The 54,688-nt window shown below is 52.1% G+C and carries 64 protein-coding genes and 4 pseudogenes (1 of these 68 only partly in view); 43 read left to right on the top strand and 25 right to left on the bottom strand.

Annotation, left to right across the window (positions count from 1 at the left end; all coding sequences use genetic code 11):
- Positions 1–55: the 3' end of an ATP-binding protein gene (locus ACZ49R_RS11095; protein WP_464733145.1), read on the top strand. It extends 935 nt beyond the left edge of the window; 55 of the gene's 990 nt are visible here — the last part of the coding sequence; its start codon lies off the left edge, out of view; its stop codon occupies positions 53–55.
- On the opposite strand, the gene ACZ49R_RS11090 is transcribed toward ACZ49R_RS11095, so the two are convergent.
- The 3 genes from ACZ49R_RS11090 to ACZ49R_RS11080 all read right to left on the bottom strand — a co-directional run bounded on the left by ACZ49R_RS11090 (position 52) and on the right by ACZ49R_RS11080 (position 2,313).
- A complete protein-coding gene (locus tag ACZ49R_RS11090; protein ID WP_011763507.1) occupies positions 52–495 on the bottom strand; it encodes a (2Fe-2S)-binding protein in 444 nt (147 codons plus the stop codon). The genes ACZ49R_RS11095 and ACZ49R_RS11090 overlap by 4 nt on opposite strands.
- Positions 492–1,310 carry an FAD binding domain-containing protein gene (locus ACZ49R_RS11085; protein ID WP_464733144.1) on the bottom strand — a complete coding sequence of 273 codons (819 nt, stop codon included), beginning with the start codon at positions 1,308–1,310 and terminating at the stop codon, positions 492–494. Before ACZ49R_RS11085 ends, ACZ49R_RS11090 begins: the two co-directional genes overlap by 4 nt.
- 250 nt (positions 1,311–1,560) lie before the next feature.
- The gene (locus ACZ49R_RS11080; protein ID WP_464733143.1) at positions 1,561–2,313 is read right to left on the bottom strand and encodes a prephenate dehydrogenase/arogenate dehydrogenase family protein; all 753 of its coding nucleotides are present in this window, start codon (positions 2,311–2,313) and stop codon (positions 1,561–1,563) included.
- 74 nt (positions 2,314–2,387) lie between these two features.
- On the opposite strand from ACZ49R_RS11080, the gene ACZ49R_RS11075 reads away from it, so the two are divergent.
- The 8 genes from ACZ49R_RS11075 (at position 2,388) to ACZ49R_RS11040 (ending at position 9,304) form a co-directional block, all read left to right on the top strand.
- Positions 2,388–2,966, top strand: a complete 579-nt coding sequence (locus ACZ49R_RS11075) for a hypothetical protein (RefSeq protein ID WP_464733142.1) — start codon at positions 2,388–2,390, stop codon at positions 2,964–2,966.
- A 173-nt stretch (positions 2,967–3,139) separates the two neighbouring features.
- The gene (locus ACZ49R_RS11070) at positions 3,140–3,712 is read left to right on the top strand and encodes a hypothetical protein (RefSeq protein WP_464733141.1); all 573 of its coding nucleotides are present in this window, start codon (positions 3,140–3,142) and stop codon (positions 3,710–3,712) included.
- The gene (locus ACZ49R_RS11065) at positions 3,712–4,950 is read left to right on the top strand and encodes a hypothetical protein (protein ID WP_464733140.1); all 1,239 of its coding nucleotides are present in this window, start codon (positions 3,712–3,714) and stop codon (positions 4,948–4,950) included. Before ACZ49R_RS11070 ends, ACZ49R_RS11065 begins: the two co-directional genes overlap by 1 nt.
- 29 nt (positions 4,951–4,979) lie before the next feature.
- The gene (locus tag ACZ49R_RS11060; RefSeq protein WP_464733139.1) at positions 4,980–5,381 is read left to right on the top strand and encodes a hypothetical protein; all 402 of its coding nucleotides are present in this window, start codon (positions 4,980–4,982) and stop codon (positions 5,379–5,381) included.
- A 1-nt stretch (position 5,382) separates the two neighbouring features.
- Positions 5,383–5,745: a hypothetical protein gene (locus ACZ49R_RS11055; RefSeq protein WP_012350163.1), complete on the top strand. Its 363-nt coding sequence runs from the start codon at positions 5,383–5,385 to the stop codon at positions 5,743–5,745.
- A 37-nt stretch (positions 5,746–5,782) separates the two neighbouring features.
- Positions 5,783–6,448, top strand: coding sequence for an ArsR family transcriptional regulator (locus ACZ49R_RS11050; protein WP_464734133.1), 666 nt, complete (start codon positions 5,783–5,785; stop codon positions 6,446–6,448).
- Positions 6,445–8,763, top strand: a complete 2,319-nt coding sequence (locus tag ACZ49R_RS11045; protein ID WP_464733138.1) for a hypothetical protein — start codon at positions 6,445–6,447, stop codon at positions 8,761–8,763. The genes ACZ49R_RS11050 and ACZ49R_RS11045 overlap by 4 nt, the downstream gene beginning before the upstream one ends.
- A gap of 1 nt (position 8,764) precedes the next feature.
- Positions 8,765–9,304: a hypothetical protein gene (locus ACZ49R_RS11040; protein ID WP_464733137.1), complete on the top strand. Its 540-nt coding sequence runs from the start codon at positions 8,765–8,767 to the stop codon at positions 9,302–9,304.
- On the opposite strand, the gene ACZ49R_RS11035 is transcribed toward ACZ49R_RS11040, so the two are convergent.
- Together ACZ49R_RS11035 and ACZ49R_RS11030 are read right to left on the bottom strand one after the other, a co-directional pair.
- Positions 9,293–10,180, bottom strand: coding sequence for a chorismate mutase (locus ACZ49R_RS11035; protein ID WP_464733136.1), 888 nt, complete (start codon positions 10,178–10,180; stop codon positions 9,293–9,295). The two genes, ACZ49R_RS11040 and ACZ49R_RS11035, sit on opposite strands and share 12 nt — an antisense overlap.
- Positions 10,155–11,072 carry a GP88 family protein gene (locus ACZ49R_RS11030; protein ID WP_464733135.1) on the bottom strand — a complete coding sequence of 306 codons (918 nt, stop codon included), beginning with the start codon at positions 11,070–11,072 and terminating at the stop codon, positions 10,155–10,157. The genes ACZ49R_RS11035 and ACZ49R_RS11030 overlap by 26 nt, the downstream gene beginning before the upstream one ends.
- Positions 11,073–11,095: 23 nt before the next feature.
- Here ACZ49R_RS11030 and ACZ49R_RS11025 point away from each other — a divergent pair, with 23 nt between their 5' ends.
- From ACZ49R_RS11025 to ACZ49R_RS11015, 3 genes and pseudogenes are all read left to right on the top strand, one after another.
- Positions 11,096–12,100, top strand: coding sequence for a pyridoxal phosphate-dependent aminotransferase (locus ACZ49R_RS11025; RefSeq protein ID WP_464733134.1), 1,005 nt, complete (start codon positions 11,096–11,098; stop codon positions 12,098–12,100).
- A gap of 18 nt (positions 12,101–12,118) precedes the next feature.
- Complete coding sequence (locus ACZ49R_RS11020) at positions 12,119–12,934, top strand: shikimate kinase (protein WP_011763516.1); 816 nt, start codon at positions 12,119–12,121, stop codon at positions 12,932–12,934.
- 244 nt (positions 12,935–13,178) lie between these two features.
- Positions 13,179–13,383: pseudogene (locus tag ACZ49R_RS11015) on the top strand (zinc ribbon domain-containing protein); the annotation flags it as partial.
- Between the two features lie 79 nt (positions 13,384–13,462).
- On the opposite strand, the gene malA reads toward ACZ49R_RS11015, so the two are convergent.
- Positions 13,463–15,526, bottom strand: a complete 2,064-nt coding sequence (malA, locus tag ACZ49R_RS11010) for an alpha-glucosidase MalA (protein WP_464733133.1) — start codon at positions 15,524–15,526, stop codon at positions 13,463–13,465.
- 23 nt (positions 15,527–15,549) lie between these two features.
- Positions 15,550–15,867: a DUF2175 domain-containing protein gene (locus tag ACZ49R_RS11005; protein WP_464733132.1), complete on the bottom strand. Its 318-nt coding sequence runs from the start codon at positions 15,865–15,867 to the stop codon at positions 15,550–15,552.
- 66 nt (positions 15,868–15,933) lie between these two features.
- Between ACZ49R_RS11005 and ACZ49R_RS11000 the strand changes: the two genes are divergently transcribed.
- Genes ACZ49R_RS11000 through ACZ49R_RS10990 form a run of 3 tightly spaced genes read left to right on the top strand, consistent with a single transcriptional unit; the run spans position 15,934 to position 18,060 of the window.
- Positions 15,934–16,950: a 50S ribosomal protein L3 gene (locus ACZ49R_RS11000; RefSeq protein WP_053240490.1), complete on the top strand. Its 1,017-nt coding sequence runs from the start codon at positions 15,934–15,936 to the stop codon at positions 16,948–16,950.
- Between the two features lie 22 nt (positions 16,951–16,972).
- Entirely contained in the window at positions 16,973–17,818 is an 846-nt protein-coding gene (rpl4p, locus tag ACZ49R_RS10995) for a 50S ribosomal protein L4 (RefSeq protein WP_464733131.1), read from the top strand.
- Entirely contained in the window at positions 17,815–18,060 is a 246-nt protein-coding gene (locus tag ACZ49R_RS10990) for a 50S ribosomal protein L23 (RefSeq protein ID WP_011763522.1), read from the top strand. Before rpl4p ends, ACZ49R_RS10990 begins: the two co-directional genes overlap by 4 nt.
- Before the next feature lie 101 nt (positions 18,061–18,161).
- Here the strand turns inward: ACZ49R_RS10990 and ACZ49R_RS10985 are convergent, their stop codons facing one another.
- Both ACZ49R_RS10985 and ACZ49R_RS10980 read right to left on the bottom strand, forming a co-directional pair.
- Positions 18,162–18,545, bottom strand: coding sequence for a hypothetical protein (locus ACZ49R_RS10985; protein WP_464733130.1), 384 nt, complete (start codon positions 18,543–18,545; stop codon positions 18,162–18,164).
- 42 nt (positions 18,546–18,587) lie between these two features.
- Positions 18,588–19,124: an exosome complex RNA-binding protein Csl4 gene (locus ACZ49R_RS10980; protein WP_464733129.1), complete on the bottom strand. Its 537-nt coding sequence runs from the start codon at positions 19,122–19,124 to the stop codon at positions 18,588–18,590.
- 47 nt (positions 19,125–19,171) lie between these two features.
- Between ACZ49R_RS10980 and ACZ49R_RS10975 the strand changes: the two genes are divergently transcribed.
- From ACZ49R_RS10975 to ACZ49R_RS10955, 5 genes are read left to right on the top strand one after another with little or no spacing between them, the layout of a single operon-like run.
- A complete protein-coding gene (locus ACZ49R_RS10975) occupies positions 19,172–19,765 on the top strand; it encodes a DUF2067 domain-containing protein (protein ID WP_464733128.1) in 594 nt (197 codons plus the stop codon).
- 6 nt (positions 19,766–19,771) lie between these two features.
- A complete protein-coding gene (locus tag ACZ49R_RS10970; protein ID WP_464733127.1) occupies positions 19,772–20,041 on the top strand; it encodes a DNA-directed RNA polymerase subunit L in 270 nt (89 codons plus the stop codon).
- Positions 20,038–20,703 carry a ribosome biogenesis protein gene (locus tag ACZ49R_RS10965; protein ID WP_011763527.1) on the top strand — a complete coding sequence of 222 codons (666 nt, stop codon included), beginning with the start codon at positions 20,038–20,040 and terminating at the stop codon, positions 20,701–20,703. The genes ACZ49R_RS10970 and ACZ49R_RS10965 overlap by 4 nt, the downstream gene beginning before the upstream one ends.
- Positions 20,700–21,452, top strand: a complete 753-nt coding sequence (locus ACZ49R_RS10960) for a hypothetical protein (protein WP_011763528.1) — start codon at positions 20,700–20,702, stop codon at positions 21,450–21,452. Before ACZ49R_RS10965 ends, ACZ49R_RS10960 begins: the two co-directional genes overlap by 4 nt.
- Positions 21,453–21,501: 49 nt before the next feature.
- On the top strand, positions 21,502–21,924 hold the full coding sequence (locus ACZ49R_RS10955; protein ID WP_464733126.1) for a hypothetical protein: 423 nt from the start codon (positions 21,502–21,504) through the stop codon (positions 21,922–21,924).
- Here the strand turns inward: ACZ49R_RS10955 and ACZ49R_RS10950 are convergent.
- From ACZ49R_RS10950 to ACZ49R_RS10930, 5 genes are all read right to left on the bottom strand, one after another.
- Positions 21,921–22,190: a zinc ribbon domain-containing protein gene (locus ACZ49R_RS10950; RefSeq protein ID WP_464733125.1), complete on the bottom strand. Its 270-nt coding sequence runs from the start codon at positions 22,188–22,190 to the stop codon at positions 21,921–21,923. The two genes, ACZ49R_RS10955 and ACZ49R_RS10950, sit on opposite strands and share 4 nt — an antisense overlap.
- Positions 22,129–22,653 carry a transposase gene (locus tag ACZ49R_RS10945; RefSeq protein ID WP_464733124.1) on the bottom strand — a complete coding sequence of 175 codons (525 nt, stop codon included), beginning with the start codon at positions 22,651–22,653 and terminating at the stop codon, positions 22,129–22,131. The genes ACZ49R_RS10950 and ACZ49R_RS10945 overlap by 62 nt, the downstream gene beginning before the upstream one ends.
- A 64-nt stretch (positions 22,654–22,717) precedes the next feature.
- On the bottom strand, positions 22,718–23,332 hold the full coding sequence (locus tag ACZ49R_RS10940; protein ID WP_464733123.1) for a helix-turn-helix domain-containing protein: 615 nt from the start codon (positions 23,330–23,332) through the stop codon (positions 22,718–22,720).
- 27 nt (positions 23,333–23,359) lie between these two features.
- Complete coding sequence (locus tag ACZ49R_RS10935) at positions 23,360–23,824, bottom strand: hypothetical protein (RefSeq protein ID WP_464733122.1); 465 nt, start codon at positions 23,822–23,824, stop codon at positions 23,360–23,362.
- Positions 23,825–23,840: 16 nt separating this feature from the next.
- Complete coding sequence (locus ACZ49R_RS10930; RefSeq protein WP_464733121.1) at positions 23,841–24,065, bottom strand: hypothetical protein; 225 nt, start codon at positions 24,063–24,065, stop codon at positions 23,841–23,843.
- 73 nt (positions 24,066–24,138) lie between these two features.
- On the opposite strand from ACZ49R_RS10930, the pseudogene ACZ49R_RS10925 reads away from it, so the two are divergent.
- Both ACZ49R_RS10925 and ACZ49R_RS10920 read left to right on the top strand, forming a co-directional pair.
- Positions 24,139–24,567, top strand: a pseudogene (locus ACZ49R_RS10925) (S8 family serine peptidase); the annotation flags it as partial.
- A gap of 42 nt (positions 24,568–24,609) precedes the next feature.
- Positions 24,610–25,854 (top strand): 3-isopropylmalate dehydratase large subunit, encoded by a 1,245-nt coding sequence (locus tag ACZ49R_RS10920; RefSeq protein ID WP_464733120.1) that lies wholly within the window; start codon positions 24,610–24,612, stop codon positions 25,852–25,854.
- 127 nt (positions 25,855–25,981) lie between these two features.
- On the opposite strand, the gene argF is transcribed toward ACZ49R_RS10920, so the two are convergent.
- Together argF and lysS are read right to left on the bottom strand one after the other, a co-directional pair.
- The gene (argF, locus tag ACZ49R_RS10915; protein WP_464733119.1) at positions 25,982–26,899 is read right to left on the bottom strand and encodes an ornithine carbamoyltransferase; all 918 of its coding nucleotides are present in this window, start codon (positions 26,897–26,899) and stop codon (positions 25,982–25,984) included.
- 63 nt (positions 26,900–26,962) lie between these two features.
- The gene (gene lysS / locus ACZ49R_RS10910) at positions 26,963–28,390 is read right to left on the bottom strand and encodes a homocitrate synthase (protein ID WP_464733118.1); all 1,428 of its coding nucleotides are present in this window, start codon (positions 28,388–28,390) and stop codon (positions 26,963–26,965) included.
- A gap of 70 nt (positions 28,391–28,460) precedes the next feature.
- Between lysS and ACZ49R_RS10905 the strand changes: the two genes are divergently transcribed.
- Both ACZ49R_RS10905 and ACZ49R_RS10900 read left to right on the top strand, forming a co-directional pair.
- On the top strand, positions 28,461–30,224 hold the full coding sequence (locus ACZ49R_RS10905) for a phosphoadenosine phosphosulfate reductase domain-containing protein (protein ID WP_464733117.1): 1,764 nt from the start codon (positions 28,461–28,463) through the stop codon (positions 30,222–30,224).
- Complete coding sequence (locus ACZ49R_RS10900) at positions 30,221–30,682, top strand: archaemetzincin family Zn-dependent metalloprotease (protein WP_464733116.1); 462 nt, start codon at positions 30,221–30,223, stop codon at positions 30,680–30,682. Before ACZ49R_RS10905 ends, ACZ49R_RS10900 begins: the two co-directional genes overlap by 4 nt.
- A gap of 7 nt (positions 30,683–30,689) precedes the next feature.
- Here ACZ49R_RS10900 and ACZ49R_RS10895 read toward each other — a convergent pair whose 3' ends face one another.
- From ACZ49R_RS10895 to ACZ49R_RS10885, 3 genes are all read right to left on the bottom strand, one after another.
- Positions 30,690–32,747, bottom strand: coding sequence for an FMN-binding glutamate synthase family protein (locus tag ACZ49R_RS10895; protein WP_464733115.1), 2,058 nt, complete (start codon positions 32,745–32,747; stop codon positions 30,690–30,692).
- A gap of 28 nt (positions 32,748–32,775) precedes the next feature.
- Entirely contained in the window at positions 32,776–34,482 is a 1,707-nt protein-coding gene (locus ACZ49R_RS10890) for a GltB/FmdC/FwdC-like GXGXG domain-containing protein (RefSeq protein ID WP_464733114.1), read from the bottom strand.
- Positions 34,483–34,640: 158 nt separating this feature from the next.
- On the bottom strand, positions 34,641–35,126 hold the full coding sequence (locus tag ACZ49R_RS10885) for a 3-isopropylmalate dehydratase small subunit (RefSeq protein WP_464733113.1): 486 nt from the start codon (positions 35,124–35,126) through the stop codon (positions 34,641–34,643).
- A gap of 24 nt (positions 35,127–35,150) precedes the next feature.
- On the opposite strand from ACZ49R_RS10885, the gene ACZ49R_RS10880 reads away from it, so the two are divergent.
- The 3 genes from ACZ49R_RS10880 to ACZ49R_RS10870 are packed head-to-tail and all read left to right on the top strand — an operon-like array spanning position 35,151 to position 38,637.
- Complete coding sequence (locus ACZ49R_RS10880) at positions 35,151–36,371, top strand: homocitrate synthase family protein (protein WP_464733112.1); 1,221 nt, start codon at positions 35,151–35,153, stop codon at positions 36,369–36,371.
- Positions 36,361–37,338, top strand: coding sequence for an isocitrate/isopropylmalate dehydrogenase family protein (locus ACZ49R_RS10875; RefSeq protein WP_464733111.1), 978 nt, complete (start codon positions 36,361–36,363; stop codon positions 37,336–37,338). Before ACZ49R_RS10880 ends, ACZ49R_RS10875 begins: the two co-directional genes overlap by 11 nt.
- Before the next feature lie 33 nt (positions 37,339–37,371).
- Entirely contained in the window at positions 37,372–38,637 is a 1,266-nt protein-coding gene (locus ACZ49R_RS10870) for a Glu/Leu/Phe/Val family dehydrogenase (protein ID WP_464733110.1), read from the top strand.
- Here the strand turns inward: ACZ49R_RS10870 and ACZ49R_RS10865 are convergent.
- Both ACZ49R_RS10865 and ACZ49R_RS10860 read right to left on the bottom strand, forming a co-directional pair.
- Positions 38,634–38,840 (bottom strand): hypothetical protein, encoded by a 207-nt coding sequence (locus tag ACZ49R_RS10865; RefSeq protein WP_011763541.1) that lies wholly within the window; start codon positions 38,838–38,840, stop codon positions 38,634–38,636. The two genes, ACZ49R_RS10870 and ACZ49R_RS10865, sit on opposite strands and share 4 nt — an antisense overlap.
- A gap of 226 nt (positions 38,841–39,066) precedes the next feature.
- The gene (locus tag ACZ49R_RS10860) at positions 39,067–40,329 is read right to left on the bottom strand and encodes a zinc ribbon domain-containing protein (RefSeq protein WP_464734132.1); all 1,263 of its coding nucleotides are present in this window, start codon (positions 40,327–40,329) and stop codon (positions 39,067–39,069) included.
- A 385-nt stretch (positions 40,330–40,714) separates the two neighbouring features.
- Here ACZ49R_RS10860 and ACZ49R_RS10855 point away from each other — a divergent pair.
- Positions 40,715–40,933 (top strand): annotated as a pseudogene (locus ACZ49R_RS10855) (hypothetical protein); the annotation flags it as partial.
- Between the two features lie 575 nt (positions 40,934–41,508).
- Positions 41,509–41,790: pseudogene (locus tag ACZ49R_RS10850) on the top strand (zinc ribbon domain-containing protein); the annotation flags it as partial.
- A gap of 380 nt (positions 41,791–42,170) precedes the next feature.
- On the opposite strand, the gene ACZ49R_RS10845 reads toward ACZ49R_RS10850, so the two are convergent.
- Positions 42,171–42,554, bottom strand: a complete 384-nt coding sequence (locus ACZ49R_RS10845) for a putative metallopeptidase (RefSeq protein ID WP_011763542.1) — start codon at positions 42,552–42,554, stop codon at positions 42,171–42,173.
- 67 nt (positions 42,555–42,621) lie between these two features.
- Between ACZ49R_RS10845 and ACZ49R_RS10840 the strand changes: the two genes are divergently transcribed.
- Genes ACZ49R_RS10840 through ACZ49R_RS10820 form a run of 5 tightly spaced genes read left to right on the top strand, consistent with a single transcriptional unit; the run spans position 42,622 to position 47,464 of the window.
- Positions 42,622–43,311 carry an amino acid ABC transporter permease gene (locus ACZ49R_RS10840; protein WP_464733109.1) on the top strand — a complete coding sequence of 230 codons (690 nt, stop codon included), beginning with the start codon at positions 42,622–42,624 and terminating at the stop codon, positions 43,309–43,311.
- A gap of 3 nt (positions 43,312–43,314) precedes the next feature.
- Positions 43,315–44,046 (top strand): amino acid ABC transporter ATP-binding protein, encoded by a 732-nt coding sequence (locus ACZ49R_RS10835; RefSeq protein WP_011763544.1) that lies wholly within the window; start codon positions 43,315–43,317, stop codon positions 44,044–44,046.
- Positions 44,043–45,911: a molybdopterin-dependent oxidoreductase gene (locus tag ACZ49R_RS10830; protein WP_464733108.1), complete on the top strand. Its 1,869-nt coding sequence runs from the start codon at positions 44,043–44,045 to the stop codon at positions 45,909–45,911. The genes ACZ49R_RS10835 and ACZ49R_RS10830 overlap by 4 nt, the downstream gene beginning before the upstream one ends.
- Positions 45,912–45,932: 21 nt before the next feature.
- Positions 45,933–46,637 carry a TatD family hydrolase gene (locus ACZ49R_RS10825; protein WP_464733107.1) on the top strand — a complete coding sequence of 235 codons (705 nt, stop codon included), beginning with the start codon at positions 45,933–45,935 and terminating at the stop codon, positions 46,635–46,637.
- Positions 46,625–47,464, top strand: a complete 840-nt coding sequence (locus ACZ49R_RS10820; protein ID WP_464733106.1) for a metallophosphoesterase — start codon at positions 46,625–46,627, stop codon at positions 47,462–47,464. Before ACZ49R_RS10825 ends, ACZ49R_RS10820 begins: the two co-directional genes overlap by 13 nt.
- Before the next feature lie 45 nt (positions 47,465–47,509).
- On the opposite strand, the gene dcd is transcribed toward ACZ49R_RS10820, so the two are convergent.
- Positions 47,510–48,040: a dCTP deaminase gene (gene dcd / locus ACZ49R_RS10815; RefSeq protein ID WP_011763548.1), complete on the bottom strand. Its 531-nt coding sequence runs from the start codon at positions 48,038–48,040 to the stop codon at positions 47,510–47,512.
- Between the two features lie 80 nt (positions 48,041–48,120).
- On the opposite strand from dcd, the gene ACZ49R_RS10810 reads away from it, so the two are divergent.
- Positions 48,121–48,609: a hypothetical protein gene (locus ACZ49R_RS10810; RefSeq protein ID WP_464733105.1), complete on the top strand. Its 489-nt coding sequence runs from the start codon at positions 48,121–48,123 to the stop codon at positions 48,607–48,609.
- Here the strand turns inward: ACZ49R_RS10810 and ACZ49R_RS10805 are convergent.
- On the bottom strand, positions 48,606–48,878 hold the full coding sequence (locus ACZ49R_RS10805; RefSeq protein ID WP_011763550.1) for a MoaD/ThiS family protein: 273 nt from the start codon (positions 48,876–48,878) through the stop codon (positions 48,606–48,608). The two genes, ACZ49R_RS10810 and ACZ49R_RS10805, sit on opposite strands and share 4 nt — an antisense overlap.
- Positions 48,879–48,912: 34 nt before the next feature.
- Here ACZ49R_RS10805 and ACZ49R_RS10800 point away from each other — a divergent pair, with 34 nt between their 5' ends.
- The 5 genes from ACZ49R_RS10800 (at position 48,913) to ACZ49R_RS10780 (ending at position 52,074) form a co-directional block, all read left to right on the top strand.
- Positions 48,913–49,368 (top strand): MGMT family protein, encoded by a 456-nt coding sequence (locus tag ACZ49R_RS10800; RefSeq protein WP_464733104.1) that lies wholly within the window; start codon positions 48,913–48,915, stop codon positions 49,366–49,368.
- A 15-nt stretch (positions 49,369–49,383) separates the two neighbouring features.
- Positions 49,384–49,611, top strand: a complete 228-nt coding sequence (locus ACZ49R_RS10795) for a ferredoxin (RefSeq protein ID WP_011763552.1) — start codon at positions 49,384–49,386, stop codon at positions 49,609–49,611.
- Between the two features lie 2 nt (positions 49,612–49,613).
- A complete protein-coding gene (locus tag ACZ49R_RS10790; RefSeq protein ID WP_464733103.1) occupies positions 49,614–50,240 on the top strand; it encodes an HAD family hydrolase in 627 nt (208 codons plus the stop codon).
- Between the two features lie 251 nt (positions 50,241–50,491).
- Entirely contained in the window at positions 50,492–51,385 is an 894-nt protein-coding gene (locus tag ACZ49R_RS10785; RefSeq protein WP_464733102.1) for an AbrB/MazE/SpoVT family DNA-binding domain-containing protein, read from the top strand.
- Positions 51,382–52,074 carry a DUF1614 domain-containing protein gene (locus tag ACZ49R_RS10780; RefSeq protein WP_011763555.1) on the top strand — a complete coding sequence of 231 codons (693 nt, stop codon included), beginning with the start codon at positions 51,382–51,384 and terminating at the stop codon, positions 52,072–52,074. Before ACZ49R_RS10785 ends, ACZ49R_RS10780 begins: the two co-directional genes overlap by 4 nt.
- A 233-nt stretch (positions 52,075–52,307) precedes the next feature.
- Here the strand turns inward: ACZ49R_RS10780 and ribC are convergent, their stop codons facing one another.
- On the bottom strand, positions 52,308–52,766 hold the full coding sequence (gene ribC / locus ACZ49R_RS10775) for a riboflavin synthase (protein ID WP_464733101.1): 459 nt from the start codon (positions 52,764–52,766) through the stop codon (positions 52,308–52,310).
- A 42-nt stretch (positions 52,767–52,808) separates the two neighbouring features.
- On the opposite strand from ribC, the gene ACZ49R_RS10770 reads away from it, so the two are divergent.
- The 3 genes from ACZ49R_RS10770 to ACZ49R_RS10760 are packed head-to-tail and all read left to right on the top strand — an operon-like array spanning position 52,809 to position 54,504.
- Complete coding sequence (locus ACZ49R_RS10770; protein ID WP_011763557.1) at positions 52,809–53,177, top strand: CopG family ribbon-helix-helix protein; 369 nt, start codon at positions 52,809–52,811, stop codon at positions 53,175–53,177.
- Complete coding sequence (locus ACZ49R_RS10765; protein ID WP_464733100.1) at positions 53,174–53,536, top strand: M67 family metallopeptidase; 363 nt, start codon at positions 53,174–53,176, stop codon at positions 53,534–53,536. The genes ACZ49R_RS10770 and ACZ49R_RS10765 overlap by 4 nt, the downstream gene beginning before the upstream one ends.
- Positions 53,533–54,504, top strand: a complete 972-nt coding sequence (locus tag ACZ49R_RS10760) for a M24 family metallopeptidase (RefSeq protein WP_464733099.1) — start codon at positions 53,533–53,535, stop codon at positions 54,502–54,504. Before ACZ49R_RS10765 ends, ACZ49R_RS10760 begins: the two co-directional genes overlap by 4 nt.
- The last annotated feature ends 184 nt before the right edge of the window (positions 54,505–54,688 follow it).

Genomic DNA, 54,688 nt, shown 5'->3' with positions numbered 1-54,688 from the left:
ACGCTACGCCTGGCACTGGCCAGCGCTAAAAGACGCAGTAGCCAAAGCGCTTTAGGAGTTTGCTACCTCTTTTACGGCCTCTACTATGTTTTGGTAGCCTGTGCATCTACAGAGCACCCCCGCGAGGCCCTCCGCTATCTCCTCAGCGGTTTTGGCACCCCTCTTGACGAGATAATAGGCTGTGAGAAGCATGCCGGAGGTGCAGAAGCCGCATTGCGCCGCGTGTTTCCTCTTAAACGCCTCCCTAAGTCTCTCCATGAGCTCGTCGCTGTACTCGGCCGTGTATATCTCTGCTCCATCTGCTTGCACAGCCAGCACGTTGCAGCTCTTGACCGGTCTCCCGTTCATCAACACGGTGCACGCGCCGCAAGTGGCAGTGTCACACCCCACGCGTACAGACTTGTAGCCGAGGTCTCTAAGGACGTGGACAAGCAGAGCCCTCGGTTCCACATCTACTTCATGCCAAATGCCGTTTACCCTCAGTCTCACCCTCATAGTCTCTCCAAAGCCCTTCTCACGGCCACGCTTAGGAGAGCCCTCCTATATTCCGCAGAGGCGCGGAAGTCCGACGGGGGGTCGGCTTCCTTAGCTGCAGTCTCTCCCGCCGCCGCGATGACGTCTTTACTCAGGGGCGACCCCGCCAGAAGGGTCTCCACCTTCCTAAGCCTCACTGGCCTATCCCCAGCGCCTAGAGCCGCTACCCGGGCCCACACGATGTGTCCCTCCTTCACCTCTGCGACAACCGCAGTCGCCACCAGAGCGAAATCGTTGTGCCGCCTGGAGAACTTAACGTACGCCCCCCTTTGGGGACATCTAAAGCTTACTCCCGCCACCAGCTCCCCCCTCTCCAGGGCGGTGAAGTAGGGTCCCCGGATGAAGTCATCAATGTCGACCTCTCTAACGCTGCCGGGCCCCACTACCTTGACCACCGCGCCAAGCGCCAGAAGTGCGGCGGGCCAGTCGCCCAGAGGGTCGGCGTGGGCGAGAGAGCCCCCCACCGTGCCCAGAGACCTCACCTGGGGGTCGCCTATGCGTAATGCGACTTGTCTCAAGAAGGGACAAGGAGAGTCCTCAAACTCGAAATGCCGCGCGAGAGCCCCCACCTTAACCACATCGCCGTATCTGACGTAGTGGAGCTCGGAGATTCTCCCGATGTCCACCAGGAGGCCATACCGCACAAGACGCAACTTAAGCAGAGGGACCAAGCTCTGGCCCCCCGCGATAGGCGCCGCGTCCTCTCTTCGCGAGAGGATTTCTACGGCCTCGGAGAGGGAGCCAGCTCGCACATATTCAAAAGCAGGCGGAAACATTGCAGAAGAATAGGCACCTGTTAAAAACGTTTATGAAGCCACGGCACGCATACAAGTCGTGTCTCAAGAGCGGGTCTCTGGCGTCGGGTCAAAGAGTCGCATCTAACGTAACTACATCACGCGTACTCCCTCGCCGCCGATCTCTATCGCAGACTGTTATGTAAAATATAAACTGTCTATTTCTCACCGCCCAGCCCCTATCAGAGTCCCAGATTCTTTCCGAAGTTAGAGACAAGAGGGTTTTAGCCACTCAGCCATAGAGGTCTTTCAGCGCCTCCAGCGCCTTGTAGAAGGCTTTGTATGCCGCGTCGGGGTCCAGCAAGGCCTTTGGCAAGTCGCCGCGGCTGAGGGCTTTTATGAACTCCTCCAGGGGGGCCTCTTCGGCGTATCTAGGCGCATTTGGGTCGCGCAGGAGGGAGAAGGCGTAGGCGGCTAGATATCTAAAGGAGGTGCCGCCGTATTTGAAGATCTCCTCGCCTGTCTCGGCGTAGATCCTTGCCAAGGCGAGACCTACCGCATAGCTAAGCGCGATGGTGCGGGAGACGTAGTAGTCGTGTTTTGCGAGATCTCCCCACTCTACCACGGCCCCCAGCTCGGACCAGAAGCGGAAGGCCTCCAGAGCCCCCTGTCTCCCCGGCACCTCCATGACGAGAACCCTCTGCCCCTTTATGGAAGGAGCTCCAGGGCCAAAAAGCGGGTGAACAGACGCGACCTTCGCGTCCAGCGGAAACTCGCTGTACGTCTCCACCACCCCCCTCTTAAACGTGGCGATATCCATAACCAGCCTACCGGAGGCCATGGGCGCGATCTCCCTAAGCACCTCCCTCGCTGCCCAAAAAGGCACGGCCACAATGACGACCTCGGCCCACCTAACCAGCTCCCCAAGCGTAGACACGTCAGACCTAGACCTATCCACGTCGTACACCAGCGTCTCGTGGAGAGCCGAGAGCTCCCGCCTAAGCCAAACCCCCATGGCCCCACCCCCCACAATCCCCACTTTCACATGTTGAGTTATCCAAAGACTTTAAAGTATACGGCGCAACGTTGAATATTTAAACCCCGGTGTACGTGATGCACATGGCGAGAAAAAAGAACTACAGACCTCTGGCAACGCTTGCGGCGTTGGCTGTAGCTGCGCTTGTGGCTGCCACAGTTACGTTTACCAACGTCACCTACTGGCTTATCAACGCCACTAAGCCGCCTGCCATGAAGTACCCCGGCACAGACACCGCCGTGGCCGGCGGCCAGTATGTCAAAGTCAGCTACTACTACGACAGCCAACGCGGCGTAAACATCACGAGGATCTCCATCATAGGCTTCACAGGAGACCCCACCAACTACACCTCCGTCATGAAGGTGTGCAACTACTACGGCACCACCCCCATAGTAGCCAACCTGGTGTGGGTAGGCCAGGTGGGCACCACCGGCTATGAGCAGTACATAAAGGCCTTCCTAGTCAAAGGCCCAGACGGCAAAGGCGTAGGCTTCGTAGGCACAACCACATACACCCAAGCAGGCCCCTACACCATCAACCCAGGTACCTGCATCGACATAGGAGCCTACGTCGCAATAGACCCAGCAATACCCCTAAACCTAGCCAACGGCCAGACAATACTCGGCACATACCAAGTAAACATACAAATGAGCCCACAGTAAACCCCCCTTTTCCCCAACCGCTCACTTCAAATCTCCCACCTTTTTTCCCGTCTCAAGCCTTTTTCTGCTATCATATTGAACCGAATTGGGTGTCGGGGTTGGAGGGCGCTACAGGTGACGGGTTTTTGTATGTCGCAACGTTAAAAATAAATATGGCGGAGTTTTCGGGGGTCATGAGTAGCGGGAGAAGGCTGGTGGTGTTGGCTGTGTTGCTGGGCGCAGCGGCGCTGTTTGCCACAGTGTCTATTCTGAACGTTACATATTGGTATGTAAACACCACGGCGCCTCCGGTTATTAAGTACGTGGGCAACGACACCTATGTGATGAACGGCACCTTTGTAAAGGCCGACTGGTACTACGACCCGAACACCGGCCTCAACATCACTAGGGTGTACGTCACGGGTGTGCCTGGCGACATTGTAAATATCACAAACGCGTTGAGGGTGTGCAACAGGTACAACGTGCCTGTGAAGATCAGGTTAGCCAGCGTCTCTATGTTACAGGACTACTACCCCAACAACGTCTACATTAGGTACATGGCCGTTAAGTTAGTCAGCCCCACTAACTCCACCGACAACCAGGCGGTGATTGTGAACGAAGCCGTTGTCGACCCCTCGACAGGCTATGTAACTCTGCAGCCAGGCCAGTGCGCCATCTTAGGCGTTGACCTCACCGTCGACGCCAACGCTCCATACTACCAGACCCTCGCCGCCTACCAGATAAACATCGAGAAGGTGCCCCAGTGATGAGCCGCGAGGCGGCGGCTAGAACACTCCTCTTTTTCCTCCCCACGCTCGTCTTCATAATCGCCTTGACGGCCCCCGGGGGCGACTACGCCTTTAGGACGGGCCCCCTGGGGGAGGTCCAGCCGGGCTCCCTCCCCTACTATGTTACAGTGGAGAACAAGACCCTGTATCTATACAGCTCTCCCTACGCGCCGTGGCTCTACCCCGGCGCTCTAGAGCTCAAGCTCTTCTACCCGACTAAGGTGTTGGTGTTTTCCACGTGCGGCGCTGTGGCCGCTGGGAAGCTGGGCGGGCAGCCCGGCGCCTACCCAGTAGACGTGGCTGTGCCCCCGGCGTTTCAGGGGGACTGCTGGGTCAACTTCACACACCCCTCTGGATGGCGTCAGGCGGTGCTCCTCCGGGTTAGGCTAGTGGACTGGTATCCCGGGGCCTCTGAGAGGGCAGTGGTGGAGCTAAACGGCTCCGGCTGGCAGTTTCTGCAGGTGGGGCAAGACGGTATGTTGTACATATGGGAGAGGCCGGTGGTTAGGCTGCCGGTGGCCGGCTGCGTCTTTGTGTACAACAAGTCGGTGCTCCTAACGGAGATCCTCCGCTATGTGGAGGCGGTGCCAAACGTTGTCCCGCCGGTCTACGTACCGTCGGAGGCCGGGGCCGCTAGATACGGCGCGTTTATACACCTCGAGGGGCCGGCGAAGCTCTACATATACGGCGCCCCCTGCCTCAGCCACAAGCCCTTAAACGCGACGCCGCCGCCTCCCCTGCGCGGGCGGCTGGGGGTCGTGCTCCCAACGCCGACGGGCCCGGTCTTCGACCAAGCGGAGGTTAACAACACGGCGGTTTTCAAGACGGGGCTTAGGGTTGTGAACTACAGCGTGGCGCCCGCCAGCGTGTACAAGCTCTACCTCTATACATACAGCACGCCGGTGGGCATGTGGGGCGCCGTGTTGAGGTACAACTTCGCCCTAACCGCATACCTCACCACCGAGATCTCCCTACTCTGGCCAGAGGGGGCGCGGTCTGTGGAAAAGAGGGGCGACGTCTGGGCGATACACACAGGCGGCGCGACCTACTGGGTCTACAGCAGAGCGCCGCCTCGCACAATCTGCGAGCCGCCCTGCGGAGTGCCGGCTGGCTGGGCGGACCCCATCTACGTCGTGGTGGATCCCACAGGCCGCTGGGGCAGCTGGCCAAGCGTTTTGTCAGTCAAGAGGGAGGTTCTGCAGCCGTGGAGACCGTAAAAAATTTTTGGGGGGACTTTCATAGACCTATGAATTGGGTTGCCCTCCTCGTCGGCGTGGCGGCCGGCATGGCCGTGGCCTTCGGCAGGGTATACGCCGAGAGTGCGGTGGCTAGGCACTTCGGCCTGGTGCCTCAGTTGCTTTTCAAACATAGAGACGTGCTTGTGCCCTTCTTAGTGTTGGCCACCGCCGCCAACATATACGCCGTGTGGATCACCGTGGCGTACGGCGGCATCTCCGCCTGGAGGCTCTCGGCCCTCATCGGCATGGGGCTTCTAGTCGCGGCGCAGATGATACAGCTCCACATTGCTCTACGCCCCACTAGGCATGATCTGCGGCTAGCATTGCTGTCGTGTGCGCCGTATGTATACCTCTTCGCACTTTATATAGCAGCCCTGGCCACGGGGAGGTACAGCCTCTGGCTGTTTTAGTATGAACTTCGCAGAGACGATGCTGATCTCGGCGGCGGGGGGCGCCATAGCGGCGCTGGCCCCCCTGGTGTACATCATGTACTACGGCAGGCCCACCACCTTCACCGTGTGGACCGGCGCCGTCGTGTCCTTCATAGGCGGCTTCATCTTCACGCTCCTCGCCGCCCAGTGGCCCCTCTTCTACGCCAGATTTACATACCTACTAGCCCTCGCCCTCCTCCTCACCTCCATAGCCTACACCTACTGGGGGATGTACAGGAGGAGGTGGTTCGCGTACCTCTTCGCCGCGGCGGCGTGGATATACATAATACTGCTGGCGCTGGTGGCTAAGGCCCTCGGCCTAGGCGACCCCTTCATCGCCTAACAACGTTAAATATAAATTGGGGGACGGTACTGTGGATGTGAACATCACAGTATTCCTCGTCCTTGCGCCGCTCGCCGCCTGGATGTACCCAGTGTACGTGCCGCCTAACTCCACCGCCTATATACACGCGGATCTGCCCCCAGCGCTCTGCAACGTGACCGGCACATTCCAGATAGACAAGCCCACGACTGTGGCCTGCGTAAACACGGCGCTACAGCCGACCCCCCTCAGGGGGAGCCTCTCCGTCGAGTACCCCACGCCGCCGCCGCAGCCTCCGCCCCCAGCGCCCGAGGCGCCTATAGTGGCCGTGGCCGCCGGGGCCGCGGCGGCCGCCGGATTAAGCCACCTGGCGAGCAACAGGAGGGAGCTACTGGCCGCCCCCGTGGTAGCCATAGCCGCGAGGGTGAAGAGGGCCACCGCAGAGGACCCGACGCGGAGGGAGATACTAAACGTCGTGGAGAAGATGGGCGCCGCCACCCTCTCCCAGATAGCAAAGGCCACGGGAAGGGGCTGGGGGGCTGTGCAGTGGCACCTCTACGTCCTCGAGCGGGAGGGGAGGGTTAGGTCTGTGAGGATCGGACCCTTCACCTACTACTACGTCAACCCGAGAGCCGCCGCGGAGGTCATCCTATCCTCGGTTGATCCGGGGACCCTCTCGCCCGAGGATAGAGAAAAGCTTGATCTAATGGCTTCCTCGCTATGAGGTATGCCGCCGCCCTCCTGGCTCTGCTGGGCGCCTTGGCGGCTTTGGCAGTTCTCTCCTTTTTAAACGTGGTGCAGACCGCCGTAAACGCCTCTCTTGCGCCGGTCGCCAAGGAGCTAAACGGCTCGGTCTACCCCCTGGCGAAGGCTTGGTACAGCTACGCCGGCTTCTACAACGTGACGTACTACTACATGAGGTTTGTCCCTGGGTGGCCCGAGCTATACACCGTAGGCCTATTCGCGCCGAGGCAGACCGGCTGGCAGAGCTGGCTGGAGGCCGTGGGGAGGTCGGGCACTGGGCAGTACGCCATAGCCCTAGGCGGCCAGGTGCAGATAACCCAGAGCCAGAACTCGGGCCCCCCCGTGGCCATAAGCCAAAACACGCCCCTCCAGTGGCAGACCCTCGCCACCCAGCGCTACTCGGTCCTAGCCCGCGCCTGGTTTAAACAGGGGGGGATAACCGCCGTCCAGCTGGTCAACTTCACAGCAGAGCCGATGTCTAAGCTCTACAGCCAGACCTTCTCATGCGGCACTACGACGTATGTGGAACAGTTTTACTACTGCACAACGCAGACCTTCTCCTACAGCGACAGCTTCAGCTACACGACCCTGCCCCCCTACATCACCAAATACCTAAACTACGACCCCACAACCGTCACGGTACCCCCCGTCTCAATAGACACGACAAACAGCCCCACGACCCCCCCAAGCCTCAAGACGCAGGTGGACACACGGTCGACTGGTGCGGCTATAATAGCCGCTGTGTACAACACGGCGGCGAGGTGGGGCTTGATACAGTCCTACGGCACCACAGTCGCCGTAAGCCTAAAGTACCAGAGGGATACAGATGATACTCGAAATAACGTCGCATACATATCTATAGCGGTGGATACAAACGGCGATGGGAGACCAGATGTGGAGCTTATATACTACTACTACGATATAACTGACGAAGACGAAAATGGTGCAATCTATTCGGTGTTTGTAAACCCGGGGGCCTACCTCGCCAGTGTGTCGTCTACCGGCGGTTTAAGATACGCGGCTGGCGTGTCGAATGGCACTACTTACTACTTCTACCGCATGGGCTCCATGACGTCTGGCTCAACCTACAGCTTTAGTAGAACGCTGGCTGTCAGCGGCTACATAGTGGCCGTGGCCTTCGTCGTAGTTGACCCCTCTGACTACGCCTCTGGCTCCCCCGACGGCGATTTCTGGGTGTGGTGGGACGACTTTAAGATAAGCGGGACGGGGACTGTCTGTAGCCTGCCGGGTAACGTCGCCGTGTACACCAGAGGCTACAACTACACCCAGGTGTATATAGCCCCCGGCGTGGGGAACCCAGCGCCTTCTCTAGCTACTGAGGTGGATGCCTACGGCGCCTCCGGCAACCCCCAGACGGATTGGGGAGCCGCCGTCGCGGTCTACAAGCTGGCTCAGCCAGTCCCAGCCCTCGGCACCACCGTCTCCGTCTGGGGGCTCTACCAGAAGGATGCCAACGACGTCTCTAACAACGTGGCGTATGTCTCCATCGGCGTGGACGTCAACGGAGATGGCCAGGTGGATAAGGAGTACATCCTCTACAGAAGCGACACGGGAGGAGGCCCCGGCGCCATAGTGTCGGCCTTCTTCAAAGACTCAGCCGGAAACCCAGTCTACGTATGTACAGTAGACACCACCGGCGCCTGCGCCGCCACAGACCCCCGCTTCGTCGTAATAAACCTCGGCGCTATGACAAGCGGCAGTAGCTACACCTGGAGCTACACCCTAAACGACCAAGGCGCGGTGGTGGCCATAGCTCTAGCCGCCACAGACGGCAGCCGCTACGGCGAAGGATACAGCGGCGACGTCTGGGTGTACTGGGATAACCTGCAGCTTCAATACAGCGCGTGTCCTCTCCCCGCCGGCTGGAGTGTCTCGGGCGCCTACGCCTGGCAGTCGTATAATTACCTCCTGGCCTCTGGGAGCGTGGCTGTGTACATGGGGCTCGTCGCCGGTGGGCTTACCTATGTGTCTAACTTCACGGGGGTTGGGGCCTACGTGGTTTTTGACTCCTCTCTCACGCCGATTTTCGGCGTCTCCATAAGCGGTAGCGGCTTCTCAGCCCTATGCGGCTCCTCCGCCGTCTCGCTTGGCTCTCTGCCGTCGGCTAGGTGGGTTGAGCTTAGACCTCTCTCGGGGCTAGGCGACATAATCGTGAGAGACCAGTACGGAAACATCCTAGCTAGATACGGCTGCCCCTACGCCGCGGTGCCGCAGTACATAGGGTACAAAACCACAAACACCCTCAAAATATACAACATAACAGCGCTGGGCTAACATGACAGAAAAGACGGCGCAGGCCGGGGAGATGAGGCAACAAGCCGAGGAGGTCGAGGAGAGGAGGCGGGGCGCCGTGTTGATCATACTAGGCCTGGCGGCCCTCCTGGGGGCCTTCTGGGGCGGCTTGATCTTGCCCGCCGCGGCGGGTGGGGGCGCGGGCGTCGGCGGCGTTGGGCCCGAGGCGGTGGGGGTGGGCAACGTGGTGTTGGTTGGGTTCAACGGGACTCAGAGGTTTGTGGTTTGGGCTCCTCCTGGGTCCGTGGTGGTTTGGGATGTGGCTTTCTGCAACGTGGCAGATGGCGACGTGGTGGCCTCTGTGAAGCTTGTCGATCTGCCTCGGGAGTTTAGGCGTTTTAGGTTCTATGTGAACGGGAGTTGGTTTGGGTGGGATGGGGTTAATATGACTGGGTGGAGCGGCGTCTTCCGCCGGGGCTTGTGTCTGCCGGGGAAGCTGGAGGTTCTGGTGGATGGCCGGGCGGCGCCCGGCGGGGTTTACGCGGCTAGGGCTCAAGTCGAGGCGAGGCCGCTAGGCGACTAGTTGTACCGCCTTGCACATCTGCACCACCAGCTCGAAGATCTGTTTAAAGTCGCCCGCCCTCTTCAAGACCTGGGCCTCTCTGACGTCGTCGTAAATGGGGAGGCCGGCGGACTTCTTTATCTTCCCCATGTCGCGGCACACCTCCAGCCTCCTCTTGAGGAGGTACATGAGGGCGCCGTCTATCCAGTCCAGCGCCTCCCTCAGCGCCGGCAGACCCTCCCCTCCGGGGGCGGCCCCTATGCCTAGGAGCGCGGCGTAGTAGGCGTCTAGGGATATCTGGCCAGGCGCCGTCGTCTCGCCCAGCGATACGTACATGATGGGGCTCCCCAGGGCCGCCGCCGCCAGCCTGGTGTAGGCCCCGGCCGGCCCCATGGCAAAGGCCACCGTCGGTTTCTCCACGGCGCCGATTAGGGAGAGCACGGCGAGGCCGTCCCGGGGCTCTCTGGCGTAGGTGACTATCTTCACCACGTCGCCCAAGGCCGCCGCCTCCCGGGCCCAGGAGAGGAGGGTCTCATACGGGGGGGTCCCGCCGAAGTCGTGTCTGCTGGCTATCAGCTTTGTCCTCCCCCTGGCGGCCGCCACCTGCCCAGCCGCCGGCGCGGCGGCCTCCACGTCTATGAAGTGGGGCGTCAGCTCCAGGAGCTTTAGGTAGAGGGCCGCCCTCTCCTCCTCGGTGCCCCGCCAAGCGCCCCCCTCCTCCCTCCTCCTGACGGTGAATATGACTGTCCTCCTCGCTACCGCCTCCTCCAACGCGGGCTTCGTCTCGGCGAGTGAGGTCTCTAGGTAATCGAGCCTTAGCTCGAGGCAGGAAACAGGGGAGTCCAGAGCTCTATATATATCTGTCGGCTTTCTAACTGGTACTGCGCCGCATATCAATACCCCATGTCTTACGATATGGAGGATCTTTAAAATATTTAGCCGTGCGCCAGCAGACGCCGCACTGGACGCACTGGGGCCCGCTGGAGAACTCCTCTGGGTCGAAGACCACCCTCCTGGCCAGCGGGCCGAGGGCGGCTCTAAGCTGTGCGCGAATCTTCTGGGGATCGTCTCTAGGCGCGTGTTGGACATGGTTTAAGAAAAGGAGGAGCACGGCCCCGGTGTTCTCCAGTATGTAGCGGATGGGACCTACGTCCTCTCCCGGCGTATATACATAGGTTATGAGGCCCCTCCCAAGCTCGCGCCATGTCTCAACTGCTTTTATGTAATTGTACGGATCCGCGCTTATGTGTATGACTAAGTTCTCCGGCGTTTCAACACGCCTTATTAAGTCTAGGGATTTGGTGTATGTGTAGAAGATCTTGTCCGGCCGCCTTCCCGCCGCCTCTGCCCACTTCTCTAGGTAGGCCCTGCTGTAGAAGTCGCCGCTTACGTGTAGTCTAACGACGGGATGTGGGATCTTCGCCAAGTAGCTCAGTACAACGTCTACGAAGTCGTCTCTCTGCGAAAGTAGGTAAGAGGCGGCCTCCCGCACGTGAGCGCGCCAGTTGGCCACCTCGTATATGGCGTAGCACCACCTTAGGCAGAAGGGCGTGTGGCCGGGGCACGTCGCCACCGGCGGCAGAGAGAAAAACGGCATCTCCCCCAGCTTCCTATTGCCTATGGTGAAGGGGCCGGCCCACCACCTCCCCACGCCCACAAGCGCCGGTTCGTAGGGCGTCTTCTCTAAACAGCGGAGGTCGCCGCGGCACCTCGCCCAGACCTCTGCCAGATCTGCCGCAAGCTCGCTTTCGACAAGCCGCTGGGCCTCTTCTACGCGCCACAGCCTCATATTTATTAAATGTGGCTATTGTTATGGATTTTTCGCTTGTTTTAAGGCGCATAGGCGAGGCGGCGCCGAGGCATAGGCTAGACATTGGGGATCCGGATCTGCCGCCGCCGCCCGAGCTGGTGGAGGCCCTTAGGGGGGGCGGGGACTTTAGATACGGCCCTCCTGAGGGCCTCCCAGAGTTTAGAGAGGCGGTGGCCGAGGTCTTTAAGGCAGATCCCAGCGAGGTGGTGGCAGTGGCCGGGGGGAGACACGGCCTTGCCGCCCTTATGTGGATCTTTAGGAAGAGACGCCTCTTGACCACCTCCCCCTTCTACCCCGGCTACTTCGACATCGCTGGGGTCTTCGGGCTGGAGCTCAGCCTTGTGGAGGGAGGCGACGGGTGGATCCCCAACTTCGCCGAGCGGGGGGTCTACGTGGTGAACTACCCCAACAACCCCACGGGAGCCGTCCTGCCGAGGGAGAAGGTAAGGGAGCTTGTCGACGTGGCTGAGTTCGTGATCAGCGACGAGATCTATAGAGATATCGTGTTTACTGAGTTTGTATCTCCGGCGGAGCTCTCTCCCTCTTCAGTCGCCGTTGTATATAGCTTCTCTAAGGTGTTTTCTGTGCCTGGGCTGAGGGTTGGAGCTGTGATTGCGCCGAGGGATATCGCTAGGGAGGTGGCGAGGTTCAACAGAGCCACAATAAACGTCGCCCCCACCCCGGCCCAGAGGGCGGTGGCGTCTGTAATCGACGTATTGCCAAGGCGGAGAAGAGAGATCTCCCAGGCCTACTTGAGGAGGGTAGAGCTGGCGCTGTCTGAACTAAGGCTGAAGTTTGTAAAGCCAGGCGGCGCCTTTTACATATTTCCTCAAGTTGGCGACGACGTTAAATGTTTTGAATCTGCACTGACTGAGGGAGTGTCTGTCTTGCCTGGCTCTCTATACGGGAGGGGGGGCTATGTGAGAATTGCGCTTGTAGAGCCGGAGGAGGGGCTTAGAGAGGCCTTTTCTGCCCTAAATAGGGCGTGTGGGAGAGACGATAAATAAATAGGTTGGCATATATACGTGGTCTGCGCCACTGGATGTGCCTACGGCGGGGGTACTATAATTAATGCGATTGCCACAGGCCACGGTGCGGCTTTCCCCATTTCGCTAAAGATATCTGCCAGAGTCTGTACGTCGGATAAGTTCGAGGTCTCCACTTATGCAGACGTAGACATCTCGCCAGTGAAGCGGATAGTGGAGAAGGTCGCAGAGAGATTCGGCCTTGGACCCCTCTCGGTAGAGATTTCTGGCGATCTTCCAACGGCGGGTGGGCTGAAGTCTAGTAGCGCCGTCGTAAACGCTATTATAATTGCTACAACAAAACTAGCGGGCGCCCGGCTGGACCTCTTCGACGTTGCGCGTCTAAACGCAGAGCTCAGCAGGTGGGCTGGTATAAGCGTGACGGGCGCTTTTGACGACGCGGTGGCAAGCGCCACTGGGCGTAGCTATTTGACCGATAACTACAAGATGCTTGTGATTAGGGATCTGGACGTGTCTGGGAGGGCAGTTGTGTTAATCCCACCGTATGAAAAGAGGAGGTATAGACTAGAGGAGATGAGGTCGCTCGCGCCGGTCATTAGAACTGCAGTGGCCTACGCGGGGTTGGGCATGTGGAGAGAAGCCATGTTGATAAACGCAATTGCATATGGCTACGCCCTGGGCTACCCCCCGGGGCCTACGTTAGAAGCTTTAAGACTAGGCGCTGTCGGCGGCGTATCGGGTACTGGCCCCTCCCACGTCTTTATTTCAGACGAGCCCGAAAGACTTGCAGAAGTACTTGCTAAATATGGAAAAGTCTACGTAGTGGATATACCCCAATCTGCTCCCCTTTGTTAGACTGGCCTTCCCCGGGGGCTCGGGGCATGTCCGGAGCCGTGGCCCTGGGCGCGGGGTCCGGCCGTGCCTGGGCGGACGGGCTCGACAGACGCAACAGCCGGCAGAGTCCCCAAGGCCGGTTGGCTCATATGAGCGACATTAAAGGTGTGATGGTCGCCGGAGTGGGGAGAGCGGGTTGTTACTTTTGGCTAGCCCCCGTGTGTCTTCTATAAGCAGATATTTCAGCCCATCCACATACAAGGCCATGTACACATACAGAACGCTGAAGGTGGAGATACCGCGGCAGTTGATAGAGGAGCGACTTTGTGACAAGGATGCACTTGGCCGTTGAGGAGTATGTGAAGAGATTGCTCAAGGAGACCACGGGACAAGAAGAGCCCAAGTTAACTACGGAAGAGTTAGACTGTCTCCTCACGCTAGACAGACGCGAGATGACACTCAATCTTCTTGTACGTCTCCTACGTGAGGCCTGTCTCCGATAGTCAAAGTAGCCGTTCTGTCTTATAAACAAAAGGCGATGTCTGATAGTCACTGGGTTTTTGTATGTGAGATAGCTACATATGACCCTAGTTTTGTAGTCACGGCGCGCCGTGGCTTGCCACTAATTATAATTTCTACAAGCTTTTCGCCTAGTATATGTATATTGGGCCATTCTGTCTCTATTCTATTACCTGTGCGGACGATAGTTATAGGCCCCCCCTCTGTATATATTGTCCATTTGCCTTCGCCATATATTAACAACTCGTCTTCAGTTGGCACAGCTGAGCCAAACCTTATGTATAAAGGCATATCGGCTTCTGACGTAATCCAGCTTGGGCCTAGGTGCGCCTTCCCCGTGGCTAAATCTAGCCATATGCCTCTTGGCAGATATACATCTCTATGTCTCGCCCCCTTGTCAACTATTGGGGCATACAGCAAGTAGGAGCCCACCATATATTCGTCATATATCTTAAATGTGTCTTCATCATCTGGAAACTCAAGTCCCAGAGGTCTTACAATTGGATGGCCATATAGATGCGCCTCCCAGACAAGATGCCAGAGATATGGGAGGAATTTTATTCTCATTTTTATAGCTTCTAAAGCCATATGGCGATATTTGGCGGGGAGTCTTGTAATTTCTACATCTGGCGTGCCTTTGTCTCTATGTATTCTATATATTGGGAAAAAGGCCGCTGCTTGATACCACCTGGCCACAAGTTCGTAATCCCCCAGACCTGCGAAACCACCTACGTCACATCCTACGTAAGGCACGCCAGAGGCAGAGAGACCGAGGACTGTCATGAGGGTTAATCTAAGGCCTTCCCAAGTGCTTGGGACATCCCCAGTCCATAAAGCCGCGTATTTCTGTATTCCCAAATATCCAGACCTAGATAATATAAAGGGCTCTTTCCCAGCGGACTTTAACCCATTGTATGTCGCCTCGGCTTGGAAATATGGGTAGAGCCCCCTCACTTTTTCATGGGGTGTCTTGACCCCCTCTACTAAATGGTAGGCGCCGCGCGGCGCTTTGCAATACAGCTCCTCTCTAGTTAATGGGTGTGGCGTTGCGCCTGCAATAGCGTATATCCTAGATCTGGAGGTAACTACGTCGCAGTTAAAGACCGTGGGCTCGTTCATATCTAGCCAAATCCCATCAATGCCGTAGGTTGTGACAAAATCGGCGATGTGTGACGCCCAAAGTTCTCTACATCTGGGGTTTAAGAAATCTGGCAGTATAGAAAGCCCGGGCCACCCCCTTCCGAGATATATCTCGTTGTTTTCTGTAACAAGGGCGCAGTCTAGAAATTTTTCAAAGGGCTTGTATCTTGGCTCCGCTTTTATATATGGATCTACTATAGTAACCACATGTATCCCAAGTGTGTGTAACTCTTCTACAAAGCCTCTAGGGTCTGGAAATTTCTTTAAATCCCAAGTAAACTGTTTATAACTGTCCATATAGTCTATGTCAAGGTATATTGCGTCAAGAGGGGCTGTCTGTATTACCTCTTTTATAACTTCTAGCACTGCGTCTTGAGGCTCGTAGCTATATCGCGATAGATGTACGCCAAGCGCCCACTTGGGCAGTAGAAACGGTTTTCCAGTCACTTCGCTGTATACATTATATACTTCAAGTGGCGTTGGGCCAAAGAGTATGTAAAGCTCTGGCTTATCCTCCACCTCTACAACCACCTCATTATATCTAGAGAATCCAATGTCGACAACGCCATAGGCTGGACTGTTAATTATGATTCCGACTGCAATGCCGCCGTCTATAAACACAAGAAGAGGTATAGACGCATAGAGAGGATCCATGCCGAGTTGATACCCATACAGGTCGTTGTTAAATAGAATAAACCGTCCCCTACGTCTATCAGGCGGATAAGCCCTCGTGCCTAGGCCAAAGACATGTTCACGTGGCCCTAGTCTCTTGTGGACGACGACGCCGTCTGCCGACTGCTCAATCTGGAGCTCGACGTTGATATTACAACATTCGGCTCTGAGTGCTCTACCGTCAAATGAAGCGAGAGGTGTCGGATCTCCCGTTGGGAGAGAGAAAGAGAGTAGCTGTCTCCCCAGGGTTAATTTTACACTTTTCCTACCTAGCTCGATCACTAGGCTTTTCTTATCTAACGTTTTTAAACCACTGTAGCGATTTTATTTGTAAGTTTTGCGGCTGTGGCCTCGAGTTGTCTCCTAATTTCCAAGATCTCCTTCTTGGTTTCCTCGTTTTGTGCTATCTGTTCTAGCTCTTTTAACAACACAATGCCCTCGTGGATATAGTGGTCCAGGCGTAGTAACACCGCTAAGTCAACATTGCGGTAGATCTTAGGCGCAATTTCACGTTCCCAACACTCCCAATGCACAGGCCCCTTACTGTAGAAAGTGAAGAGCTGGCCCTCTATTATGTCATCGCCACAGATTACACATTTCCAACGTTTACGCATATAGCACATATCGTGTTCCTTTTTTAAATATCGTCTCGCTACTAAAGTTTATAAACTGTCTCTATGTCACGCGCCATGGGTTTAAAGATTAATAGGCCGCGCCGCGGCTCGATGGGGGTATATCCGAGGAAGCGCGCGGCGGATATTGTGCCTAGGGTGCGGACTTGGCCAGAGGTAAATCTCGGCAAGCCAACTCTGCTGGGTTTCGCGGCGTATAAAGCCGGCATGTTGCACGCGGTGGTCGTAGAGGATAGGCCGACGAGCCCCCTGTACGGCAAAGAGGTGGTCAAGGCGGTTACTGTGCTAGACGCGCCGCCGCTCTTTATATGGGGCTTTAGGCTCTACACCCTGGATCCTACCAACGGCTACAAGAGATCTATCGCTGAGGTGTGGGCGCCCGAGCTCCCGGCATATCTCAGACGGGTGTTGACGCTCCCCGAGAAAGTAGATGTAGATAAGCAGATGAAGAAGGTGGAGGAGTTTAAAGACGTAGCTGTAGACGTGAGGGCGTTGGTGGCCACTCAGCCCCATCTCTCGGGCATTGGCAAGAAGACGCCGGAGCTTCTAGAAATACCTATCGGCGGGGTCCCCAGCGTAGACGAGAGGATAAAATTCGCCGTTTCTCTCCTGGGCAAAACCGTGTCACCGAAGGAGGTCTTCACGGCGGGGCAGCTCGTTGACGTAATCGCCGTCACTAAGGGCAAGGGATACCAGGGCGTGATCAAGAGGTTTGGAGTTACCATACTCCCTCGCTGGCATAAACACAGGAAGGGCCACAGGAGGACGGGAACTATAGGGCCGCAAGCTCCTGCGGTCATGTTTACACAGCCGAGGCCCGGCCAGATGGGATTCCACCAGCGCACTGAGTACAACAAGAGGATTATAAAAATTGGGGACAACGGCGCCGAGATCACGCCCAAGTCAGGCTTCCTCCATTATGGAGTGGTCAAGGGGCCCTACATACTTATACAAGGCACCGTGCCTGGGGCTAGGAAGAGACTTGTCGTATTAAGATACCCAGTCAGACCGCCGAAGAAGGCGCCGCCTGCGGCGGAGCCTCAAGTGGTGTGGATAAGCTCTCAAAGTATTTAAATAGGACTGTATAGACGCCGTGATGATGGATCTGCTGTTGAAGTTTAAACAGCTGGATCTAAGCCCCTATATACAGCCGGGCGAGAGACCGCCTGAGAAGCTAAAGGTATATGGGCGTGACGGGGCGTATGTTGCTGATATAGATCCGCCGGTTCACTTCATAGAGCCGGTGAGGCCCGACATAATCAGGAGAGCCTATCTTAGCGCTCTCTCGGCGAGATTTCAGCCTAAGGGCGTCTACGAGGGCGCCGGCAAGGAGCACAGCTGTGAGTCCTTCGGCGTAGGTCTCGGCATCGCTAGAATCCCGAGGTACAAGGGCTCGTTGTGGCCGCGCGGCTGTTTTGCCCCCAACACCCGCGGCGGGAGGAGGGCACACCCGCCGAAGGTAGAGAAGAAGCTCCATGAGGAGATAAACAAGAAAGAGAAGAACTTTGCTATTCGGTCTGCTATTGCTGCAACGGCGTATAAATCGTGGGTTATGGCTAGAGGTCACATAATTGACAAAGTCCCCTCTCTGCCTCTTGTAGTTGTAAGCGACGTTGAAAACATAAGTAAGGCGAAAGAGGCAAAAAAGCTGTTTGAAGTCCTTGGCCTGTGGCCCGATGTAGAGAGGGCCGCAGAAGGTGTTAAAATTAGGGCTGGCAAGGGGAAGATGAGAGGTAGGCGCTATAAGGAGCCTAAAAGCGTATTAGTCGTAGTCTCTAGCTCTAAAGCCCCCTTGGTTTTTGCTGTTAGAAACTTTCCAGGTGTGGACGTGGTATCTGTAGACAATTTAAATATGCTTGTCTTAGCTCCTGGCGGCGCCCCTGGCAGACTAACTCTCTGGACTACGACAGCGATAGAGAAGCTCCGCGGGCTGTTTCTATGATCAAGCGGTTTGTAATCACAGAGAAGACTATCCGTCTTGCTGAGAAGGAGAATAAGATAACTGTAGTTGTTGAAAGATGGGCAACAAAGAAGCAGATAGCCGATGAAATCCAGCGGCTTTACAACGTCAAGGTTGAGAAGGTAAATACACTCATAACGCCCAGGGGCGAGAAGAAGGCGTATGTAAAACTCGCCAAAGAATACAACGCAATGGATTTATTAAGTCGGCTGGGCGTATTGTAATTGTCGTTAACAGCTCAGCTCGTGGATTCGTCTTCATCTATCAGAACTAAAGACCTACATCACCTACCTTTAAACCCTCTTTCCTATTTATTTCTTAAGGTTTAGACGGCACTGGAGTTTGGTGTGTAGATTTTTTTGAGGAGTCTTATCCAAGTTGCTATCGACTCTCCACCTGCCACAAACTTGTTTTTTATCAGCCAGTACTGCGTGGCTTTGCCTTTGCTGACTAAATATGCGGCGAACATATTGACGAGGATTTTCGCCTGTCCCCTCCTGATTAGACCTTTTATATATTCCTCGGGGTAGTCTCTTGCCACAGGGTTCCCCTTTTCTGCAGCTTCTTTCGCTCTTAGAGCCAGGAGTTTAAGCCCCACCTCTTTTATCCATGTTTCAAATTTCTCTAGCTCGTCGTGATAGGCTTTGGCTATATCTGCGTTTTCAAAATGTGGCCAGTATTGCTTTAGTTCTTTTAGTAGATGTTCCACGTCTTTTTCAACGTAGATCTTTATAAGAGTTTTCTTTTATAATTAAGCGCTGTAGTATCCTATGGCGATTTTCCTCTTGACTTCTATTGAACAGTTTGGACAATAGAGTGTCATGCCGCGTCTTTTAAGCACCGAGCTGCATCTGGGGCAACGGGATAGGACCGAGCCGTAGGTAGGGCCGCGTATTGAGACAACAAGAGGCGGGCCGTATGTAGATACAACTTTAGCCCTTATATAGTCTCCAATGCCTAACTCGCCATCTGAGAAGAAATATGGCAAAACTCCCGTAAATGAGTACTTTAGGTCGTGTATCTCTCTGTTGTTCTCTACAGCGAAGCAACGGAGTTGATACGCCCGCCTCCCCTTGCTTACGACTTGGCAATAAACTATTGCTCCCGCCTGGGGCAGTGGGGGGTTTCTCACAGGTTTTACAACAGCCACATGGGCTTTTTCATCATATGTCACTATGCCTAAGACAGAGGAGAGATATCTAAAGTCTAGGCTATATGCGCTTCCTTTTGTTTCAAACTCCTCGGCGTATGCCACCTCTTCCCCAGGTGTCACAATCTTCTTTCTCACAGTAATGAAGCGGGCGGAGGTTTAAAAACGTGTTTCAATAGTGGCGTGTGTATGTGTCGCTATCTTTTAAATTCCATAGCCCCGAGGAGGTAGAGAGATTTTTGAAATTTTTAGAGCGCCACTTGAGAACCTCCTATATTGTAAACACACGTCTTACCCACGTCTATATCCAACTAGAGGGAGAGGGCAAGGAGTTGGAAGAGGCCGTCGCCCTTGTTAAAAACCTGGCGGCTTTAGCCAGAGGTGGAAAGAGTAGGCTAAGGGTGCCGCTTCTTGTCTTATTTAAAGACGCTGAATTAACTAGGCCAATTCCGCCCGAGGTGCTAGCTGATGCGCTTAACCTCAAGGGCGTGCCCTCTGAAGTACGAGGCGGCGTATTAGAGACCTCGGCTAGTTATGAAGAGGTGTTGAAAGCGGCGGAGGAGCTTTCTAGGATTTATGCCGAGGTTGAGAAATATCCAATTACTCCCCACGCCAAGAGAATAGTCGTAGCGTATACATATGCCAAAGGGCTATCTGTTGACAAAGCAGTAGAGGAGCTTGTCGAGCTGGGCTTGTTGAACAAGGGCTCTGTGATAAGCCTTAGGTACTCTATAGAGGAGACAAGGCGGCGGCTCAAGTTTATAAATTTACATAAATAAGCCGCTATGCTTCAGTTAGAGATTCTTAAGCTAGATGATAAATATCTTGAGGTAAAAGTCAGGGGGGAGACCTATACGTTGTTTTCTCCGCTGGTTGAATATCTATCTAACGACCCGGATGTGGAATATGTCCAATTTGACGTAGGCCACCCGCTCCAGGAGAACGTGTATTTTAAAGTGAAGGTGAGGAGGGGGAATCCTATAGAGGTTGTGCAGAGAGCTGTTAACGCCATAATTTCAGACTTAGAGGAGCTTGAGAAAAGTTTCTTTTCGTGATTGTCGTATTAGCCGAATCTGCGCTTGAGCTTGTGCCTCGGGAGCTCTGGAACCACCCAGTTATACAAGCAGACGCCAAGAGGAGAGGCAAAAAGCCGGGGGAGATTCTTCTAGATAGAGCGCGACATCATTTAGCTATGTCGTCGCTAAGAGATGCGTCTAAGAGAGGTAGGCCAGATATCGTACATCAAGTGCTTTTGGTGTTTCAATACAGTTTGCTAAACAAAAGGGGCCTTGGGAGAATATACATACACACCCAGGGAGATTATACAATATATGTGCGTTGGGAGACCCGTATACCAAAAAACTACAACAACTTTGTCTCGTTGATGGAACAACTGTATGCCACGGGCAGAGTTCCTCCCAAAGGCGAGCCCCTCATAGAGCTGTATAAAAAAGACCTCTCTACTCTATTGAGGGAGCTAGGCGGTCGTTGGGTAGTGTTACATGAGAGCGGTGTGAAAAAACCGTTTATAGAGCTTGGGGCGGCGTTGTTAAACTCTGTTGTTGTAATAGGCGGATTTCCCCATGGAGATTTTACAAATAAGTGGGTTCTCGAGAAGGCAGACGCTATATATAAAATAGGAGACGAAACTATGGATGCGGCGCAAGTAGTTTATAGAGCTATAACTGCGGCAGAAGTCGCTGCCGGCCTTCTATGAAATTCCAGGCTTATATAAAGCGTAGGGGGAAGTGGCGTCAGTATCTAAAGACAGTTGATCAATTGGGTGTTCCATATGTGTTAGAGGTTGGGCAATTAGATACGTCCCGCTCTCCCATCACTGTTGCAGTTGAGTTTGAAGAGCCGACTCCCGAGGCGCTTGTGTTGCCGCCAGTAGGTTTAAACGAATTGGAGTGGTATATTTTTCTTGCCGACGCTCTTGACGTCAAAAGACTTGTCCTCCCCCCGCCTCCGACTATGGAAGAGATAGAGGCGTTTTACAACAAGGCTGTGGAATATGGCATAGAGATAAACTGGACCTACGGCGTCCCTCCAATGGCCAGGATAAAAGACGTGGAGACAGTTGCCCGGATATTGAGACCCACGGCTGCAAGGATCGTATATGACCCAGTCAAGGCGAGGGGGACAAAGGAGATTTATACTACTGTCATTGCTCTAAGTGGCTATATCAGAGAGATATATCTGTCAAATAGGAGGGGGGAGAGGGGGCCCCGCTTGCCGCCCTTTGACCCAATAGGCAGGATAAATTACGTCGAGTTATTACAAGCTCTGCAGTTGATACAGTGGGAGGGGAGAGCTACAATTAGACAAGCGCCGCAGTTTTTAAACGAGCTGGAGCTTCAGCTAAGAGTGGGGTCTGAGGTGTTAGAAACGGCGAGGAGCGCCGGGGTTTCAAAAAAAGTACAGAGACGGGTCTCGGCTATTTTTGACGAGCTTTTATCACAGTAAAATATATAGAGTAGTTCCATCTCTATGACATGTCAAGGAGGGTGTAGTATTGGCGTTGGTTATATTTATACAAGCCGCGAGAGTGGTAGTAGGTTATGAAGACCCTATATCTTTAGGGGCTTTAGGCGAGTTAAATAAGACAGGCGATATAAAGATGTTAAAACATATCAAGGAGATAAAAGCAGTTGTGTTAAACCTCCCCGATAGCAAACTGGGGGAGTTAAAAGAGAAGTTAAAGGGGGTGAGATATATCGAGGAGGATAAGGTAGCTTGGGCGATAGGCTTTGCAGACTATGCAGACGTGCAGTGGAATATCAAAATGGTGAACGCCCCTCTTGTGTGGGATACATACTTTGTGACAATTGGCGATGCGGCGTTTGGCTACGGCGTAACTGTCGCCGTGTTAGACACAGGCATAGACTATACACACCCAGAGCTCTACGGGAAGGTTATGACCCCCTCCCCGCCCTAGAGGGCGGGGTTTCCACTGTGGGGGTCTCGGCCGTTGTCCAGGGTTAATAGGCCGTTTGACGTGGGATAATATGTTTCTATCTTCCTCGGCGTTGGCGTCTTGTGGCCGAGCTTTGCGGCTATGTTTCTCGCGGCGTTTATATCCGCGTTCAGAGAGATGCCGAACTTCCTGCAGATGTACAGCCCTCTATACACTCTGCCGTTTTCATGAATTTCGCCGCAGATGGAGCACGCCCTTGACGTGTTGTACTCGTCGGCGGCGTACAATCCCGTACTCCGTCAACACCTCCCCAAGCCTCTGCACGAGCTTTCTATATCCCCATACGCTGACCACATACTCGCTCTGCCGCTCGTGAGCTATGTCCTCGGGATAGCCGACGTAGACCTCAGACACTCCCGATTCCCACAGCATTTCCGCGAGACCTCTGACCGCTGTATTTCTATAGTGCCTCAGCCTCTCTCTCATTTTCCACAGCGCCCTTAGGTACCTCCTGTGCCAGCTCTGCCATGGGAACCCCAAGTTCCTCCTCACATCCCGCACGCTCTGGTACAACGCCCTCTGCCTCTTCCACCAGAAGTACTCCGCCTTCAGCGGAGTGCCCTTGATGAGGATCGCCCTCTCCTCGCCCTCGATAACCACGGCGAAGAGGTTGTTTATGCCGACGTCTATGAATGCTTTCTTATCGCCTTTGGGCTGTCTTATCTGTATTCTGTCGTAGACGCCTCTCACGTACTGCCTTGGTTTAGCAGGCTTTCCAACCTCTATGGTGAGGTAGGCGAACCATCTGCCGTTTTCATATACAATTTCGAGACGGCCCTGCTTCCCAGACCACTTTATCCTCCCGGCGTATCCTCATGCCGAAGTCCTTGAGCACTATGTACCCTTCTCCGCCGTTGACAGACTCTACGTAGTACCGGTCACTCCTCACGACGAGGCGTTTCACCCTCTTGCCGAGGAGTCTATCCTTCCAGTACCCCGGCGGCGAGACCTTCTTCACATGCGGCGGCAACTCCCCGGCCTTCAGCTTGGCCAGAAGGGCGAAGAAGCTCCGCCAAGCCTCGTTGTTCTTGTTGAGCACCTGCCCCACGTTGACCTTTAGGACGTCTCTGTACCTCCTGTAGACCTCTCTGTACGTGCCCCTTAGGTCTACGCCCTGCTTTGCGAAGAACTGCCGCCTCCTCAGATAGTTCACCTCATTCCAAGCCTTAGCCGCGGCGTCTGCCAGCTTATGTAGCTTCCTCTCCTGCGCCGTCGTGGGGAGAAGGCGCAGGCGGACAGTCCGCACGGGAGGCATATCGGCGGGGCGTCCCCCCGCCAGGGCCATCCCACGCTTGAGTTCGCCCCCCGCGCGGCGCCCGCCCCCACCCCTCCCCCTCTTTTTCTCCACTTTCTTCACCAACTCAGCCATGAAAAAATATAGATGTTGGTTTAAAACCTACCCCGCCCTAAAGGGCGAGGCTTTCTGTTGTAAAGCGTGCCGGCTTGTCCGGCTCTGTTGCTTCACCTCGCTGACCTCAATATATCCACTGCTAATGCCGAAATCTAGTGCTTTCTTGGCCAGATCAACCGACATATGTCTCGGTATAACGAACGCCCTCCCGCTCCACCCGCTGGATGTCGTGAAGTCCTTTGCAACGTCCTCAAGCTTGGCGCCGAGCACGAAGGCAATGTCTTCCTCGAGTTTCGCGAAGTAGTTCGACACAAGATCTTCGAAGAGCTTTGGATTCCTGGCGTACAGCAACACGTCGAAGAGCCCAACGTCAACTGTCTTCATCGGTTCCTTTCTAATGTTAAAGATGAAGACAGGCTTGTTCACGTAGATGGTCACGTCGTCGGGCGCTCTGGCGGGGATTCTGAACTCCCTTATCAACCTCTCAAGGCTTGCCCCTGCAACCCTCATTATTGTGTTTACTGCCCTATCTTTTGCCTGTTGCGTCAGGATCCCTCTGTAGCTCGGCAGATCCTCTGCGACCTCCCTTGCAACAACGTCGCCTCTGCCGGCTTTTAAGACGTGGCTGAAGCGTAGGTCGACGCCGTTCAGCCTTGGGGGCAGGACGCGCGCTACTCACCTCCCCAACGTCGACATGCGTAGCGTACGTCACCAGCTCGCCCAGCTCCGACGTCGGGCGGAGACCGTACATCTGCGCCAGCCGGTATGCGAATTCGGCCGTGGAAACCGGTATATTGCGCGTCGTGAGCGGCGTTAAATCGCGCAAGGTCGTCGCGGCTGGGAACTCCGGTGATGGGGATCCCACCACTGACAACGTGGCGTATCCGGCTAGGTACAGCTGGGTTATTGCGGTAGCCGCTGTTGACCAAAACTACGCAGTCCCCACTTGGTCGAGCGACGGCATTGAGGTAGACGTGGCTGCCCCCGGCGTAAATATTCTGTCTACATACCCCGGCGGGAGATATGCACATATGTCAGGAACCTCCATGGCAACTCCACACATAACCGGCGTCGTGGCGTTAATCCAAGCAGTTAGGACAGCATACGGCCTTAGGCCTCTGACGCCGGACGAGGTATACCAAGTTTTGGCCTCTACTGCCAAAGATATAGGCCCGCCGGGTTTCGACGTCTACAGCGGCTATGGGCTTGTCGATGCATACGCGGCTGTCACCGCCGCGCTGAAAATAGGATAGTCCCCAGGCTTAATCTTTTTATATAGGTTCGGGGCTTTTTCCATGCCAACGTGGACAGAGTATATATTCCAGAAGAAGTTAGGACATACGCCGTCTCCTGGTGACGTGGTAGAAGTGGTGCCAGACCTAGTGGGGTTTCACGACTTGACAGGGTACCACGTGTTAGAGGTGCTGGAGAGTATGGGCAAGGTGGAGGTTTTTGACAAGGAGAGGGTTGTGGTGGCGTTTGACCATCTGTCTCCTCCGCCGACGCAGAGAGCCGCCGAGATAATGGTCTACATCAGAAAGCACGTCAAAGCCCTTGAACTTCCCCATTTTTACGACGTGGGAGGCGGCATTCTTCACCAAATAATCCTGGAGAAATACGCTATGCCAGAGTACGTGATATTTGCCGCAGATTCGCATACAAATACCGCAGGGGCTGTGGGGGCCTTTGCCCATGGCATGGGGGCCACAGACATAGCCGCTGCTCTGAAGCTCGGCAAAACCTGGGTAGTAATCCCGGCGCCGTTTAGGGTAGACATGAAAGGAGAGTTCCCCCCGGGGGTAATGGGGAAGGACGTAGCCCTCTACCTCCTTAAGCAGTTTGGAGCTGAGGGTTTCAACGGCTATTCGGTGGAAGTGTTTGTGGAAATTCCAAAGGCATTTCCTATGGACGATAGAGCCACTGTGGCTAATATGTCGACAGAAATGGGGGCAGATGCGCTTATGTTTATACCAGATGTAGTTACTGTCGACTATTTACAAAGAGAGAGGGGCGTCTCTTACAAACCGCCCGATTTACAGCCTGGGAGATATGTAGATAAATATGTAGTTGAATTGTCAAAACTTGAGCCGCTTGTAGCAGCGCCGTATAGTGTAGATAATGTAAAAGCTGTAAGAGAGGTGGAGGGGGTTGAGGTAGATCAAGTGTTTATAGGCTCTTGTACCAACGGGAGGCTAAGCGATTTTGAAATTGCGGCGAGAATTCTGAGAAGAGGCCGTGTGAAAAGTAGATGTATAGCGATTCCGGCGAGCTACACTATATTTAGGAAAGCCTTAGAGTTGGGCTATATAGATATTTTGACAAAAGCCGGCTGTGTAGTTACATATGGCACATGTGGCCCGTGCCTTGGCGGACACTTCGGCGTAGCGGGGCCGGGGGAGGTGGTAGTTTCGACGAGCAATCGTAATTTCAAGGGGAGGATGGGCCATCCAGATTCAAAAGTATATTTAGCTAATCCAGCTACTGCGGCAGCCGCTGCGTTAGAGGGAAAAATAGTCGACCCGCGGCCCTATCTGTTGTAGCAGAATCTTAGGGGAAAAGCCGGTGGGAGAAGCGGGATTGTCTTATCTGTCACTAAAGCCCACGTTGGCAGTTGCCTTTACTGGGGACGCCGGAGCCCCAGAGAGGGCCGGCGTCGCGAAGGGGGCGCTATCTTAGCAAGTAGGCAAAAACAGCTTTTGCTGTATGCATTCTATTTTCTGCTTGATCCCACACGGCAGACTGAGGCCCGTCGATTACGTCGTCTGTAACCTCCTCGCCTCTATGTGCAGGTAGGCAGTGTAGGAATATGGCTTTTCTCCCGGCTATCTCCATAACTCTTTGATTTACCTGATAGGGCTTCAACATCCTCCTCCTCTCCTCGGCCTCTTTTTCAAAACCCATGGAGACCCATACGTCTGTATACACTCCGTCTACGCCTGCTACATCGTTTATAGAATCTGTAAAGTAGATACGGCCCCCGGTCTTAGCAAGGTCTTCAGAGAGTTCTTCCACTAGTTTCATATTCCACAGCTGTTTAGGCCCCACAAGTCTGACCTCCCAGCCGAGTTTAGCGCCGATTATCGCCAAGCTAGTTGCCACATTATTACTGACGTCGCCTACAAAAGCTACTTTTATGCCGTGTAGTTTTCCGACGTATTCCCACAGCGTGAGCGCGTCTGCAAGAGCTTGGAGGGGATGGTGTTTGTCTGAGAGAGCGTTTATCACAGATATAGAGCTGTTTTGCGCCATCTCTTCAAGCGTCTCATGTCTATATACCCTGGCGGCTACTGCTACGGCGTATCTCGATAAAACTCTCATTGTGTCGGCGATGGTCTCGCCTCTGCCAATTTGTAGCTCGCTCGGAGTTGTATATACCGCCTGCATGCCTAATTGTGCGGCAGCCGCAGTTAGCGAGAGCCTAGTTCTCGTGCTAGGTTTTTCAAAATATAACACTACGAGCCTCCCTGGAAATATCGGCGTGTAGACTTCTCCAGCCAGGTAACGTGTCTTAAAATCTCTAGACATGCGTAGGATGTTCTCAACCTCATGTGGTTTATATTCCATTAGTGTAAGTAGATGTCTCATGTGGCGTTTTTAGCGACGTAAATTAAAATATTGACTTATAGAGATTACTGGATTGATATATAGCTATTTGCTATTTATGGGGAGTTCTTTCAAAACGATATTTGTTAAAGTAGATACAACGCCCTTGATCTCTCTTATGTTTTCAATAATCTGGTTTAGCTCCTCTACATTTTCTGCAACAACTTTTACAACTATATCATAATCTCCTGTAACTTCGGCTACAGACGCGACGTTTTTTATCGCTGCCACTCTACGTGCTACAGATGTCGTATAGACGTTATTAGCAACTTTTAGCCAGACATATGCCTCAATGTGTCTATTTACTCTAGCTCTATAAGCCATGTTAGTTATTTTCTCAAGAATTTCTAATAAGTCGTCATCTCTAAGTCTTCTCACGTTCATCTGCTTGACTTCTTCCACGACTTTATCTAACACCTCTGGAGGTACCGAAATTCCCATGCGTTCAAGTCTATATTGTATCGCCTTCCTCCCGCTATATTTATCTAGAGAAAAGTCGCGAGTTCTGCCAACGACTTCAGGCGGTATAGGCTCGTAGGTCTCGGGATTTGCGATTACGCCAGCTTGATGGACGCCGGCTTTATGTGTAAATACGTTTTCGCCGACTATGGGGAAGGTGGGCATAATAGTAATGCCGCTTGCCGCCTCTACCATAGCGGTGATCTCTGGCAATTTCTCAAGTTTTACAAGCCTTACGCCCTTGTGGTAATAGTAGGCGGCGACAAAAACTTGAAGAGGCGTAATGCCGGCTCTCTCTCCGAGGCCGTTTACAGTGGTGTGTACTACGTCTGCCCCGCCTTCAACTGCCGCAAGGCTGTTGGCAACAGCCATGCCAAAGTCGTTATGGGCGTGGATATCTAGCCCTATCTCAGGCACTGCGGCTTTTATTTTTGTAAAAACCTCTCTGGCGCGGTCCGGCGTAAAGACCCCCACTGTGTCTGCAATACTCACTCTATCTGCCCCAGCCTCGTAGGCAGTTTTAACTACTTGTATCAGATAGTTCAAGTCAGCTCTTGAGGCGTCTTCTGCAGTGAATCTGACAGAGACGCCGTGTGATTTGGCGAGAGACACCATATCTGCAATTATTTGGAGAGCCTCTTCTCGTGTCTTTCTATGTTTATACTTCAGATGTATATCGCTTACTCCATAGAACACCGCTATGCGGTCTGGCTCTAGAGACGCGGCTGTTTCAATATCTTGTTTTACAGCTCTGCTATGGACAACAATTTCGCTATTTATCTCGCCGACTTTTTTGAGTCCTATGATTTTTTTAATTGCAGATTTTATATCAGGGGCCACGTTGGGATCGCCGACTTCTATCATGCCGACGCCGATATCAGACAGCGCCTTTGCAATTCTAATACGCCACTCCTCAGAGAACACAACGCCGGGGGTTTGTTCGCCCTCTCTAAGTGTCGAGTCTAGAATTATCGGATGCCTTCTTTCCCCGAATGCATAGACAGGGAAATACACCTATTTATAAGCCTTTTCACATATTTACTGTATATACAAAAACCTTATTACTCCAGCTCCATACGGTGTTGTGTTATATTGGTGCCAAGATTTAAACTTGCCTGTTTTAGATCTTAAGAAAGCGACGGGAAAATGTGGCGAATTTATCGAGGTAAGGCTGACGCAGCCGGCAGATCCTCGGCCGGCTTTTCTCTCAGATATCTTAACTACAAGAGAGGCTATAGTAAACGAATTTAGTGATGCAAAACTTGCCGAAGTCTTAGTTCCATTAAATGAGGTGGTGTTGCTAAATAAAATACCCGGCTATGCGGATCAAGCGGATGAAGTTGTGGTAAGAGGGCGTTTAATAGGCCATAGGTTTTATGATATAGTAGAGCGCCGGTGGAGATTTAGGCCGCTGTATGAAGCTGTGGCGACAATGATAAAAGAGAGGCTTGGATATTGGGCGATTGTAGATATGTCTGAGCTTCCAGAAGGCTACGACATACATCAAGATAAAATTACAGAGGGGGTTCTGCCTGAGGAAAAATATAGACATGTGGCTCTATCGACAAAAGATGGGAAGATACATGGAGTTGCCAAGTTGTTTCGCGGTCGCCGGCTACACGTGGTGAAGTCGTGGAGAGCTAAACCGCCGCTTCCGCCTGGTAAGCCCTCTAGTTTAAAAGACGCGGCGGAGTTCAACCGGGAGCATATAGAGGAGTTGACAAAAGAGGCAGTTAAATTCATAAGAGAGATTGCGGAGAGGTACAAAAAGCCGGTTGTAGTCTCTTACTCGGGGGGAAAGGATAGTTTAGTTGTGTTAGATCTTGTTGTAAAAAGCGGGGTAAAGTTTTACGTGTTTTTTAACGACACCGGGCTTGAGCCGCCTGAGACTTATGAAAATATCAAGAAAATACAGGAGTATTATGGCGTTGAGATAATTATAGGATCAGCTGGGGATAGGTTTTGGAGGGCGATAAAGGCCTTTGGGCCGCCTGCCAGAGACTACAGGTGGTGTTGTAAAGTAATAAAGCTAGGCCCCACCACCGAGGCTCTCAAAAGCCGGTTTCCCCAGGGCTATATAAGCGTTGTGGGGCAGAGAGGCGCCGAGTCTTTCCAAAGGGCTAAACTACCAAGGGTGTCTCAGAGCAAGTGGGTGGCCGGCTCCATAGTGGCGGCGCCTCTGCAGAGCTGGACAGCTCTTGAGGTGTGGCTCTACATCATCCTCAACGACCTCCCCTACAACCGCGCCTACGAGCGCGGCTTCGACAGACTCGGTTGCGTCGTGTGTCCAGCCAACGAGCTGGCGGAGCTGGACATGGTGGCCTCCAGCTACCCTGAGATATACAGCAGGATGGAGGTGGAGCTCAAGAGCCGCTTCTCCGACGAGGAGGTGAAGATGGGCTTGTGGAGGTGGCGCGGCAAGATACCCGGGGACATGGCCAGGTGGGTCAAGAGGGAGAGGGGGGCCGAGCTACCAGTTAGGGTGAAAAAGACCGAAGGCGGCGTGGCGGTGGAGATGGACGCCGAGCCCGACCCAAACACCCTGTCGGAGCTTCTAAAGATGCTGGACAAGGCCGCCGGCAGGAAGAGCCCAGTGAAGGTGGAGGGGGGAGGAGGCCTCTGGAGGATCTCGGCACAGGACCCCCGGCTTGCGCTAGACGCCGCCGCCCTCGTGGTGCGGGCCGCCATATGCGGCGACTGCGACCTATGTGTCCACTGGTGCCCCACGGGGGCGCTGAGGAGGACAGGCCCGGGGAGGAGGTTCGAGGTAGACGAGAAGAGGTGCGTCGGGTGTCTCCTCTGTAGCTCCGCGTGCCCCGCCGCCCAGTACCTAGTTTACAGGGCATGAAGCCCCGCCTCTACGTATACGCGCCGCCCCACATAAGGCCCGTGGATCTGCCCGAGTTCGCCGCCGTCTGGGAAACGGCCGAGGTGGAGATAGAGGAGTTCCTAGACAGGTCAAGGGGTCAGTGTAGGGCAGACGAGGCCGTTAAGAAGCTGGCGCAGAGGGGCCAGAAACCCGCCGTGTACGTCCTAGACTGCGACGGCTACTACCCCGGCTTCAACTACGTGTTTGGGCTAGCGGCTCCCGAGCTGAAGACGGCCGTGGTCTTCACGGCGAGGTTGCGCCCAGCCTTCTTCGAGAGCAGGCTAGCTAAGGAAATAACTCACGAGGCCGGCCACCTCTACGGCCTCGGCCACTGCGTCAACCCCCGTTGCGTCATGTACTTCAGCAACAGCATATACGACACCGACGCGAAGGGGGTGCACTTCTGCGAGACCTGCAGGAGAAAACTCCGGGGCTAGGGAGGCGCTATCTGCCGGCCACCTCTACGCCCAGTCGCTGAGCTATCTTGCCGTCTAGAGACCTCAGCAGATCTCTATTACCGACAAGCGTGTGGAAGTAGTTTGTCACGCCGTTTGCGCCCATTAATAGCCTCAGTTCTTTAGTAAGTGCTGTTATGACATTTTCATACCTTTTCATCCTTTCTCTCAAATCCATGTTTTTCACCCTCTGGTATACATACTCAAAAATGCCGAGGGGACATACGAGATCTGCGCCGAGCGCAGCTAGTTTGTAAATATCTCCACCGTTGTAAAGTCTACCCACGGCGACTATGTAAGTTTTATTTCTTACACCTGTCTTTCTCAGCTGTAAATCTAGGCGCGACACAGCCTCTTCAAGTAGTCCCCTGCCTTTTGTTTCGTCGACTATAACCACTCCCTCCCTAATGTCTACCGTCTCATCTGGAGCTATGATTTTAGCTCCGTCGTTTATACACTTGAAATTGTGACAATTGCTGCCATATATCGGCGCGCCTAGGGCGTATCCAGCATATACGGCTGCCTCATCTAATGCGGGAACTACGACAGGCGTGTAATACTTCTCGCCGTTGATCCATATATCTACCTCAAGCTCCTCTCTATAGGGATCTACCGAGGGATGTGTCACCTGTGCTGCCTCAATACGGAGGAGATCTAGAGGTCTCCTGGCAGGAGTTGTATACCCCGGCACGACGCCTCCCATACCAATTATCGGCGGCCGCCCCTCTTCATAATACTCCCTATGTACAAAAACTCTGACCGCCGGGTCTATCCACGCGACGTTTCCAGGCGTTACGAGCGACAAGCCTAGAGTTTCAGCTACTTTTTCATCTACGTAATAAACCTCTAGCAAATCTCTCCTACCTACTAACTCTCTTAAGCTGGACATCCCCAGCGCGTATAAAACAGCCTTGAGACCCTTCCCCAACGCCAGTAGGTAGTTTTTCAAAAGCCGCACCCCCCACTCTATGTCGAGCTCCCTCCCCGAGCCTATCATATTTGTTAAAGCTGTTGGACAACCGCCTGTGTGGCACGAGTGACACATGATACAGCCCATGGCCATTAAGGCGGCGGTGCCCATGTTTGCCATATCTGCGCCCATTGCGATTATTTTCGCCAGGTCCATGGGGCTATATAACATGCCGCCGGCGATCATTATCAATTTATCGCGTGTCCCATCTTTTCTAAGCCACATATCTACAACTGGCACGGCATAGTCAATAGGTATGCCTAAATGATCCCGAGCTACAACAGGCGTAGCCCCCGTCCCAGCGCCAGCCCCATCTATAATAATGCCTTCTGCTGTCGATCTGCCAACACCAACGGCAACAAAATGTATTTTATTAACGGCGGCTACTTTCACAAGAACAGGTTTTCCAGTGAGATCTCTAAGTGCTTTAACCCTCTGGGCTAGATCCTCTATAGAGTATATATCGTGATGCGGCGCGGGAGAAAGCGCCTCGCTCCCCACTGGTATCTTCCTAAGCTGGGCTATGATATCAACTACCTTCTTCCCAGGTAGATGGCCGCCGATGCCCGGCTTAGCGCCCTGGCCTATCTTGATATTTACCGCCAACCCCGCCCTCAGAAGCGTCATATCCATGCCGAAGCGCGCTGAGGCCCATTGAACCACGATATTGCGATATTTAGCGATCTCCGGATGGAGACCCCCCTCTCCAATTCCGGCCACTGCGCCTACCTCAGTGACTGCCTTTGCGATTGCTATGTTCGGGTTTCCACTCAATGCCCCAAAGGACATGTCGCCGATGTAGACAGGAATCTTGAGGCGGGTGCCGAAGAAGTCGATACTTATATCTACGTCGAGTTTATCTGCCTTTGCTAAAGCTTCTTTAAGGTCTGAAATTCTGAGATCTTTAAAGACGGCTTTGTCGAGAATTCTGCCGACTTTCAATGGCGTGATTCCATCTACCGCCGGCTCGCCTGTTTCAGCCATCTTCCTAATCATTCTAATTTTCTCTTCTCCCCAAAACTCTGGTACCAGATGTTTTACAGGCTCTATATATGTCCGCACTACTATATGTTGCACTTGGGAAATCTATTTTCTGAATATAAATTTACTCCCTCTGGAACTCGGCCACTCTGATAACGGTGAATACGTCTCTCTCGATTTTCGCATCTTCGTTAAACAAGGCGTTAAACCGCTGGACGTAAGGCCTTAGGTAGTTTAACTCCTCCTCGGTAAGTTCTCTAACCTCGACATGGTGGTAAAGAGAGAATATCTTGCGCACATGCGGATCTTCCATCGCCTTTTTGACGTCTACGTCGAGCCCCGCGGCCTTTAGAGCTCTAATATAGCGGTCAAGTCTCTCGTGGTCTACCCCACCTCCGATCTTGCTCTTGTCAACCTCGCCTCTTATATAGATGGTTCCGCCGACCATTCCCGCCCCTATCCGCCGCCCGACCTCCTCTTGCCAAGTATGGCGGAGGACAAGTATCACGCCGCCGCCCATATATTCGCCGAGGTAATCCCCGGCGGATCCCCCGATGACTAACACGCCACCTCTATGCTGGATCCCTGCTCTATTGTTGGCGTTGCCGTATATGTAGATCTCGCCTCCCCGTTTCGCTTGTCCTACTGCGTCACCGACGCTTCCATATACGGCGATTAACCCGCCGTTCATGGCGTCGCCTAGATCCTCCTGGGCATCTCCATATATGTAGAACTCTCCGCCACTCATGACGTTAGCCGAGGCGTTGCCTACTATTCCCCACGCCCGCAGAACTCCTCCCTCCATGCCGTTGCCAATATATCTATGTCCCATGACGTTGATAACGTTGACATAGCCCTTTTCTTTCAACTGTCTCCTTATTTCTCGAGCTAGTTCAATAGTGCCGTATGTCGACGCGTCTATTACCTCAGGCGGCGGAAGGGGGATGTCGGGATAAATCGACCGTTTTGTGAATTTTCCCCAAATTTCTCCTCCAGAGACAAGTATATACTCGCCGCCTCTTAGCGCCCAGATATCTACGCCGTTTTTAGCCACCGCCTTTATTGCAGCCGCTTCGCTGGCGACGTACAGTCTATCTTTTGCAAAACCGGCATAGAGGGGACGGAAGTGTTGTGTATCTACAAAAGCGCCAAAGACAGGCCTTGGCCCCCCTACTATAAAGACCACAGCGTATGGTCCGTCAAGTCTGGCGCCTCTTACTTCTTTGCCGTACATAAGCTCTTCTACTGCCTTTTCTACACCGTATTTTTTCGAAAGTTCCCAGAGGAGATAGGCGATGGCTTCACTGTCGTTGCCGGTAAAATCTCTATAGCCGAACTCATACCTCAATAGATTTATATTTGAGCCGTAGGAGCTGAGGTCGCCGTTGTGAACTATTGCCACGTCGCCTGCTGAAAATGGGTGGCTATAGTACGGGAAGCCTCCTGGACTGTTAGTGGGGTATCTAGTATGTCCAAGCCAAGCGATAGACTTCTTTTTGTCTACTCTATACATCTCGACAAGAGTCTCTGGCCATCCAATTACCTTATATACGTCGAGCCAAGCGCTCTTCATATATACAACACCGTTTATATCGCCATCGCCGTATTTTACAACATCGTATAAGCCGCCGGGGAGTTTATATACTTCTACTGCATCTGCCGGGGGACTTGTGGTAAAAAACTTAGTCTTTACCCAGCGCGAGGGGTTGTAGAGGGCAACACCGGCGCCATGTTGCGTCCCCCGCTCTCTCATTACAGCAAGCGCCTTTATCACCGTATCACCTTGTATATATTCTCCATCTAAGCTATATACCCCAAAGATGCCACACATTAGATGTCTGCGATACTATGGGTTAAAAACATTATCCAAAAATATATGTAAAGTAGAACTAGATAGACGTTAGTACTAGATTATAGCCGCATTAAATTTTTGACATAACAATCATAGAGTGTATTTTCAAAAAGAAAATTTTAAAAATTATAATTATTTTATCTAAGCAATTTTAAATAGTTAGTTAATCCACCCGCTTTTAAAATAGCAAGAGGAAGCCCTCTTATAGGTTTACCCTCAATTTTTTCTCCCGTTGTTAGATTTATGCAATATCCATTTTCTATATCTACCTCAAGCTCCTCTCCCTCTTTTACCTTTTTAGTAATCTCTGGCACTTGTAACACTGGCAGTCCAATATTGATGGCGTTTCTAAAAAATATACGTGCAAAACTTTCGGCTACTACCGCCAACACCCCGGCGCCTTTTAATGCAAGTGCCGCCTGCTCTCTAGAAGAGCCCATGCCGAAGGCGCGTCCGGCGACGAGAATAGCCCCCTTTGCCTTTTTTGGAAACTCGGGGTCTATGGGTTCCATTGCGTGTTGACCTAGAATGTTTGGGTCTGTATAGACTAGGTATTTGGCAGGTATTATGACATCTGTATCTATCTTATCGCCGTAGACTATCGCCCTACCTCTGATCTTCATGTAGGACTAAGTTAATACATATATATGCATTATCACGACGGGCGGTTATATATAATACACAAAGCTTATATAGGTGTAGATTTTAGAGCTTATGGCTTCGGGGCTCGTGTAATTAAAATCTTTGATACCACTCTGCGCGATGGTGAACAAATGCCTGGCGTCGCTCTGTCTAATGAAGAAAAATTACAGATCGCCCTAGCTCTAGACGAAGCTGGCGTAGATATGATAGAGGCCGGGTTTGCGGCTGTGTCAAAAGACGAGCAGATAGCCATTAGGCAGATCGCAAAAGAGGTCTATAGAGCCGATGTTGTTAGCTTAGCTAGAATGTCGAAATCTGACGTAGATGCGGCAGTATCAGCTGATGTAGATATGGTACATGTATTTATAGCGACATCAGATATACATTTAAAATATAAACTTGGCATATCAAGAGAGGAGGCTCTACGTAGAGTAGAGGAGGTTGTATCTTATGCAAAATCATATGGTGTGAAAGTTTTATTTAGCGCTGAGGATGCCACTAGAAGCGACCTAGAGTTTTTAGCTAGAGTATATAAGACAGCTATTGAAGCAGGCGCAGACGAGATAAACGTCCCGGATACAGTTGGCATAATGACGCCAAGCCGTATGGCATATTTAATACGTTTCCTCAGGGAGAGACTTCCCCCGGTGCCTATGCATATACATTGTCACGACGACTTTGGCATGGCTGTTGCAAATACAATTACGGCGATAGAAAACGGTGCTGACGTAGCTCAAGTCGTTGTTAATAACTTTGGCGAAAGAGCCGGTAATGCGGCTTTAGAAGAGGTCGTGGCGGCGTTACATTTTCTACTTGGCATGAGGACAAATGTAAAACTGGAAAAGCTCTACGAGCTTTCTCAGCTAGTTTCAAAACTATTTGGCGTGCCAGTGCCTCCAAACAAAGCTGTTGTTGGGGAAAACGCCTTTAGCCACGAGGCGGGTATACATGTACACGGCGTGTTAAACAACCCGTTTACATACGAGCCGATGAGACCCGAAGACGTTGGAAACAAGAGGAGGATTGTTTTAGGTAAACACTCTGGGAGACATGCAGTTGAGTGGGCATTGAAAAACATGGGGATTAACCCAAGTGAAGACTTAGTGGAGTACGTCCTCAACACAGTAAAGGAGCTTGCAGTTAAAAAGGTGAAAATTGACGAGAGTATACTTAAAGAAATTGTCACTACTTATATAACTGCAAAATCCAGGGGATATGCCATATAAGGTACTGGTAATTCCAGGCGATGGGATAGGCCCGGAGGTTGTAGAAGCCGCGCTTCATGTAATTAATGCAGCGGCGGCTAAATACGGGGTAGATCTAGAGATAAAAATCGCCGAGGCCGGAGACGTAGCGTTGAGGAAATACGGTGTTGCGATGCCTCCCGAAACGTTAAAACTAGCCGATTCAGCCGACGTGATTTTTAAAGGGCCAATTGGGGAGTCTGCCTACGATGTCACATCGCTTATTAGGATGAGGTATGTTCTCTACGCCAACATAAGGCCTGTGAAAAACCTCCCTGGAGTTCCTGTAGTAAAGGAGATCGACTGTGTCTTTGTTCGAGAAAACGTAGAGGACGTATACGTAGGCGCAGAGTATAAAATAGGCGACGTCGCCATAGCTCTGAAGGTAATTACTGGCGTGGGCACTAGACGTGTGGCTAGAGTCGCCAGGCGCTATGCAGAGATGAGAAAACGTAAAGTTACTATTGTCCACAAGGCAAATGTGTTGAGAGTCGTAGATGGATTCTTTAGAGATGTAGCTCTGGAGGAACTGAGAGGGCTTGAGGTAGACCAGATGTATGTTGATGCGGCGGCCATGGAGTTGGTAAGAAACCCCCTCCGCTTCGATGTAGTATTAACTACAAATCAATATGGCGACATTCTGACAGATCTTGCGGCACAAGTTGCCGGAGGCATCGGCCTGGCGCCAAGCGGCAATATTGGGGATACAAAAGCTATGTTTGAACCTGTCCACGGCGCCGCTTTTGATATAGCTGGCAAAGGTATAGCAAATCCGATAGCTACAATACTCTCTGCCGCTATGATGTTTGAATGGATGGGTAGGGGAGACGTGGCACAAGCCATAAGGAGGGCAGTTGAGATAAGCCTAGAGAAAAATATCAAGACGCCAGACATAGGCGGGAGAAATACGACAATTGAAGTTGGGAAGTTTATTGCGTCAGCTATATAGAAATATTTATATATACAAGCTTTCTATATTCACATGGAGAGGACAGGGTTTCTAGAGTATGTGCTTAGCTATGTAAAAAAAGGCGTAGAATTAGGCGGATTTCCCGAAGATTTCTATAAAATCTTGTCTAGGCCTAGGCGTGTTTTGATTGTTAATATTCCTGTGAGGTTGGATGGTGGTGGTTTTGAGGTGTTTGAGGGTTATCGTGTGCAGCATTGTGATGTTCTCGGCCCGTATAAGGGTGGGGTTCGTTTTCATCCTGAGGTTACTCTTGCCGACGACGTCGCCTTGGCTATTTTAATGACGTTGAAAAATAGCCTAGCTGGCTTGCCGTATGGCGGCGCTAAAGGCGCAGTACGTGTAGACCCTAAGAAACTCTCGCAGAGAGAACTTGAAGAGCTTTCTAGAGGATATGCCAGAGCCATAGCCCCCCTCATAGGCGACGTAGTCGACATCCCAGCGCCTGACGTTGGGACAAACGCCCAAATCATGGCGTGGATGGTAGACGAATATTCAAAAATAAAAGGCTACAACGTGCCCGGGGTATTCACCTCAAAACCACCAGAGCTATGGGGAAACCCAGTGAGAGAATACGCCACAGGCTTTGGAGTAGCAGTAGCGACAAGAGAAATGGCAAAAAAACTATGGGGCGGAATAGAAGGAAAAACAGTAGCGATCCACGGCGCGGGTAACACAGGCGCGTGGGCTGCGTATTGGCTAGAAAAAATGGGCGCTAAGGTGATAGCTGTGTCTGATATAAATGGCGTAGCTTATAGAAAGGAGGGACTTAATGTTGAATTGATACAAAAAAACAAGGAACTTACAGGGCCTGCTCTCGTGGAACTGTTTACGACAAAAGACAATGCCGAATTTGTTAAAAACCCAGATGCCATATTTAAACTAGACGTCGACATTTTCGTCCCCGCCGCTATTGAGAATGTCATTAGGGGTGATAATGTTGGGCTTGTGAAGGCTAGGCTTGTTGTTGAGGGTGCTAATGGCCCTACTACTCCTGAGGCTGAGAGGATTTTGTATGAGAGGGGGGTTGTCGTAGTTCCTGATATCCTTGCCAACGCCGGCGGCGTGATTATGTCGTATTTAGAGTGGGTGGAGAATCTCCAGTGGTATATCTGGGACGAGGAGGAGACTAGAAAGAGACTTGAAAACATAATGGTAAACAACGTCGAGAGAGTATACAAGAGATGGCAGAGAGAAAAAGGATGGACAATGAGAGACGCAGCAATAGTAACCGCATTAGAAAGAATATACAACGCCATGAAAATAAGAGGGTGGATCTAATCTACTGTAGGCGCAATTAACTCAACTAACTCTTTTGGACACTCCTTCTCCAATATCTCTCTCGCCTTTTCACCAACTTTTTGAGTTACCAACCCCACCTTGTATAGTCTATATATTTGATATACAGTCCTACACTTCAGCGCCAACTCTGGTGAGAATTTCTCTGCCGCAACTTTTAGACGTTGGTCGGCCAAGTAATACATATATTATTACGGTGTCTAACTTAATAAGTTGTATGTTCATGACCACTGCCCCCTTTCAAAGAACGGCTCCCCGGCCCTCCTCCGGGGGCTGGGTTTGGCCCGCCTCCGCCAGACGCCCTCGGTGGGCGGGGCGGAGGCGAGAGGGGCCGGCCGTGCCCCGGCGCATGGGCGCGGCTGATCGGCCGTGCCCCCAGGGCCGGGGAATGTGGTTCATGGGAGAGAAATGTTACGAGCTTAAAAGTGTGATGGACGCCGAGACGGAGGAAAAAACAGGTTGTTTTGTCTTCTGGAGGATTTCCCAGTACCTCCTCTTTGCCCAGAGTAGCGGGATGTTGTCGCGTGTATCGCTGAATCCGCAAGAGGGGCAACGCATAATGCGTTTCTTCTCTCTCTTCATCTTCGCACCACAACGGGGGCAGACAGTTGAATACAGTCGCTCCTCCAGATATGGCAATCCGTACCATTGCGCTAGTGTTTGTAGGCGCTTCCTCAGCTGGCCAAGCCCGTCGTAGAGATGCTTCTTGTCACCTTTCTCGCCGCTCTGCTTCCTCGCAATATACGTCTCGTAGTCCATCGTGTCTACCACGACGGCGGCTTGGTGCTCTCTCGCCAATTTTACAATTTCGCTTGCAGTCTGCTCCACAATGCCCCTTATCTTCCTAAACCGCTTGGACTTGAGGTAACGCGCTCTACTCTCGAGAAAACTCCTTCTGGCGGGATCGGTCTCCCTTGTGGCTCGCGCATCGAGACGGCCTATCCTCTCGTGGAGTCTCCACAACTTTTTGACCGCGCGCTCGTCGGGGAGTCTCATCCGTCTCACGATTTTGCCGTCTACAAGGAGCCCCACCATTATGCCGTGGTCAAGGCGGTTCACGTCAACAACTACAATGCCTCTAGGCTCTACCGGCGTCACCTCTCTGGCGAAGACAAGGGCAACGTAGAGTCTTCCATAGGTCGGCTTCTTCTTACCTTTCTGCTTTTCTATACCCAAAAACGCTAGCTTGAGTTTGGCGTCTTCCTGTAGTCTCTTCCTTATCCAAGAGATGTCACCCTTCTTCAATTTTAAGACAAAAGACGGTATGCCAAGCTTACGCACTCTGACTACGCCGCTCTTAAGGTCGACGAAGACGGCCATGCTAATGTCTCTCTCGTTCTCAACTCTAAGCTGGGCGTCAAACGGAACAGCCCGGCGGAACGCCACGTCGCGCCAGAACATCTTGGCTTGCTTTACGAAGTACTTCTTGAGACCGCACTTGGGGAACACCTCTTCGATTATCCGGTGCGCTAACTCCCGTCTCTCGGGAGTGAGGAGTCTATCCAACTCCTCCGCCGTGAGTCTGGGCTCCTCTTGCCCCGTGATTTCTTTGAGCAACGTTTTGACGTACTCCTCAACGGCCAAGTGCATCCTCGTGACGAGGTTTAGGACGTCCGGCCTCTCTTCTACCAACTGCCAGGGGATTTCTATCCTCAGCGTTCTGTATGCATACATGGCCTTGTATGTGGAGTGGCTGAAATCTCTGTTGGTTATAGAAGACACACGGGGGCAGGCCAAAAGTTTTACAAGACAAACCCACGGCGCCGTCGTGAAGGCGGCGTTGAGAGACATGTTGTTGACCTCCGCCGCCCCTCGCCGGCGTCATACGCCGCCGTTGCCACCCCTCGCGTTGTCCATACTGGCGATACCCACCGCGGCGCTGGCCGTGATAACCGCCATAAACCCGTTTTTTAACCCGTCCACACCTCTAACACGGTCTCTTCACAATTTCTACTCCCTCGGCTCACCTGCCTGACGTCGTCGCTGTCAGGCAGGTTAGTCGAAATAGTTGAAAGACAGACTCTTCAACTAGCTTTCCTCCCCCACGCCAAGCATACACATGGGCCAAGTCTACAGAGTGTTGAAGATCAGAATCCCTTGGCGTCTCGTCGAGGAGCGGCCGGACGTCCTCGACCTTGTGACAAAAATGCACTTGGCCATTGAGGAGTACGTCAGAAGACTGTTGAAGGAGTTGACGGGGCAAGAGGAGCCCAGACTCATGGCGGAGAAACTAGACAGACTTCTCACGCAAACAAGCAATAGTTTGCGTGTTAGGTTGTCGAGTTCGTTTGCGAAACAGCGTCGGTGGAGCTAAAGGCCGTTGTTACCATTGACATAAACCGTCTCGATGCGTGATGTCAAGGCATACCTCCACGCCCTGAGAGGTGGAGTTTCTACTGTGGGGGTCTTTGGTATTGTCTCTCGTCGGAGTTAATGGACGAGTATTGTAGCGGTTTGTCTTGTTTCTCCAGCTCGTTTATCATCTCCACAGCGTCGCCTAGGGGGACAACGCATTATGCGGTTTTTCTCCTCTGCCATCTTGGCTCCACAACGGGGGCAGATTGTTGAATACAGTTGTCGTCGGCAAAGAAGGCACGTTTGCCGACGCCGTCCTCAGCAAATATCTGTGGACGGCGAAAAGTAGACACAGACTAAACAACCTTTTTCCTCTCCTCCCAACCCTTGCTTTTCTCCTTTTGACCTCTTCTGTCACATGTGCCTAAAGAAGGCGATATACGCGGCGGTGGGCTCGCCGACGCGTTGACTACAGCGGCTCTCTAGGGGCCTTGTTGAAGTAAATCCGCTACAGACGCGCCTTGGTCTGCCGTGTGAGCCAATGTCATTGTAGTTGCCGTCGTGCTTGCCGCAATTGAGGACGACACATACCGAGAGCTCAAGGAGAGGAACGGAGAGAAGAAACACCTCCTAGACGGTCTCGGCCAACTACGAAGGAGACTGATGGAGTTGGCATTGTGGTACGGACTGCCGTATGTGGAGGAGCGGCTGTATTCAACCATCTGCCCCCGTTGTGGAGCCAAGGCGGAGGAGAGGGGTCGCTTCATGCGCTGTCCCGCCTGCGGCTTCGGGGCACATAGAGACAACGTGTCCGTGATTTGGGCAGAGAAGAAGTATTGAGAACTGATAGAAAAGGCAAAACAACCCGCTTCTTCCGCACCGGCAACCACCCCACTTAACCTCGTAACTCTCTCTATTTCATGAACGGCGTCTGGCCCCCGGGGCGACAGACGGGGGCGCCAAGCTGTTACAATATAAACAACCAGCGGCCAGCCCCCGTATGACCCGCCTCCTCGCCCCGGCGCACCCGAAGCGGACTCCTGAGCCCCCGAAGAGGGGCCGAGAGAAAGATAGGGGGACGTGCCCCTCCGTGGGTCATTTGAATTTTAGTTGGCCAACCCGGCCGTATGGAATATAACGTTTAAGCCCCTGTTCTTCACTACTTTGTTCTGGAAAGATGTCCGCCCCGCCCTAAAGGACGAGACTTATTCTCTTTCGCATCAAGCTTTTCCTCTCTGGAGAGAGGGGAAGTCGGAGCATTTAAATAAGGCAGAATAAGTTTTGTAATCTCTCCAAAAGGCAGTGTTGTGCGGCCTTGTCGTGCCGTTACCTGTAGATGGGATATGTGCAAGCTCGTGGGCAATCGCTCTGACCTTCTCTCTACATGTCAAAGTGGTAAAGGCTGGCAGAAGCTCTATAACGTAAGCCGGCTCCAGCCCATATGCAATTTGAAAAATTTTGCCAAGTCCCCATATCCTTGCGACTGCCTTAGATCTTGAACTTGAGTTATACACAACGGCGATTTTAGCCTTGAGTAAATGGCCGAGTCTGTATTTTTCTACAACATTTCTAATGTCGGTCTCTATATCAACTATGCGGTACATGTGTAAAAATACTTTCGGTTTAATAAATCGTTTTTAAAGTTTATTAGTAGGGGAGAAGCCGCCCGATATGGCTTTAGAACACTATATAGAGGCCCTAGCCTATGTGGTGGGGGGTGTGCCCACTACGCTTTCTCTGGCGTTGCTCTCTTTTGTCATAGGGCTCGTCCTCGGTTCTATACTCCTTCTTATTAGATTCTTCTTGCCCAAGCCTCTTCCATGGTTTGCATCAGCTTACGTCGAGGCGTTTAGAGGTACGCCGCTTCTCGTTCAAATTTTCATTATATATTTCGGCGTGGGAGGTTATCTAAAAGACTACGGCATAAATATAGACCCCTTTACAGCCGGCGTAATTGCCCTCGGCTTAAATAGCGCGGCGTATCAAGCCGAGATCTTCCGCTCGGCTGTTCAAGCCATACCGCTGGAGCAGTATCTAACTGCAGAGGCATACGCGTTTACAAAAACTCAGACTTTCCGCTATATTATACTCCCCCAGGCGCTTAGGATAGCAATTCCAGCGCTTATGAACGAGCTTGTGTTGTTGATTAAAGATTCTTCTCTTGTAGCTGTCATTGGCGTTACGCCGCCAGATATATTTAGAAGAGCTGATTACTACGCCGCCTCTAAATTTGCTTATTTCGAGGCTTATTTAGCTGCTGCAACGATATATTTCATAATTTGTTACACTATGGTGAAGATAAGTCATTATATCGAGCGTAAGTATGCAATACCTGGGTATTTAAGAAGAGGCATAATATAGACTATGGCTGTTGTGTCTGTTAGAAATCTCCACGTGGCTTATGGAACACTTGAGGTTGTGAAAGGGGTAGATCTCGACGTGGCCCAGGGGGAGAAGGTTGTAATTATGGGTCCCTCAGGCTCTGGAAAATCGACATTCCTAAGATCACTCATTTGGTTAGTTAAGCCGAGACAGGGCCGCATATTAATAGACGGGGTTGAAGTAAGGCAAGAGACACTTAGAGAGGTGCGGAAGAGAGTTGGCTTTGTTTTTCAACACTACAACTTATTTCCACATCTCAAGGTGGTAGACAATATAGTACTTCCTCTCGTCAAAGTCCATAAATTGCCGTATAAAGAGGCTGTGGCAAGAGCTAGAGAGGCGCTTAGCCTAGTTGGCCTAGAGGATAAGGCCAACGCCTACCCGTTGCAACTCTCTGGAGGCCAACAACAGAGAGTGGCTATCGCTAGAGCTCTGGCAAAAAACCCAAAGGTGCTTATGCTCGACGAGCCTACCTCTGCCCTTGATCCAGAGTTAGTCGAGGAGGTTCTACAAGTGTTAGAGGACATAGCGCGTCGCGGCACGACCATGTTGATAGTGACTCATGAGGTAGACTTTGCACTAGATGTAGCAGATAGAGTGGTCTTTTTCGAAGGCGGGAAGATAGTAGAGGAGGGGCCTGTAGAGATACTCTACAACCCCAGGACAGAGCGCTTTCGCCAATTTCTTAGGAGATTACATAAACGCGTGACGTGATTGCTTGTACTCGTGATTGTTTCGATACTTGTATCTTTAGGCCAGTCTATAGAGGGGGAAAACTAGAGAAGTTAGTTCCAATTGGCGAATTTCCAACTCTCGGCTTTACTTGTGCCAGAGGCGTAGCCGACGTAAAAAGATTGAGCTCGTCGAAGAGGATAAAAAGGCCGGTGTTGAGAGGAGAGCGGCAACAGATCGAGGTGAGTTGGAGCCGGGCCCTGGAAGAGTTGGCGTTGAGGATTAGGGAGACGCATCCAGAGGAGGTTCTCCATATCGACTACGATGGCAATCAAGGGCTCTTGACGTGGTATTATCCAGCTCGCCTCTTTAACGCGTTGGGCGCCGCCTCGACAGACTACTCAATATGTAGCGCAGAGGGGAGCGAGGCGATAAAGCTCCACTGGGGGAGGTCCTACGGCGCGATGCCAGAAGAGCTGGGGAGAAGGCCCGTGGTGTTTTGGGCCCTCGACGCGGCGACCTCCTTTATACACGGGTGGGCTCTCGCGAAGAGGGCTAGAAACGCCACGGCGGCTGTAGACGTCGTATGGACAGCGACAATGAAAAACGTAGATCTGCCTGTCTTGGTTAAACCTGGGACAGACGTGGTTCTAGCGCTTGGAATTGCTAGAGAGATCATATTGCGTGGGGAATACGACAGAGACTTCGTCGATAGGTACACCTATGGATTTGACAAGTTTATAAAATACATAGAGACTTACACTCCCGAGTATGTTGAAGCGGAGACCGGCGTTAGGCGCGAAACTCTCTTCCGTCTAGTCGAGTTCTACCTCAGGAGGCCGGTGACCGTAATAGGGTTTGCCATCGGGAGGACGGAAAACGGAGGCGATGCGGCACGGGCTATATCCCTAATACACGCGTTACTGGGAGACCCAGCGGGTTTTTACTACTCAAACTCGGGGGCTTGGGGGATAGACTTCGCCTATTTGAGAGGGCTCCACATGGCTAAGCCAGGCCGAGTGGTAAACATGGGTCTCTTGGGCAGTTGGATCGACGACTTTGACATCATCTATGTCTGGAACGCAAACCCCGTCCTCACCCTGCCACAGGGTAATAGGCTGGCGGAGGCAGCCGCCAGAGGCGACGTATTTCTCGCGGTTCACACGCCTTTTATAGACGAGACAGCTGAGGCGGCGCACTTAGTTCTGCCGGCTCCCACCTACCTGGAGAAAGACGACGTGGTATACAGCTACTGGCACAACTATCTCGTCTATAACACAGCGGTGGCAGAGCCGCCGGGGGAGGCCCGACGCGAGACGTGGGTAGTGGCGAAGCTCGCCGAGCTTCTGGGCCTAGCGGAGCACCCGCTGATGCGGGAAGACCCCTGGGAGGCAGTTGATAAAGCCATAAGGGGGGCCGGCGTTACGTTAAAGGAGCTAAAGGAGCGGGGTTATGTAAAGCTGAGGCCGCCTGACTACTACAATTTCCCCACAGCTACAGGCAAGGTGGAGTTCTATAGCGTTACGGCGGAGAGACGCGGTCTACCGCCGTTGCCGCAATATAAGAAGCCCCGCGGCGCTTTAGTGCTCACCTTCCCGCCGAACCCGCTTTACACAAACAGCCAGTTCCGCGACATATACGGCGAGCCGCCGCCCCGCGTATATATGAACCCCAGGGACTACGTCGGAGATTGCGTCGTGCTTTACAATGAACAGGGAGAGGTCGTCCTAGAGGCCTCGCCAGATCCCAGCGTGCCGCCCGGCGTCGTCGTCTACAGAGGCATAGGGAAAGACCTCAGAGGAGTTCCGATAAACGCCGTTGCCAGAGGCGAGCCCGGGCTCTACGGGGGGACGCCGAAGCTCTACACGACGTATGTCAATGTGAGACCGTGCGAAAGGAGTAATTAAATACCAAACGTACTGTACCACGTGTTTGACAACCACGTACACTGTCACGAGTTTCCGAGAGAGGAGCTGGAGAAATACACCAAGGAGTGGACCTTAGTCTGTGTCTCAGACGACTTAGCCACTTCGAGGAGGACTGTGGAGCTGGAGGGAGCCGTGCGTTGCGTGGGGATACACCCCTGGCAGGTAGATAAGGCCGAGCCAGGGGATCTAGAGGCTGTCGTCCGCCTCGCCGAAAAGGCGGAGGTGCCCTGCGTAGGCGAGGTGGGGCTAGACAGGAGGTTTGTCCCCCAGACGTTTAACAAACAGCGCGAGTTTTTCAGAGCCTTCCTAAGGCTGGCCAGGGAGCTTGACCTCGTGGTCAACGTCCACGCGCCGGATGCTTGGGCCGACGTGGTGGAGGAGCTTAGGAGAGCCGACGTCGATAGGGCGTTGATACACTGGTACACAGGCCCCCTCGACCTACTGGAGACGATTAAAGACTTGGGCTACTACATCTCCATAAACCCAGCCGTGGTGATCCAGAAGAAGCATCAGGAGGCGGCAAAGGCGGCCGACAGACGGATTGTGTTGCTCGAAAGCGACGGGCCGTATGAGTACCGGGGGATGAGGCTGGCGCCCCCGCTGATAAACAAGACTGTGGAGAAGCTGGCAGAGCTCTGGGAGTTGCCTAGGGATCAAGTGGTGGAGACCGTGGAGTTAAACGCCAGAAGGCTATGGCGTCTGTAGAGGCCCTGGTCGACCTTCTGGCGAAGGTCAGAGAGAAGACGCGGAGTCTTGTGGTTGAGGTGGAAGGCCGCTTCACAGCCGTGGGCGATATCCACGGTGACTACAAAACCCTTAGCCAGATCTTCGACGAGTGGGAAAGTCCCTACCTCTTTTTGGGAGACTACGTAGACAGGGGAGACATGGGGCTAGAGGTTGTCGTCGAGGTGTTTAAGCTATATCTAGAGGGCAAGGCGGTCGTTCTCCGCGGCAATCACGAGTCGCCAATTATGAACATCGACGGCGGCTTTCTAGACGAGTTGTGCAAAAAAATCGGCAGTAAATGCGGCGCAGTCTATAAGGAGTTTGAGAAAACATTTGCCGCCCTTCCTCTTGTCGCTGTGATAAACAAAAGGGTGATGGCGCTTCATGGCGGGATTCCCCTAAGAGACGACATGACTCCTGTATCTCTAGAAGAGGTGAGAAAAATCAACGGCGACCTCATAACGCCAACAGATCCAATAGCTTTTCAAATCCTTTGGAATGACCCATGTCTTTGCGAGACATATGCGCCTAGTCCGCGAGGCCCCGGCGCCTGGCTTTTTGGCAGAAAAATTACCAACGAATTTTGTGTAAAACACGACGTAGTAGCGCTTATCCGAGGTCACACCTTTGTGCCCGCCGGCTGTGCAACACACCACGGCGGCGCTATAACAACTATATTTACATCTACAGCAGGTCCCTATCGTAAGACAAGGCCAAAAATTGCAATAGTAGGCAAAAAGGTGGAGGTTTACGACATGGCTACAAAAGACCCCGCCAAGTGCCCAGAGGATCCCGATATGTTTTAAACATATTCCACAAGGCGGACTCTCGTTATAAAGAGCGTCAAGCCTTTAACACTCTCCCCTAAGTCCCTTAGGCGGCGTGACGCCCCGCTGCCCCTGGTATGTGCCGGAGTAGAGGGCGCGGCCCTCCGCCTTGACGAGTATCAAGTGGAGGAACCTCATCCCCCTCTTCAGCACTATGGTGTTCGGCGACTCGTTTACCACCTCGATGGTGATATTGCCCTCAAAGCCTGCATCTACTACGGTGGGCGGTATGACTAAGCCGTACCGCGCGAGAGTAGAGCGCAAGTTGGCGAGACCCACTACGTCGTCGGGCATTTTGACATACTCCTCTGTCGTCAAGAGGACGAAATTCCGCGGCGGGATCACCACCTCGTCTGCCTTGACTATGCGGAAGAGGTGTCTAGCGTTTTCAAGTTCACACGGCTTAACTACGGCGCCCTCGTAGGCGTAGATGGCGTACTCCCCCCCTATTCTTAAGTCGAGGCCGTTTTCTCGTACTGTATCTGGGGCGAGGGGATCTACCTTAAGTCTGCCTGTAGAAATCAGTTTTTTTAACTCGTCGTTTGCCAGTATCATAAGTAAAACTGGGCGTTTTAAAATCCGTAAACGTCTAAAACAGAACAATACTCTTATATTTTAGCAACCATATTGTATAGATGGATTTAGGACAACTATTGGGATCTATATCGCAGTATATGAAACACCCGGTAGTGGGCGGCTGGATCTGGTTCATGATAATAGCCTTTGCCCTGGCCTTCATAGCCTCAATACCGCCAAGACGCCCCTTGGGGAGCTGGCTGGGCGACTTCTTCATAAAGTGGGGTCTCGCCGGCATATTCGTGTGGTTTGTAGTCAACGGCCTCTGGGCCATAAGAGAGGTGATGGGGCAGAGGCTTATACTTCCCTTCACGCCGCTTGAGGCTTACTTAGAATACGCCACGGTGTGGAGCGCCGTGTTAACCGGGATGGCTACATTCCTATTTTTCGGCTCTACTCTACTCCTTAGGGCTATATTTGCAAAAGATGAATTGCCTAAAGGCGTTGTTTACTATAGACAAGAGGTTTTGATTGCAGATCAAAACGCAGTACCTTCACAGACCGAGAAAATACCTGTCGTCGCTGTAGACAATAGGAAGAAGAATTAGCCAGGGTGTATATAGGCTAGGATAAGCACAACATCTTCTTTTCCCACCGGAGTCGAAAGACCGGAGAGAAGTCTAATATCAACGTCGTTTATAGCTATATATATATCGGCCCTCGGCCACCCATCTGGACCCACAACTCTTTCGTATAGCTTCTGAGAAACTGAGGCAAGACCCCTCAATATGTCTCTCACTGTTGCCCCATCTATCTCTAGTTCTGTCTTTCCCCCAGCTAGCGCTACTAAAACACCCGCGAGCTTCACCTTAGCCACAAGAGACAATTAATTTTAGCAATTTATCTTGTACGTGCTTTGTGTTCAATACGGCCCTGTCGTCGTTGGTTGGGATGGCGAAAAAACCCACGTCAATCCGTCTGATTGCAATAAATGGGTTGGTCTAAGAGAGCTTGTGGATAAAATCCCGTTTGAGGAAATAGACAAAAGACTACTGCCTTTATTAAGCATCCCGAGGGGCTATGTCACAACGTATAAATTATATGCAGAGGCCATAGGCACAAGCCCGCGTCACGTTGGATGGCTAATGGCGACAAACCCGCTCCCTGTTATTCTCCCCTGTCATAGAGTGGTGAAGAGCGATATGTCGCTCGGCGGCTATACCGCCGGCGTAGACATTAAGCGAGCTCTCCTTGTATATGAAGGCGCTTTATGTGGCGGAAGGCCCTGTAGAGTTGTAAAACCCAAGCCTATCTCTACTATACGCGAGGCCGTTCTACAGAGTCTAGGCCTAACAGATAAATATTGAGTCTGGAAGTCTAGCATGCCTGTTAGAGTAAAGATAGACAGAAGTAGATGTGTTGTTGCGCACTTCTGCCTATTCTACGCCCCCACGGTGTTTATCCCTAGCGAAGGCGGAAAACCTGCCATTGCGCCAGAATATGCAGTAAACGGTTTTGAAGAGGGCGTTGTGCCTGACTGGCTATATGAACAAGTCAAGGAGGCAGAGCGGCACTGCCCCTCGCGAGCTATACGTGTGTATAAAGAGTGACGATGACATACCGCGCGGTTATTTTTGACGTCGATGGCGTAATTACGCCGTTTCGCTCTGCTTGGCAGAGACTACACGCAATCTTAGGCACAGACGCCGAGTTAAATAGAGCTCTCTATAAGCTAGGTGTTATAGATTATTATGAATGGGCGTTATATGATACATTACTTTGGCATGGGGCGCCCAAACGTTTAATAGAGGCGCGTTTTCAGACGAGGAGAGGGCTAGATGCCTTATGTCAAGTTTTAAAAGAGGCAGGCGTTTATTCAATAGCGCTTTCAGCAGGACTTGGCTATACAAGACAGCTTTCTCGCTGCTTCCATTTTTACGTAGTAAACGAATTAATATATAGAGACGACGCTGTAAATACCGTCGCCGTCTCCGTCAGCGATAGAAACAAAGACGTAATTGCCGAACGAATCTTGGAAATCCTAGATGTAGAATGGTCTGAGGTTATAGCTGTTGGAGACGGCGAGGCCGACCTCTCTATATTGAAAAAAGCCGGCTATCCAATAGCCTTTAATCCCACTAGTGAAGAAGTCGCCAGAGCGGCAAAAGCAGTGATTAGAGCAGACTCTCTACATCCCCTCGCCAAGTATTTAAAAGCGCTACTTAGGCAAAAACTGTGACGTGGTTCTCTCAGCCGCCTTGTGATGCCGACTTCCCCAGGGGCTCGGGGCTGGGCGTTTACGTTTCTGAGAAATCGCCCTAAGACAGAAAACGACAAATTATTATCCACCTTGCTCTAAAAACTTGAAAGGTTCTATTAGTTTTTAAGTCACTCTTCTAGACATGAAGGTGATGAACTCACCGATGTTGATCTATGATATGGCCGTCCCAGTCTGAAAATACCTTTAATACCATTAATCTTGGGTATACTGTGGAACTTCGGAAAATTATTAGAGTTGGGGAGAGGTCTTATGGAGTAACACTGCCAAAGGAGTGGGTTGAGTCACAAGGGCTTGGAGTAGGCTCGCCGTTGCGAATGTTTATAGATAGAGATAAAATAACTATACTACCAGGCGGCGAAGTTACAACTGTTAGAAGGGTAAGAATTAAGGGGGACGACGTTGAGAAACTCATTAGAGACATAATTGCATATTATATAGAGGGTGCCGACGAGCTAGAGGTAGAGACTAAAGACATATCGGCTATAGTTACAAAAATAGAGGGGAAGCTCCCCGGCGTAGTGCTCATGGAGGTTGGGGGCTTGTTAAAACTTAGGATTGTAACTAGAGAGGATATAAACATCGACGAGGCTGTACGTAGTATGTACACAACAGTAGACGCAATGTTCTTTCTCTATACACAAATGCTATCTCAGGGAGTGCGTAATCTAGCGGAAGAAATCTTACGTCTCGATGACCAACTAGACAGGCTATATTTCTTCTCTCTGAGAACTGTAAAGAGAAATATCGTACATAAGCCTGAGCACTACGTCGATTATATAATTACAATAAAAAACCTAGAGCATGTAGGAGATGCAATAGACCGCGCTACTAACTACTATTTACAAAACGACATTATATGTGTAGAAGACGTATTAAAAATCTTTAAAAAAGTACACCGCTTTCTCCAAGACGCCTTTGAAGCATTTTATAATAACAACGCAGAGAAAGCCCTAGCTGTATTAATACAACGTGCGGACTTAGCAAGAGAGACTCTACAAGTTATATGTCCACAAGCAACTGCAATTATGCACGAGGCTGCGTCTATAGTGGCTTTTGCTGCAGATATAGCCGAGGCGGCGTATTCAAAAGCCGTGAGACAATGAGGATCGTTATCGCGTTGCCGTTTTACGGCGTCTTTGGCATTTTCTACGCCGGCCTCGCCGTGTTACTAATGCCTTTTTTCACGGCGTCCTTTACGGAGATTTTGACGGCGGCAGGGATGCATTCTATCGCCGCAGTTCTAATAGCCACGTCGGTTACTTTTCTCAGCCTAGCCACAAGTCCTATAAACGTGGTGGTGTATACACTATCTAGGAGGAGGTATATCCCGGTCGTTGACTATGTTGTTGTATTTGGCATGCCAATACCTATGCCACGTATTGCATTACAAGAGGAGAAGTCGTATATCGCTGTAAATGTGGGAGGCGCAGTTATACCTCTAGCCGTCGCGACGTATTTACTCGCTAAATACCACAGCCCCGCGCTCCTACTTTCGATTATGTTAGCCTCTGCGTTAATATATGCTGTAAGTCGCGTTGTGCCTAATGTCGGCGTAGTAACGCCGGCATTTGCCCCGCCTATAATTGCGGCGTTGTCTGCGCTGTTGGCAGGGGGAGGGCCTGTGGCTACGTATATAACGGCTGTTTATGGCACAATAGTTGGCGCAGATCTTCTAAACATAAAAAAAGTATTGAGTCACAGACCCCCCTTTATGTCGATTGGAGGAGCTGGGGTTTTCGACGGCATATATCTAAGTGGGGTGGTGTCAACTCTATTATCAAAACTAGTCTAGAAAAGAGGCGGAACTACGGCAACAGCGGGAGGCGTGGGGGCGTTTTTGTTGCCGTAGCCGCCCTATTTTAGAATTTACCTACACTTTAAATAGATTTCTCTAGAAATATGAAAAGTATAAAACTGACATATTATTGTATATATATGTATATTGTATATTAAGTGCCAGTGCGGCATCCCATTTACTAATAAGTAGGGATTCTATATGTGTTATATAGGTAGAAATTGATAAAATTATAGAATTTCGCCGGCGTGTGGATATCCTTGTCTTAAGCCTTTGCCAGCGTATTTCTCAAGTCCCTCTGTCAATAGCTGGGCTAGATTCCATGCGTGTTTTCTCGCCCTATCTATAGCTATCTCTTTTAGTTTTTTCTCGTCGCCGCCGCCCTCTTCTTCATGTACAGTGACGTCTAATACAAGGACGCCTGTGGCTATCTGAAGTTGGATAAGTCCAATAGATGTGGCTAAGTAGCTATATTTATCCACCTGCGTGGGGCCGACCCAACCTAGTACAATAACTGCATCGCATCCATCTTTTATGAGACGCAAGGCGCCCCACACGGTGTTTTTTATCCCAGGTACAGTAATTCTTTTTACAACGGCGTGTGGAAGCAGATTTTTTAACTCCTCCACGGCGACGCTTCCCATATCTACTCTTGCAAAGGTGGTATCTACAACGCCTATGCAACTCACGCCTATGCCAAAACAGAAATATATAGCTATTTCTACCTATATGTGAAACGCTTTGGCATATCACTACCAAAAGAAATGGCCGACGCCATAGATAAAATATCTAGAGAGACAGGGGCCACCAGAAGTGAAATCGTCGCCGCCGCCCTCCAAGAGTATCTAGAGGCCAGGCGAAGCCACGCCGAGCCTGAACACCAGTGTCTAGGCGTTGTAATGGCGGTGACAGACACCTTCTCAGAGATAGGCGACGTAATTGAGGATAACAAAACTCACATAGTGGCCTATACACATCTCCATGTAGAAGGCCGTTGTCTCACTATAGCTGTCGTAAAGGGGAGTAGCGACCAGATAGAAAAACTGACGCTAGAGGTTTCAAAAAGATCTAAACTCTCTCGCTACGTGCCGCTACTGTGAAAATTCCGCAAACTTTTTTAAAAGAGGCGGCCGAGAGGTGTAAGCCGGAGGCGGAATGTGTGGCATTGCTCTTCGGCCATGGGGAAATAGTCAAAACATGGCGTTGGCTTAAAAACGTGTTAGAGAGCCCCACAGCCTTTAGGCTAGACCCCGAGGAGCTCTACAGAGCTCTTACAGAGGCTGAAGAAAAGGGGCTCTCCCTCTTGGCCATATTTCACACACATCCAGGACCTCCCACGCCAAGTCCCATAGATCTCCGCTATATGAAAATTTGGCGGGTGGTCTGGGTCATATCTAATGTATACACGTGGGAGACAGCCGCCTGGAGGTTAGACGAGAGAGGTTTAGTAAAGGTATGATTATTGTAACAACTACTGTAAACTTTGCCTACCTAACGGGAGTTTGGCTAGAGACGTACGAACGTTTTAAAGCAGTTATAAAATGTGGAGATTACACAGCAGTTGTTATCCCCGCGCTAGATGTAGACAGAGTGTCTGGGAACGTATATCCATATAGAGATGGGGAAGATCCAGCAGAAGCGCTTAGACAAGCTGTTGCCAATTGTATAGACGACGTCGTTTATATAGACGGCGGAACTACACTCCGCCATTTTGAAATAATCAAGAGAGCCCTCCCCCAGGCTCAGTTTAAACTAGCCGACGACCTTCTCAAAGAGTGGCGTGCTATAAAACGCAGAGATGAGGTAGAGAAGATAAAGGCGGCGGCTGTAAAAATTAGGCGGGTTATAGAAAGCCTAGAGACGACACCCGGCGTTTCTGAACGTCAATTCGCCGCCAGAATTTACACAGCGCTGTATGAAGAAGGCCTCGCGCCGGGGCCCATATTGGTTCAATTTGGCTCTAACACCGCTGTGCCACATCTAGAGCCCACAGACAAGAAATTACGGCGTGGAGACGCCGTGGTGTTAGATATTTCAGCATCCTACGGCGGATATTACGCCGATTTAACTAAGTCGTTTTTCTACGGAGAACCTCCAGACGAATATCTAAAGATATATGACACAGTAGAGAAAGCTCAACAAGCCGCTCTCAACGCCGTAAGATCTGGCGCGAGAGCTGCCGATGTAGATAAGGCGGCGCGGGAGGTCATAGAGGCTATGGGGTACGGCCCCTATTTTATACACCGCACGGGACACGGCCTTGGGCTTGAGATACATGAGGCGCCCGACATATCGCCTAATTCATCCGACGTGTTAAAGCCAGGGATGGTTTTTACAATAGAGCCCGGGGTATATATACCTGGCAAATACGGCGTTAGGCTAGAGATAGACGTATATCTCAGCGAGGGAGGGGCTGAGGTTTTATAACGGCGGCAACCCAGGGCCGACGGCGCCGCCGAACGACGTCCGCCTGGACGTCTCTCCCCCCGGAGCCCCAGGGAACGCGCCAGCTGCGGGTTAGGCGTGCTCCCTCCCGGACCTCCGCCGTTTCCCCGCATGCCCAGGTCCCCCCGGCCCTACGGCCGGGGTAGCCTGGGGACTGGCGCCCCCC

This window comes from Pyrobaculum organotrophum (assembly GCF_055384425.1).
This window is presented reverse-complemented; position numbering and strand designations above follow the sequence as displayed.

Excerpts from the sequence above, each read along its gene's own strand:
- ACZ49R_RS10870 (WP_464733110.1), top strand. The coding sequence starts at position 37,372 with ATGGAGAGGACAGGGTTTCTAGAGTATGTGCTTAGCTATGTAAAAAAA.
- ACZ49R_RS11005 (WP_464733132.1), bottom strand. The coding sequence starts at position 15,867 with ATGTGCTATATGCGTAAACGTTGGAAATGTGTAATCTGTGGCGATGAC.
- ACZ49R_RS10780 (WP_011763555.1), top strand. The coding sequence starts at position 51,382 with ATGAGGATCGTTATCGCGTTGCCGTTTTACGGCGTCTTTGGCATTTTC.
- ACZ49R_RS10835 (WP_011763544.1), top strand. The coding sequence starts at position 43,315 with ATGGCTGTTGTGTCTGTTAGAAATCTCCACGTGGCTTATGGAACACTT.
- ACZ49R_RS11090 (WP_011763507.1), bottom strand. The coding sequence starts at position 495 with ATGAGGGTGAGACTGAGGGTAAACGGCATTTGGCATGAAGTAGATGTG.
- ACZ49R_RS10900 (WP_464733116.1), top strand. The coding sequence starts at position 30,221 with ATGAAGCCCCGCCTCTACGTATACGCGCCGCCCCACATAAGGCCCGTG.
- ACZ49R_RS10865 (WP_011763541.1), bottom strand. The coding sequence starts at position 38,840 with ATGTATTACTTGGCCGACCAACGTCTAAAAGTTGCGGCAGAGAAATTC.
- argF (WP_464733119.1), bottom strand. The coding sequence starts at position 26,899 with ATGAGACATCTACTTACACTAATGGAATATAAACCACATGAGGTTGAG.
- ACZ49R_RS10845 (WP_011763542.1), bottom strand. The coding sequence starts at position 42,554 with ATGTACCGCATAGTTGATATAGAGACCGACATTAGAAATGTTGTAGAA.
- ACZ49R_RS10880 (WP_464733112.1), top strand. The coding sequence starts at position 35,151 with ATGCATTATCACGACGGGCGGTTATATATAATACACAAAGCTTATATA.
- ACZ49R_RS10970 (WP_464733127.1), top strand. The coding sequence starts at position 19,772 with ATGCTTCAGTTAGAGATTCTTAAGCTAGATGATAAATATCTTGAGGTA.
- ACZ49R_RS10930 (WP_464733121.1), bottom strand. The coding sequence starts at position 24,065 with ATGTACGGTCTCCGCCCGACGTCGGAGCTGGGCGAGCTGGTGACGTAC.
- ACZ49R_RS10885 (WP_464733113.1), bottom strand. The coding sequence starts at position 35,126 with ATGAAGATCAGAGGTAGGGCGATAGTCTACGGCGATAAGATAGATACA.
- ACZ49R_RS10760 (WP_464733099.1), top strand. The coding sequence starts at position 53,533 with ATGATTATTGTAACAACTACTGTAAACTTTGCCTACCTAACGGGAGTT.
- ACZ49R_RS11025 (WP_464733134.1), top strand. The coding sequence starts at position 11,096 with ATGGATTTTTCGCTTGTTTTAAGGCGCATAGGCGAGGCGGCGCCGAGG.
- ACZ49R_RS10960 (WP_011763528.1), top strand. The coding sequence starts at position 20,700 with ATGAAATTCCAGGCTTATATAAAGCGTAGGGGGAAGTGGCGTCAGTAT.
- ACZ49R_RS11030 (WP_464733135.1), bottom strand. The coding sequence starts at position 11,072 with ATGAGGCTGTGGCGCGTAGAAGAGGCCCAGCGGCTTGTCGAAAGCGAG.
- ACZ49R_RS10990 (WP_011763522.1), top strand. The coding sequence starts at position 17,815 with ATGATCAAGCGGTTTGTAATCACAGAGAAGACTATCCGTCTTGCTGAG.
- ACZ49R_RS11055 (WP_012350163.1), top strand. The coding sequence starts at position 5,383 with ATGAACTTCGCAGAGACGATGCTGATCTCGGCGGCGGGGGGCGCCATA.
- ACZ49R_RS11045 (WP_464733138.1), top strand. The coding sequence starts at position 6,445 with ATGAGGTATGCCGCCGCCCTCCTGGCTCTGCTGGGCGCCTTGGCGGCT.
- ACZ49R_RS10790 (WP_464733103.1), top strand. The coding sequence starts at position 49,614 with ATGACATACCGCGCGGTTATTTTTGACGTCGATGGCGTAATTACGCCG.
- ACZ49R_RS10890 (WP_464733114.1), bottom strand. The coding sequence starts at position 34,482 with ATGTGTGGCATCTTTGGGGTATATAGCTTAGATGGAGAATATATACAA.
- ACZ49R_RS11000 (WP_053240490.1), top strand. The coding sequence starts at position 15,934 with ATGGGTTTAAAGATTAATAGGCCGCGCCGCGGCTCGATGGGGGTATAT.
- ACZ49R_RS10795 (WP_011763552.1), top strand. The coding sequence starts at position 49,384 with ATGCCTGTTAGAGTAAAGATAGACAGAAGTAGATGTGTTGTTGCGCAC.
- ACZ49R_RS11040 (WP_464733137.1), top strand. The coding sequence starts at position 8,765 with ATGACAGAAAAGACGGCGCAGGCCGGGGAGATGAGGCAACAAGCCGAG.
- rpl4p (WP_464733131.1), top strand. The coding sequence starts at position 16,973 with ATGATGGATCTGCTGTTGAAGTTTAAACAGCTGGATCTAAGCCCCTAT.
- ACZ49R_RS10840 (WP_464733109.1), top strand. The coding sequence starts at position 42,622 with ATGGCTTTAGAACACTATATAGAGGCCCTAGCCTATGTGGTGGGGGGT.
- ACZ49R_RS11065 (WP_464733140.1), top strand. The coding sequence starts at position 3,712 with ATGAGCCGCGAGGCGGCGGCTAGAACACTCCTCTTTTTCCTCCCCACG.
- ACZ49R_RS11060 (WP_464733139.1), top strand. The coding sequence starts at position 4,980 with ATGAATTGGGTTGCCCTCCTCGTCGGCGTGGCGGCCGGCATGGCCGTG.
- ACZ49R_RS10810 (WP_464733105.1), top strand. The coding sequence starts at position 48,121 with ATGGATTTAGGACAACTATTGGGATCTATATCGCAGTATATGAAACAC.
- ACZ49R_RS10935 (WP_464733122.1), bottom strand. The coding sequence starts at position 23,824 with ATGAGGGTTGCAGGGGCAAGCCTTGAGAGGTTGATAAGGGAGTTCAGA.
- ACZ49R_RS10860 (WP_464734132.1), bottom strand. The coding sequence starts at position 40,329 with ATGTATGCATACAGAACGCTGAGGATAGAAATCCCCTGGCAGTTGGTA.
- ACZ49R_RS11085 (WP_464733144.1), bottom strand. The coding sequence starts at position 1,310 with ATGTTTCCGCCTGCTTTTGAATATGTGCGAGCTGGCTCCCTCTCCGAG.
- ACZ49R_RS11075 (WP_464733142.1), top strand. The coding sequence starts at position 2,388 with ATGGCGAGAAAAAAGAACTACAGACCTCTGGCAACGCTTGCGGCGTTG.
- ACZ49R_RS11070 (WP_464733141.1), top strand. The coding sequence starts at position 3,140 with ATGAGTAGCGGGAGAAGGCTGGTGGTGTTGGCTGTGTTGCTGGGCGCA.
- ACZ49R_RS10920 (WP_464733120.1), top strand. The coding sequence starts at position 24,610 with ATGCCAACGTGGACAGAGTATATATTCCAGAAGAAGTTAGGACATACG.
- dcd (WP_011763548.1), bottom strand. The coding sequence starts at position 48,040 with ATGATACTGGCAAACGACGAGTTAAAAAAACTGATTTCTACAGGCAGA.
- ACZ49R_RS10820 (WP_464733106.1), top strand. The coding sequence starts at position 46,625 with ATGGCGTCTGTAGAGGCCCTGGTCGACCTTCTGGCGAAGGTCAGAGAG.
- ACZ49R_RS10875 (WP_464733111.1), top strand. The coding sequence starts at position 36,361 with ATGCCATATAAGGTACTGGTAATTCCAGGCGATGGGATAGGCCCGGAG.
- ACZ49R_RS10940 (WP_464733123.1), bottom strand. The coding sequence starts at position 23,332 with ATGGCTGAGTTGGTGAAGAAAGTGGAGAAAAAGAGGGGGAGGGGTGGG.